The sequence below is a fragment of the Streptomyces sp. NPDC001135 genome (genome assembly GCF_053598395.1).
The window spans coordinates 110,692-168,362 of the sequence record NZ_JBSFKD010000004.1 but is presented as its reverse complement, the minus strand read 5'-3'; the positions used below and the strand labels follow the sequence as shown (position 1 = coordinate 168,362).

Here is a 57,671-nt window from a genome sequence, read left to right as displayed (position 1 = left end):
CTTCGAACTCCGCGGGGCCGATCCTGCCGGGGGCCGGGGCGGCGGGCACCGGGGTGGTCCGCAACGCGGCCTCGACCTGGTAGTACTTCTGCTCCACGGTGGCGGTGTCAGTGCCCAGGTGGTAGACGGAGTCGGCCTTGGCGGTCCATGCCGCGAAGGCGTCGAACCGGCGCTGGTGCTCCTTGTCCTGCAGGATGTTGTGGTCGTACCAGCTGATGGTGGGGCCGACGATGCTGTCCAGCACCATCCGGCGCACGTGGGAAGGGAAGAGCTGGCCGTACGTCGAGCCCAGCGAGGTGCCCCACGAGCCGCCGTAGAAGTTGATCTTCTGGACGCCGAGCGCCCGCCGGATGCTGTCCATGTCGCGCGCATTGTCGACGGTGGTCATGTGCGGCAGGAACCAGCTCCACTTCGCGGCGCAGTCGGCGGCGTACCCCGCGGACTTCTCCAGCCATGCCTGCGACGTGCCCTGGCCGACCTGGTAGTCCGGCCGCTCGGCGTCGAAGTAGTGTGCGTCGCACGTGACGTGGGGTTCGCTGGCGTTGGTGCCGCGCGGATCGAAGCCGATCCAGTCGTAGGCCGAGGCGACGTGCTGGGGGATCTTTCCGGAGATGTAGGCGGGCATCCACAGGCCGGAGTCACCGGGACCGCCGGGGTTCAGGAGGATGGGCCCCTGCCGTTGGCTCTCGGGCGCGGTGGCCGGGAGCCGGTTCACCTTGATCTTGATCTTGGTGCCGTTCGGGTGCGAGTAGTCCAGCGGCACTTCGAGCAGGGCGCACTGCAGCGCGGGAGTGGTGGCGTCGTTGCAGGAACGCCAGACGAGCTTCGCCTGACCGGTGCCCCCCGGCGCGGTCACGGAGGCGGAAGCGGGCGTCAGACCGGCGCAGACTCCGCCGATGGCGGCGACGACCGATAACAGGGATCTCAGTCTTGTCATGGAGGCATCATGTGGCATGTGCAATATCACATACCACCTCCAGGGACGCGCTTTGCTCAACTGTGACGCACCAGCCCGTCACCGAGTCGTACCCGTCCCCTCTGCCACGGGCCGCAGGTTTCACCCCGATGCCGGCCGTACGAGAATGGACAGGTCCGGTAACGGCCGCACCCCGGGTCGGTGATCGGAGTCGGTATGACGTCCACCGGTGCCAGGTCGGATGCCCTGCCTTTCGGCGCTGCGGGCGCCGAAGGGGCGGCGGAGTGTGACGACGCGCTGGTCGACGGGGTGCTGCGGGCGGTCGAGGTGACCGGGGCGCATGCCGGCAGCGTGTTCCTGGCCTCGGACGACGGCAGAACACTGGTGCTTGCCGCGGCGGCGGGGATGCCGCCCTCGTTGCTCGGTGGCTGGCGGCGTATTCCGGTCGGCAGCGCCATTCCGGTGGCCGAGGCGTATCGCGCCGGACGGATGGTGCATCTGGCCGACGCGGAGGCGACCATGCGGCGCTTCCCCCAGCTCGCCGTGGCCGTGCCCTATCCCTTCGGCTCGGCCTCCGTGCCGGTGGCGGCCGGTCGGGAGATCTTGGGGGCGCTGGCCGTGGTGTGGGCGGCCCGGCCCGGCGGGCAGGGGCTGTCCAAGGCGCAGCGGCGGCATCTGCGCACCGTCGCCGCCCGTCTCGGCACCTCGGTGGCGCGACTGCGCGTCCACGGCACCGACCCCACGCGTGCGGGGGGAAAGGCACCGGTGGAGGTGGTGGTTCCGGCCGCCCCGGCAGTGCGTGTGGGCCTGTTCGACTGGGACGTGGCCGGGGGAACCCTGGAGGCGGACGCCACGACGTGCGCCGTCTTCGGACTGACCCCACAGGAGTACGACGGCCGGGCGGTCACGCTGGCGGCCCGGGTGCATCCGGCCGACCGTGCCGCGTTCCGGGCCGCCGCCCGCGCCGCGCTGAAGGAGGGCCGGGTGCTGGCTCACTGCGTGCGCGTTCCGGAGCCCGGGGGCGGGCTGCACACCGTCGAACTGTGGGGCCGGCTGGCCGGCACGGCCGACGAGCCGGCAGCGTCACGGACGCATCTGGTGGGCGGAGTCCTGGACCTGGGGACCGGGATGGCCGCCGTCGCGGCGCTGGAGCAGCTCGGAGACGGGTTCTTCGCGCTCGACCGGGACGGGCGGATCTCCTACGCCAACCACCGCCTGGTGCGGTTGGTCCACGTGCGCCGTGGCGATCTCGTGGGCCGGCACCCCTACGAGGTGATGCCGTTCCTGGCCGATCCGGGCTTCGAGGACCGCTTCCGCGCGGCCCGGATCTCCCAGCAGCCCGTTTCCTTCCTGGCCCGCGGCCCGGAAGGATGGCTGGCGTTCTGCCTGCGTCCCGATGCCCGGGGCATGACCGGATGGGTGACCCCGGCCGCGAGCCCCCCTCCCGCCTGTCCTGAGTCCGGGGCGGAAGCCGCCGCCGTGACCATGCCCGCCCCGGGACGCGAGCCGCCCGCCCCGACGCGGCCGGGCGCGCTGTACCGCGTCCTGGAGTTGAGCAGCGCGCTGACCGAGGCGGTCACGGCACGCGACGTCTGCCGCGTGGTCGCAGACCAACTGCTGCCCGCCTTCGGCGGACACCGCATGGCCATCTACGCGATACGCGAGCGGCGCCTGCATCTGCTGCTGCAGCGCGGCTACCGCCACGGGTTCCTGGACCGGTTCGAGGGCACGACGCTGCAGCGGGTGTGGAGCCCGGTGAGCGGGGCCCTGGCCGGCGGCGTCCCGCTGTTCCTGGCGACCCCCCAGGAGCTTTCGAGGGCCTACCCCGAGCTGGAGACCGCCTCCCGTTCCCTGGTGTTCCTGCCGCTGATCGCCTCCAACCGGCCGGCGGGAGTCTGCGTGCTCGGCTTCGACGAGCCGCACTCCTTCCCCGCCGAGGAGCGCAGCCTGCTGACCGCGCTCAGCGGACTGATCGCCCAGGCACTGGAACGGGCCCGGCTCTACGACCACGAGAACGCCCTTGCCCGGGGGCTGCAGAACGCGCTGCTCCCCCACCAGCTGCCGACCGTGCCCGGTGTACGGATCGCCGGCCGCTACCTGCCCGCCACCGCGTGGATGGACATCGGCGGCGACTGGTACGACGCGATCCCCACCGCCCAGGGCATCGTCCTCGTCGTCGGGGACGTCGAGGGCCACAACCCCGCCGCCGCGGCCACCATGGGCCAGCTGCGCAGTGCCGTCCGGGCCTTCGCAGCCGCGGGCCAACAGCCCGCCGAGGTGATGACCAGCCTCAACCGGCTGCTCCTCGACCTCGACCCGGACCAGCTCGCCAGCTGCTGCTACGTCCAGATCAACACCGATGCCGCCGTCGCCGACCTGGTCCGTGCCGGCCACTGCCCGCCCCTGCTGCACCGGTGCGGCAGCGCCACCGAGATCCTGGAGGTGCCCGGCGGTCCGCTCCTGGGCATCGACCCCACCTCCGAGTACCCGCCGTCCCAGGTGCCCCTGTCACCCGGATGCGTCCTCGCCCTCTACACCGACGGCCTGGTCGAGTCCCGCGACGCCGACATCAGCGTCGGCATCGACCACCTGCGCACCCAACTGGGCCATGCCGCCGCCCAGTCCCTGGACGACCTGGCCGACACCGTCCTGGGCGGCGCCACCCGTGCCGCGAACCGGACGGACGACATCGCTCTCCTCCTGACCCAGTACACCCCTGCCCCGGCGGCCACATCCGGTGGCTGACCCTGCCGTCATCGAACGTCAGACACCCGCCGCCCCCCGCGACACCCTGGCGACGAGCCACCGAAGCCCCCACCAGGCTCAGCTTGTCGCGTTCTCGGTGGCGGCGATCATCAGTCGCAGGAGGCGGCGCGCGGTGTCCAGGTCGGCGGAACGCTGGTCGAGGACGTCCAACTGGCCGCGGAGGCCGGCGAGGACGCCGGGACAGGGGCGCACCGTCGCCTCGTCGAAGGTGCAGGGCAGGACCTGGCGGATGATGCGGGTGGGCAGGCCGGCGGCCAGCAGAGCGCGAATGCGCCGCACCGTCTCCACCGTCTGGTCGTCGTACTCGCGATAGCCGTTGGCGCGGCGCCCGGAGCTGATCAGCTCCGTCCGCTCGTAGTAGCGCAACAGGCGCTCACTGACTCCGGTACGACGCGACAGCTCCCCGATCAGCACCGACCGGCTCCCTTCGGCTTGACCTTCCCACGGTGTCAGGGAGCAACAGTGCACTGGCCGGCCGCATTCCGGGCCGATCGCCAGACAAGGAGTGAGTCATTGATCATCGATGCGCACAGCCACGTCCACGACCCCGTCGAGGCACATGTCGAGCTGCTGGACGAGGCCGGGGTGGACCGCGCCGTGCTGTTCGCAACCCGCCCGCACCCGGAGCGGGCCGGTGACCTTGCCTCGCTGCGCCGGGAGATGGCGGTCCTCGACGAGGCCGTCGGGGGTCGCGCCGGCGACATCGAGGGGTATCGCAGAGCGTGGAAAGAGCTGGACGCCGCGCTCGCCGCACAGCCGCGGCGGTTCATCGGCTTCCTGTCCGTGCCGCTGGACCTGGACCCGGAGCAGGCCGCCGCGACCGTGGAACGTGAGGTCGTCGGGCGCGGGCTGCGCGGAATCGGCGAGCTGACACCGCCGCCGGGACGGGCGGAGGTGATCGAACCAGTGCTCCAGGCGGCGGCGGATCACGGTGGGCTGCCCGTGGTCGTGCACGGGTTCGCTCCGACCACGGCGGACGATCTGATGAAGATGTCGGCGCTCGCCCACCGGTATCCGACGGTTCCGCTGGTGGTCAGCCAGCTCGGAGGGCTGAACTGGATGCAGGCGGTCGAGCTGGTGAGGGACACCCCGAGCATGTACCTGGAACTGTCCACGGCCACCGTCGTCTTCGCGGTCCGACTGGCCATCGAGGAGATCCCGGAACGGACCCTGTTCGGCTCGGACGCGCCGTACGGCGACCCGGTCCTCGCCCGGGCGATGGTGGAGCGGGTCACCAGCCGGGGAGAGGTACGCGACAGGGTGCTCGGCGGGACGATCGCCGAACTGGTCGGGCTCGGCTGACGTGGGCCGAAGTCCCCTCCCATCCGGCGCTTGACATCCCATGAGCAGCCGGCCGTGGCGTGCCTCACGGGGGCGGGCCCCCGCGAGGCAGCCAGGCGCGCGGTCGGTGGATCAGCCTCGGACGACGAGCGTCCTGGCCTTACCGGAGCGGCTGGCACAGGACCGCTTTTCCTCGGCGGTCATCTTCCTGGACTTGACGACCACCGCGTTGCTCCGGCCGTCCGTCCCGTTCGGGGCAGGCCCCGTGACGACGTCGGGGACGAACCAGAAGTAGTGGCCCCACTTCCGGTCGTCGTAATGGGTCTGCCAGGTGCCGGAGACGGTCTGCATCACCTGCGCACGGGAGATCCAGCCGACCTCACCCGGCTTCACCGTCATGTTGACGGAGCTGGTCTCCGAGTGGGTGCTCGACCAGGTGTGGCTGTAGGTCGCGGTCACGCTGAGGTCGATGATGCCCGCTATCTTGCCGCCCGCGGTCACGGAGACGCCCGCCGAGTCCGTGGAACCGACCGTGTCGGACCAGGTCATCGACTGGGTGGCGGACGAAGTGCTGCAGTTGTAGAGCGAGTCGGAGACCCGGTGGAAGCTTCCGAGATACGCCTGACCCAACGTGGGGTCGTTGAACGTGCACTTCCCTTGACCCGAGTCGCAGTCGGCTATGAGCTGCGCTCGGGTCGGCTGGTCGTCGGCCGAGGCCGGACCGGCCATCGCCGCGACCATGCCCAGGGCAGCCGCTGAGAGCGCCAGCATCCGTCCGCCGTAGCGCATCCTGCGGTTGTTCGCCATTCATGTGCCTTTCGCTGTGCATGAGGGGGGTCGGCGATCGCAGGAAGAACGACTGAGGAGTCACGCGATCACCACCTGTTGCGGTCTGGAAGACGCAACAACTGGCTTATCTACACCATCAGTTGAGGAAAGCCCAGCCGTGGTCGGCCTTCCGGGGCTCTACGCCCTGCTGGTCGGCGCGTCCCCGGTCTCAGACGGCGCCGGACAGTGGGGCACCCCACCGGCGTCCGCCGACCCACCCCCTGAGGGGTTGCGTACGGTGGTCGCAGCGCCCAGGCACACTGTCGAACGCGCGGCACGTGCAACACCCTGAGTCGAGATCGGAGCGAAAGATGAAGGCCGTCCGTTTCAACCGGTTCGGGGGCCCAGAGGTACTCGAGATCGTGGATCTCCCCGATCCGCATCCGGGTCCCCGCCAGGTCCGGATCGCCGTTCGCGCGGCCGGCGTCAACCCGAGCGACTGGAAGAAGCGCAAGGGCCTGATGGACGAGGAGCTCCCGCAGACCCTCGGCCACGAGGCGGCGGGCATCGTCGATGAGCTCGGCGAGGGCGTTACGGACGTGGCCGTCGGTGATCGCGTGTTCGGCTTCTCCGCCGAAGCGACGGCCCAGGCCGAGCTGGCGGTGCTGTCCTCCTACGCACCGATCCCGCCGTCGCTCGACTTCGCCGGCGCCGCCGCGCTGCCGGCCGCCATCGAGACGGCCACGCGCGCGCTCGACCAGCTGGGCGTCGCAAGCGGCAGCACGCTGCTCGTCAACGGTGCCTCCGGGAGCGTCGGCAGTGCCGCGGTACAGCTCGCCGGGGTGCGCGGCGCGCGCGTGATCGGTACCGCGAGTCCGGCAAACCACGCGTACCTTCGCTCACTCGGGGCCACGCCCGTCGCCTACGGAGAGGGCCTCGTCGAGCGGGTTCGCTCCCTCGTGCCCGACGGCGTCGACCTCGCACTCGACGTCGCCGGGAGCGGTGTGCTGCCCGAGCTCGTCGAACTCACGGGCGGCCCGGAGCACGTCGTGACGGTCGCCGACTTCAGTGGCGCGCAGGAACACGGGGTGGCGTTCAGCCGGGGGGACACCGGCCGCGCCCTCCACGCGCTCGCCGGGATCGGCGAGCTGATCGAGGACAAGCGCTTCTCACTCGCGGTCGCGCGGACCTTCCCGCTCGCCGAGATCGCCGAGGCGCACCGCGTCAGCGAGGACGGTCACGTGCGCGGGAAGCTCGTACTGCTGGTCGGCTGATGCCACCGCGATGAACTGCTTCAGCGACGGGCACGTCGTAGCTGGCGTTCGCGTAGACGTCGTAGCCGCCGAGGAACCCGCGGACCGGATCGGCCGGAATCAGTCGTGGGGTTCCGCGAGAAGGTCGTCCACCACATGACATCGAACGGTGGGGAGGTGCTCAGCGATCGCCTCGCTCATCATGGCTTCGCCTTCGGGGTCGACGTCTGGGCACCCCTCGCGCGTGGCGGCATCCGGCCACCGTGCGTACGCCACCCAGGTGCCGTCATCGGCCTGGTGCAGACGTGATCCGTAGCTGCCGCAGTGCTGGTGCATCGCCTGTGTCACACGGTGCCAACCGGCCGCGAACTGCTGTTCCTTGCCTTCGTGCACACGCCATCGGTAGATCACTGCAAACATGACACGACCTTCCAGTGGGGGCGGTCCCGGTGCTGTTCGGATGCGGCTCGGTCCCCGATCACCGATACCAGATCAGTCGGGATGCTTCCAGCGGGTAGGCGGTGTCGGTGGGTGGGAGGTTCCAGAGTCTGGTGGTCTGTCGGTCCAGCGAAACGGCTGGTGGCATCACCGAAGACGAACGGGACGTCGATGCCGTGGGCGGCCCCCAGGGTGGGGCCTTGCCAGGTGAAGTCGTACAGCCAGGTGTGGCCTCCTGCGCCCGCATGGGCCCGGGCGACCCGGGTGGTCGGCATTCGGACAAGCGCGTCGGACAGCATCAGCGTGAACAGGTCCGTGTCGGTGAGCCCGGGGTGACTGTGCCGATAGTGCTGTGACCGCATAGGTTCACCGGGTTGGCGGTCGTGGCGGTTGGATGTGTGGCGATGTCCGATCCGATCGCTGGAGGCCCGGTGGCCGAGCCTGTCCGTGTACGCAGACTGACCGACCAGGAGGGGCAGAAGCTGCAGCAGATCATGCGCAGGGGCAGCACGAGTTCGGTGCGTTACCGGCGCGCGATGATGCTGCTCGCCTCGGCGGGCGGGAACCGGGTGCCGGTGACCGCCCAGCTGGTCCAGGCCGACGAGGACACCGTGCGCGATGTGATCCACCGCTTCAACGAGATCGGCCTGGCCTGCCTGGACCCTCAGTGGGCGGGAGGCCGTCCCCGCCTACTCAGTCGTGAGGACGAGGACTTCGTCATCCGGACGGCCACCACTCGCCCCACCAGGCTCGGCCAGCCCATCACCCGCTGGTCGATCCGAAAACTCGCCGCCTACCTGCGGAAAGCGCACGGACGTGTCATCCGCATCGGCCGTGAAGCCTTACGGTGCCTGCTCCGGCGCCGCGGCATCACCTTCCAGCGCACCAAGACCTGGAAGGAGTCGCCCGACCCTGATCGCGACGCCAAGCTCGACCGGATTGAGCAGGTGCTGGACCGCTTCCCGGACCGGGTCTTCGCCTTCGACGAGTTCGGGCCCCTGGGGATCCGGCCCACCGCGGGCTCCTGCTGGGCGAAACAGGGCAAGCCAAACCGGCTGCCGGCGACCTACCGCCGCACTCACGGCGTCACCTACTTCCACGGCTGCTACTCCGTGGGCGACGACCGCCTGTGGGGTGTCAACCGACGTCGCAAGGGCACCGCCAACACCCTGGCCGCGCTGAAGTCGATCCGCGCCGCCCGACCCGACGGCGCCCCGATCTACATCATCCTGGACAACCTCTCCGCCCACACCGGCGCAGACATCCGCCGCTGGGCGAAGAAGAACAAGGTCGAACTGTGCTTCACCCCGACCTACGCCTCCTGGGCCAACCCGATCGAGGCCCACTTCGGCCCGCTGCGGCAGTTCACCCTGGCCAACTCCCACCACCTCAGCCACCCCGCGCAAACCCAGGCACTGCACCGCTACCTACGCTGGCGCAATACCAACGCCCGCCACCCCGACGTACTCACTGCCCAACGCAGGGAACGTGCCCGCGTCCGTAGCGAGAAGGGCGTCCGCTGGGGCGGACGCCCCCTCAACACCGCAGCCTGACCAACCGCGAACCGCAGTCCCCGAGCGCCGAAGGGGGCAAGTTCAGGAGGAGGACAGCGACAGAAGGATGACTCAGGAGGCGGACGGTTCGATCTCCCCTGCAAAGACGATGACCTGGTCGATGAGGCTCCGCCGCAGATGGACGACGTCCGTTCCCGCCAGGCGGGGACCTCCATCCGGCGTGGTGAAGACCCACTGGTACCGGGCCCACTCGTCCGGCATGTCCACCGCCGAGCAGCGCACCATCGTGCCGGTCCCCGCCGGGTGGCGCCGGATGTCCAGCACGAACCGCTCGACCGCCGCGATTCCTTCGCTGCGACCCAATGGCCCCCAGAAGACCACGTCTGAGGTCAGAGCCTGGGAGAGCAGGGCAGTCACATAGCTGTCGTCCGAGGCGTTAAACGCGGAGATGAACGTGTCGATCGCGGAGCGTGCAATCTCTTCCTGCATGCCCCAGTAATACCAGCCGTTTCGCGTGCGCTGGTCCCGCGAGCCGCCTTCCGATCACGGTGAACCATCCCGGTCGCAGCAATAGGCCTCCGCCGCGTGGTCGCCGAGGCCGATCGCCTCGGCAGCCAGCCCCAGGTCCACTCCTTCGGCGGGGACTGAGCCCTGGCCCCGGTCTTCCTCATGGGTGAACCCGCAGACCAGGTCGACGTCGCCGCCCGCCGCCGCTTCGAGAGCGGCCCAGGGCTCCCCGGTCACCAGGTCCCCGTCGACGACGGGACCGTAGGCGGTGAAGCCGTCCCGGGAGCCGCGCAGCGGCACGTCCTGGACCGCCAGGGTCGTTCATGATCTCAAGGCGTGGTGCCGGGGCACGGGCCCGAGCCCTGGTAGCCGTGACAGCCGATTCATAACGCGTGGCCTTCGCCACAATTTGCCCATTTCCGGATAGATGCGGGCCTATAAGTGGTTTCAAAGCTGGTTGTACTCCTTCGGCGATCAGCTCGCAGGGACGCCAAGACCAGCGACATGGGAGAGACGTTTGATCACGCTAAGTAAACGACGCACCGGACTGGTGGCCACGGCCGGCGTACTTGGCGGCGTACTCGCCGTCACGGCCCTTGGCGGTACCAGCAGCGCTGCCACCAGCGGAAACGATGCCGGGAACCCCCCGAAACCGCAGGCGCCGGTCAGTCAGGCGGGCACCACCCAGGACGCTTCCGACGCCCAAATAAAGATCACGCCCGGGCCAGGCGCCTACAACGTCGGGATCAACGGTCCGGTCAATGTCACCGTCAGCAACGGTCAGCTCACCAAGGTGACCATGACCGCCGTCGCGACCGGTGCCGAGATCCCGGGCACCCTGTCGACGGACGGCACCTCCTGGAAGCCGAACAGCCGGCTGGAGCGGGCCACCAAATATCAGATCGCCGCAGAGGCCACGGACGCCAAGGGCCGCCCCGCCACCGCGAACGCCACGATCACCACGGTCGCCCCGGCCAACGACTTCATCGGGCACCTCTCCCCCGAGGACGGCTCGACCGTCGGCGTGGGCATGCCGGTGACGGTCAGCTTCGACAGGGCGGTCATCGACAAGGCCGCCGTGGAGTCGGAGATCCAGGTCAGCTCCAGCAGCGGCCAGCGGGTCGTCGGCCACTGGTTCAACGACCACCGCCTGGACTTCCGCCCCGAGAACTACTGGAAGCCCGGCTCCACGGTCACGGTCACGCTCAGCCGCCACGGCATCCAGAAGACGGTCACGTTCAAGATCGGCCGGAGCCAGATCAGCACGGTCGACGCCAAGACCAAGCAGATGACCGTCGTGCGGGACGGCAAGACGATCAAGACCATCCCGATCTCGTCCGGCAGCCCCGAGCACCCGACGTACAACGGTCAGATGGTCATTTCCGAGAAGTTCCGGCAGATCCATATGAACGGTGCGAGCGTCGGCCTCACGCAGAAGGACGGCAAGCCCGCGTACGACATCAAGGCGGTACCGCACGCCATGCGCCTGACGGACTCGGGCACCTTCATCCACGGCAACTACTGGGGTGCCGACTCGGTCTTCGGCAAGGTCAACACCAGCCACGGCTGCGTGGGCCTGAAGGACGTCAGGGGCGGCGGCGACGGCAACAAGCCCGCCGCGTGGTTCTTCGACAACTCGATGATCGGTGACGTCGTGATCGTCAAGAACTCCCAGGACAAGACCATGCTGGCCCCGGACAACGGCCTCAGCGACTGGAACATGCCGTGGAGCGAATGGGTCGCGGGCAGCCCGACCGCCTGATCCCGTCCCCCGGTACGCGGGGACGGACAGGGGCGGGTTCGGCGAACGGCGCGGAGAACCGGAACGCTGGCAGACACCGGTATCGCGGTCGTGTCGGCTCAGCAGGCGCCCTTCCCGCGGGCGGCGGGCCGGGCGCCGCGCAGACGGAAGGCCGAGAGGCGGGCACCGCCGGGCTTCGGGCAGCGTGACCAGCCCGCCTGCACCGACCTCCAGGACGCGCTGACGCGGGTGCCCGCCTGGGCCGACGACATCCCGCGCGACGGCCCGGCACAGCCCGCGCCCCGGCGGCCCGTGCGGCGCGTGCGGGCTCCTCGCCGCCGGCATCGGCGGTGTCCTCGCCACCAAGGCACGGCCTGCCGGCCGGTCAGCCCCTCGCGAACCGCAGCACGGCTACGGGCCCTCACGACCAAGTCGTGCTCCTCGCTGTCCGGGGCGATCGCCCCGCCCGCCCCGGACACTCGTAGCGGCACGCCGCAGTGCGCGAACAGCGCCAAGCCGTTGCCGAACTGGGCGCCGTGGCAGGCCCGTTGCAGCTCAGCGACGACTCCCGCGCGGAAGGCACCCGTAGGTGATCATCGATCTGCGAACCCAACGTCAACGCTTGAACACGAATTACACACATCCCCTCTACACACTGGCCCCGATGGTCTAGATTGACCGTGCTTCAGCTGTTCGGACACGAGGCGACCAGTAATGATCTATTGGTCCGGCGCTACGGAAAGCCAGCAGTCGCGTCCCCGGCGCCGGACGTGGGGGTGATCAATTCTTGGCGCCCGAGAGGGGCCTTGGGTGCGGGGAGCATCCGAGGTCTCGACGGGCTCCCGCGCACCTCGAGAGTCCGGCAGGACATGCCGTCAGGGTGGGTTGTCCAAGCAGCGCTGGAACTGTCGGGACGTCATGCGCGGGGGCGGGGCCTCCCGAGGGGAGGAACAGCGCGGCGCGGGGGGCGGGGGGCGCCTCCCGAGGGGAGGAAGCGTGCGGGGGGCGGGGGCCTCCCGGGGGGAGGAACAGTGTCAGGCGATCATGTCGTACCACTGGGGACCTGGGGGGTTCTGTGCGGCAGGGGGGATTAGTCGGCCCTATTCCGTCGGCGCGCGAGCACCTGGCGAATGGGGCGATCAGCCAGTCCGCCAACGACTGGGAGCAGCAGTACCGCCGTATCGTGATCACCAGCGATACCGTGGCCACCGCCTCGGTGGTGGCGGCGATCGGCAACTTCTTCGGGGCCCGGGACGCGGCCAACTGGCATGAGAAATGGGGAATTCTCGCCTTCGGCACCGAGCTGCTGGTGCTGGCGGCGCTTGCGGTGGGCCGGGCGTGGGCTCCGGCCGTGCTCGGCCAGGGGGCCGAGGAATTCCGAAGACTCGGACGCTCGCTGTTCGCGGCGACCGTCGTCCTGGCGCTCGGCGGGATAGCCCTCACCTCGCGCAACATCAAGCTCTGGATCTTCGTCGCGATCCCCGCGATCGCGCTCGTCACCATGACCGCGCGGTATCTGCTCCGCCTCTGGCTGCACAAACAGCGGAAGGAAGGACGGTGCCTGAGACCGGTGCTCGCTGCCGGGAGCCCGGCCACCGTGCGCGATCTGATCACCCGGACCCGCAAGTTCCCGCACCTCGGCTGGCGGGTGGACGGGGTGTGCACGACGGAGGGCCTCGGGCTCGACGGTGACCACCTGGACGGAGTGCCGGTCGTCGGACAACTGGCGGACGTGGCCCAACACGTCTGCCGCGACGGCTACCGCGTCGTCGCGGTCACACCGGACCCGCACTGGTCACCGGACCGGCTGCAGCGGCTGGCCTGGAACCTCGAAGGCAGTGACGCCGAAATGGTCGTGGCCCCCGTACTGATGGAGGTGGCCGGCCCGCGGCTGCACGTCGACGCGGTGCTCGGGATCCCCCTGCTGCGGGTCAGCATGCCGGCCTTCACCGGGGGCCGCCGGGCCGTCAAAGAGGTCGTCGACCGGGTGGGCGCGGCGGTCCTGCTGGTGCTGTTCGCACCGCTGATGGTGCTCGTCGGGCTGCTCGTCCTGGCGGACAGCCGCGGCGGGGTGTTCTACCGCCAGCGCAGAGTCGGCAAGGACGGCCGGGAGTTCACCATTCTCAAGTTCCGCACCATGGTCGCCGGGGCCCACGCGGCACGTGCCGAGCTGGCCGACCGCAACGAGGGCGCCGGCCTGCTGTTCAAGCTCCGCCGGGATCCGCGGGTGACCCGGGTGGGATCAGTGCTGCGCCGGTATTCGCTCGACGAGCTCCCGCAGTTGTTCAACATACTCACCGGATCGATGTCGCTCGTCGGCCCGCGGCCTCCGTTGCCGGAGGAGTCCGCTGCCTACGGCCCGGACATCCGGCGGCGGCTGCTGGTCAAGCCCGGGCTCACCGGCCTGTGGCAGATCAGCGGACGCAGCGACCTGCCGTGGGAGGAGGCGGTCCGCCTCGACCTGCGGTACGTGGAGGACTGGTCACTCGCCCTGGACACAGTGATCTTGTGGAAGACGCTGCGTGCGGTGCTCTACGGCCAGGGGGCCTACTGATGCGCGGGGGTCGTCCGGCCGACGTGCCGACCGCAGGCCACGAGGGCCTGCCTGGGGGGAGGAACGGGTCATGAGAATCAGCGTTTTCGGGCTCGGCTACGTGGGCTGTGTGTCGGCCGCGTGCCTGGCCAGCATGGGACACGAGGTCATCGGGGTGGACGTGAACCAGGTGAAGGTCGACCTGGTCAACGACGGCAAGGCCCCGGTGGTCGAGGAGCGGATCGGCGAGCTCGTCGCCGAGGTCGTGCGGACCGGAGCACTCCGCGCCACCGGCGACGTCCGCGAGGCGATCACGGGCAGCGACGTGTCGCTGGTCTGCGTGGGCACCCCGTCCGAGCCCAACGGCAGTCTGTGCACCACCTACTTGGAACGGGTCACCGAGCAGATCGGCGCCGCGCTGGCCGAGCGGGGCGGGCGGCACACCGTCGTGTTCCGCAGCACCATGCTCCCGGGCACCTGCCTGAACCTGCTGGTACCGATCCTGGAGAAGAACGTCGGCGGCACGGCCGGGGTGGACTTCGGGGTCGCGGTCAACCCGGAGTTCCTGCGCGAGGGCACGAGCGTGCGGGACTTCTTCGCCCCGCCCAAGACCGTCATCGGCGAGCTCGACCCGGCGAGCGGCGATGCGGTGACGGCGCTGTACGACGGCTTGCCCGGCGAGGTGTTCAGGGTGCCGGTCCCGACGGCCGAGGCGATCAAGTACGCGGACAACGCCTTCCACGGCCTCAAGATCGGCTTCGCGAACGAGCTGGGCGCGGTGTGCCAGGCCCTCGGGGTGGACTCGCACCAGGTGATGGACGTGTTCCTGGCCGACCGCAAGCTGAACATCAGCCCCGCCTACCTGCGGCCCGGCTTCGCCTTCGGTGGCTCCTGCCTGCCCAAGGACCTGCGCAGCCTGGTCCACGCGGCGCAGCGGGCCGACGTCTCGGTGCCCATCCTCTCCCACGTGCTGCCCTCCAACTCCGACCATCTGCAGCGGGCGGTGGAGCTGGTCGAGCGCACCGGCAAGCGCCGGGTGGGCCTGTTCGGGCTGTCCTTCAAACCCGGCACCGACGACCTCCGCGAGAGCCCGCTCGTCGAGCTGGCGGAGAGGCTCTTCGGCAAGGGGTACGACCTGCGGATCCACGACGCCAACGTGAGTCTTTCCCGGCTGATCGGCGCGAACCGCGAGTACATCGAGACCCGGCTGCCGCACCTCGCGCAGCTGCTCGCGGACTCCGTCGACGAGGTGCTCGAGCACGCCGAGGTGTGTCTGGTCGGGACCAGGGACCCGGCCGTGCTGTCGGCGCTGCCCCATGGCGACGGCCCGCTGATCGTCGACCTCATCCGCCTTCCCGACGCCGAGGCGCGCCGGGCCGAACCGGGGTACATAGGCCTTGCTTGGTAATGCGATCAGCCGTGACGGGTCGGGGCGGCGCGCGCTGATCCTGGTGGAGAACCTGTCGGTGCCGTTCGACCGGCGGGTGTGGCAGGAGTGCACGACGCTGCGTGACGCGGGCTGGGAGGTCCACGTCATCTGCCCTCGGGGAGAGAAGCGCGACACGGAGCCGGAGGCGTTGATCGACGGGGTGCGGATCCACCGCTACCCGTTGCGCGCCGCCACCGGAGGACCGGCCGGCTACCTGCAGGAGTACGGAACGGCGCTGTGGCACACGGCCCGGCTGGCCCGCAAGGTCGGCCCCGTCCACGTGGTCCACGCCTGCAACCCGCCCGACCTGCTGTTCCTGTCGGCCCGGTGGCTGAAGCGGCGCGGCGCACGGTTCGTCTTCGACCAGCACGACCTGGTGCCCGAGCTGTACCTGTCCCGCTTCGACCGCGGCGAGGACCTGCTCTACCGCGCCGTGTGCGCGCTGGAACGGCGTACCTACCGGGCCGCGGACGTCGTACTCGCCACGAACGAGAGCTACCGCGACGTCGCGGTGAGCCGTGGCGGCAAGCGGCCGGAGGACGTCTTCGTGGTGCGCAGCGCGCCCCAGACGGAGCGGTTCCAACCGGTGCCGCCCGAACCGGAGTTGAAACGCGGCAAGCCTCATCTGCTGTGCTATCTCGGGGTCATGGGCCCGCAGGACGGCGTCGACTACGCCCTGCGCGCCCTCGCGAAGCTGCGCGACGAGCTCGGGCGGACCGACTGGCACGCGGTGTTCGTCGGCTCCGGCGACGCCTTCGACGCGATGGTGGAGCTGTCTGGGCGGCTCGGGCTCACGGAGCAGGTGCACTTCACCGGGCGCATCCCGGACGCCGATCTGGTACGCCACCTGTCCACCGCGGACGTGTGTCTTTCCCCCGACCCGCGCAATCCGCTCAACGACGTGTCGACGATGAACAAGGTCCTGGAGTACATGGCGATGGGCCGGCCGATCGTCTCGTTCGACCTGAAGGAGGCGCGCGTCTCCGCCGGTGACGCCGCCGTCTACGCCCCCGCCAACGACGAGTCCCAATTCGCCAAGCTCATCGCGCTGTTGCTGGACGACCCGGAGAAACGGGCCCGGATGGGCGAGATCGGCCAGGAGCGGATCAGCGGGGAGCTGTCCTGGCGCAACTCGCAGGCGTCGCTGCTCGCCGCCTACGCCGCCGCGTGCCGTGACCGCGCTCCGGTGTCGGCGGGCCCGGTCCGCACAAGGAAGAGGCAGCGCCGTTGAGCGATGACACGATCCGCCTCGTCACGATCGGGCGGATACTCCGTCGGCGGTGGCGGCTTCTCGCCGTCCTCGCCGTGGTGGGCGCACTCGTCGGATACGGCACCTCGGTGGTGGTGTTCCCGCCGCGTTACACGGCGTCGGCATCGGTACTGCTGCCGGGCCAGTGGGAGGAGCGCGAGCTGCTCACCCAGGTGGACATCGCGACCAGTTCGGCGGTGGTCGACCGCGCGGCCACCGCTCTCCACTGGTCCGGCGTCAGCGGCACCGAGCTGCGGGACCGCGTGAGCGCCAAGGCAGCCGACGGGAACATCATCACGATCTCGGGTACGGCCGGCACCCCGGAGCGCGCGCAGCAGCTCTCCGACCGGGTGGCCCAGCAGTTCGTGGAATTCGCCGCGCAGATCGCGGGCGGCGGCACCGACGCCGGAGCGGGTACGGAAGCCCAGGCGCTGCGGCAGAAGGTGGAGGAGACCAACCGCCGCATCACCGATCTGGCCAAGGCGGCCGATCCGGGGCAGACCGTGGAGAGCGTGCAGGCCCGCACCGCGCTCGAGAACCTGCGCACGTCGCTGGAGGAGGCCATGAAGAAGCTGGGCGAGGCCAACCCGGCGACCAACAAGGCAGGCATGGTCGTCATGGGCCCGGCCGCCCGGCCGACCGGCGAGGCGCCGCCGACCAGGACGCAGCTCGTCGGCGCCGGGGCGCTGCTGTTCTTCCTGCTCGCGGTCGTCGGCCACCTCGTCGCCGCACGGATGAACCGCCGGCTGCACACCGAACCGGAGATCGCCGCGGCGCTGGGCTCGACGCTCCTCGGCACCGTCGACGTGCCCGGTGAACGGCGCGCTCACCGGCCGGAGGGCGGGGGCCCACGAGCCCGGATCCGCCGATTCCTCGGGGTCGACACGCGGTGGGACATACCGGCCCCGCAGAAGTCCGGCGACGAGGCCGGCAGACGGCTCCGCTACCGGCGGGTGTGCGCCCGCCTGAGGGAACGACTGCCGGGCGCCCGGCGGCTGTTGGTCGTCGTACCGGACGGCGACGAGGTCGCCCGCCGGGCCGCGGGGCAGCTCGTCGCCGAGGCCAAGAGCGGTCCGCTGCTGCGGGTGGTGGAGGTGTCGGTGGACCGGCCCACGGTGCCGGACCGCGACACCGAGTCCGGCGCCCTGGTGGTCCTCAGCGCGGGCAGCTGGACGGCGGAGGAGCTCGCCGGCATCGCCGAGGCGTGCGCGGACGGCAGGCACGAGGTCGTCGGCGTCGTCGTCGCCGGCATGGTCCAGGCCCGCCCCACGCGGCCTGCCGGCCACCTTCCGGACGACGCCACTCTGGCGCTCGCGGTGCGCGGCCATGCGACGGGAGGGTCAGCGTGACGACCAGCACGACTGCGGAGTCGTCGGCCGCCGTTCCGCTCCTCGACCTGCAGGCGCTGGTCGTGGCGGTGCGCAGGCGCCGCCGCCTGTGGTGCGTCATGGCGCTCCTCGGCCTCCTGGTCGGCGCGGCGATGGCGGTCCTGATGCCGTCTCCGCCGAGCGCGGTGACCAAGGTGCTGGTCGTGCACGAGGAGGACCAGCCGAACGACACCGGAACGCTGATCCGCACCGACGTCGCGCTACTGCAGACCACGCGGGTCGCCGGCATGGCCCTGCACTCCCTCAAGTCCCCGGAGGCACCGGCGGACTTCATGCGGGACTACCGGGGTACCGGCCTGACCAACAACCTGCTGCAGATCGACGTGACCGGCGCCAGCGACGCGGAAGCGGTGGCTCGGGCCAGGGCGCTGGCCGACGCGTTCGTCGCGGACCACGTGAGGCGGATGCAGGAAGCCGCGAAGGCCGACGCCAAGGCCCTGCTCGACCAGCGTGACCGCATGCGGCAGGAGCTCGCCCAGGTCAACAAGGAGATCGGAGACCGACCGTCGGGCAGCGACCCGAAAGCGTCGGCCGGCATCGAGTCGCTCTTCGCCCGCCGGGCCGAGCTCAACGCGCGCATCTCCGACTTCGACCAGCGCGCCGCGGAGGCGCGCACCGGCACGCCCAAGGTCATCGCCGGTACGCAGGTCGTGGACGCCCCGCGCGCGGTGCGGCACTCCCTGCCCAAGGCCGCTGCCACCGACGCCGCGATCGGGCTCGTCCTGGGGCTCGTCCTCGGGCTCGCGCTGGCCGCGGTCGGCACGGTGGTGGCGGACCGCCCGGTGCTACGCCGGGACATCGCGGCGAACCTGGGCGCCTCGGTCATCGCGGAGCTGCGCGGCGCGTCCTCGCGGTCGGGCGGGCGGTGGCGGCGCCGACGGACCCGAGTGGCACGCGAACGCGTCACCACGACCCTCGCCCGCACCGTGCGCGGCTCCGAGGAACCGGTGTCGCTGCTGGAACTGGGCTGTGCGCGCGGCACGTGCCTGATCGCCCTGGACCTCGCACAAGCTCTGGCCCCGGAGGGGCCGGTGGTCGTCGTCGACGGCCTGCCCGGCCCGCAGTTGGCGGGCCGCCGCCCGAAGCCGGGTGACCCGACGGTGGTCAGCGGCGAGCGTGCCGCGGCCGTGTCGCCCCAGGAGCGCCGGCTCGGCGTCGGCTCGGTGGCGCCCGGCACGGCGTGGACCGACCTGCGGTACCTCGGCACCCAGACCGTGCTCGTCGTGCGGGCCGGGCACGGCAGCGCCGCATGGCTGCACACCGTGGCGCGGCAGCTCGCGGACCAGCGCATTCCGGTGATCGGTGTGGTGCTGATCGACCCCGATCCGCGTGACCGGACCGACGGCACGCTGTGGGACGGGCTGCACACCGCGCTGCGCGGCCGGAGCGAGCGGTCGGACCGGCAGAGCGGGACGGGCCGGCGGCGGGCGGAACGGCAGGCGATGTGGGCCGCACGGGTCCCGGACGACAACCAGGAGGCTCGGTAGGACATGTGTGGCATCGCAGGCACGTACCGGTGGCCGGACGGGAAGGCCGTGACCGACCGGCTCACCGACACCCTCGCCCACCGCGGCCCGGACGGGGCGGGCCGGTACAGCCATTCCGCCGGTGACGGTGAAGTCCACCTGGGGCACCGCCGGTTGGCCATCATCGACCTGTCCGGGACCGGCGCCCAGCCGATGGTCTCGGGTGGTCTCGCCCTGACGTACAACGGCGAGCTGTACAACGCGCCCGAGCTGCGTGCCGAACTGGCGGCCGCCGGGGTCCGCTTCCGCGGTACCTCCGACACCGAGGTGCTCCTCGAGGCCTGGCGGCGCTGGGGCACGGACTGCCTGCCCCGGCTGCGCGGCATGTTCGCGTTCGGCGTCTTCGACGAGCGGACCGGTGACCTGGTGCTCGCCCGCGACCAGCTGGGCATCAAGCCGCTGTTCCTGCTCCGGCGCGGCGAGGGTCTGGTGTTCGCCTCCGAGCTCAAGGCGCTCGCCGCCGCGACCGGCGGGTCGCTGGAGGTGGACCACGCGGCGCTGGTGGCCTCGCTGCTCTACTACTGGGTGCCGGACTCGCGCTGCGCGTTCCGCGAAGCCGAGAAGCTGCCGCCGGGGAGCTGGCTCAGGTGCCGGGCCGACGGCCGGGTGGAGCGCGGCCGGTTCTGGGACCTGAAGGAGGTCGCCGCCGAGGGCCGGGAGCGGGCCCGGGCCGGCGAGCGGCCGGACCTGGCCGCCGTCGTCGAGGAGTCGACGCGGCGCCACCTGCTCTCCGACGTACCCGTGGCGACCTTCCTCTCCGGCGGCCTCGACTCCAGCTATCTGACCGCGCTGGCGGCCCGCCACCAACCCGGGATCTCCGCCTACACGATCGGGTTCCGCGCCGAGGACGCCAGGTTCGAGGCGATGCCGGACGACCTGCGCTACGCCCGGCGGGTGGCCGAGCGGTTCGGTGTCGACCTGCACGAGATCGAGATCGCCCCGAACGTGCTCGACCTGCTGCCGCAGATGACGTACCACCTGGACGAGCCGATCGGCGACCCCGCCGCGATCAACACGTTCCTGATCTGTTCGGCCGCCCGGGAGGCCGGGGTCAAGGTGATGCTCTCGGGGATGGGCGCCGACGAACTGTTCGCCGGGTACCGCAAACACCTGGCCAACCTGCTCGCCCTGCGCTACCAACGCGTCCCGCGGCCCCTGCGGCGCGGCCTGTCGGCGGCGGTGGGCCGGCTGCCGGTCGCCACGTCCCGCCGGGGGTACCGGTCGGTGCGCTTCGCGAAGCGGTTCCTCTCCTTCGCGGATCTGCCGGAGGAGACGGCGTTCCGGCGCAGCTACACCATGTACGACCAGGACGAGCTGCTCGCCCTGGTCGATCCGGACCTGGCCCGCGCGGTCGAGGACGTGCTGACCGAGCACGCGGACATCTACCAGGACAACGACCTCGACGACTTCGTCAACCGCATGTGCCTGGGCGACACCCGGATGTTCCTGCCGGGCCTGAACCTCACGTACACGGACCGCTCCAGCATGGCCGCGTCGACCGAGGTGCGGGTGCCGTACGTGGACGTCGAGGTGGTCGAGGCGGCGTTCGCCGTGCCCGGCGAACGCAAGATCGTCGGACGGCAGGGCAAGGCCGTCCTCAAGGAGGCGGCCACCTCGATCCTGCCCCGGGAGATCGTGTACCGGCCCAAGGGCCTGTTCAGCGCCCCGCTGCGCGCCTGGATGAGCCGGGAACTGGCACCGCTGGTGCGCGAGGTGGTCAACGACGGCGAACTCGTGCGCTCCGGGTTCCTGCGCCGCGACGCGCTGGCGCGGATGGTCGCCGAGGACGCCGCCGGGCAGCAGGACTTCTCCAAGCATCTGTGGCATGTGCTGACCCTCGAGTACTGGTATCGCGACGCGACCTCTGGGTCCGGCCAGAGCACTCGGTTGACGGCTTAGGAATTCAGAGGAGTTCGGGTGAAACAGGTTGTGCAGAACTACAAGAGCGGCGAGCTGGCGGTGCTCGACGTGCCGGTGCCGGGGTGCAAGCCGGGAGGTGTGCTGGTCCGCAGCGCCTTCTCGCTGATATCCACCGGGACCGAGCTCATGAAGGTGTCCGAGGCCGGCATGTCGATGCTGGGCAAGGCCCGCTCCCGGCCGGACCAGGTGGCCAAGGTCATGCAGAGCGTCGCCACCAACGGGGTGCCCGCCACCTACCGCAAGGTGATGGGCAAGCTGGACTCCTACACGCCGCTGGGCTACTCGCTGTGCGGGGTGGTCGAGCAGGTCGGCGCCGGGATCGACGATGTGAAGGCCGGCGACCTCGTGGCCTGCGCCGGCAACGAGCACGCGTTGCACGCCGAGCTGAACTGGGTGCCGAAGAACCTCTGCACCCCGGTGCCGGACGGCCTGGCGCCGCGGCACGCGGCCTTCGGCACCGTCGGGTCGATCGCGCTGCAGGGCGTCCGCCAGGGTGAGCCGCAGCTCGGCGAAGTGGCCCTCGTCATCGGCCTCGGCCTGATCGGGCAGCTGGTGGTGCAGCTCCTCGCCGCTTCCGGGGTCCGCGTCGTCGGGGCCGACCCCGACCCGGTGCGCTGCGAGCTCGCCGAACGCCTGGGCGCGGCGGCCTGCGGCGATCCCGCGTCCGCGGCCGTGGAGGCCGCCGTCGCCGAGCTCACCGGCGGCCACGGCGTGGACCAGGTGTACCTGGCCGCCGGCGGCGGCAGCAACCAACCCGTCGAGCTGGCCGCCAAGTTGAGCCGGGACCGCGGCCGGGTGGTCGACATCGGCAAGTGCCGCCTGGACCTGCCCTGGAACGCGTACTACGAGAAGGAGCTCGACGTCCGGTTCTCCCGCAGTTACGGCCCTGGGCGCTACGACCCGGGGTACGAACTCGAGGGCCGGGACTACCCGATCGGATACGTGCGCTGGACCGAGCGCCGCAACCTGGCGTGCTTCCTCGACCTCCTCGCCCGCGGCAGCGTCGACGTGGAGCCACTGATCTCCCACGTCGCCGACTTCGATGACGCCGTCGAGACGTACCAGAGCCTGAAGGACGGCGACCTGAAGGCCGTGGCCGTGCTGTTCCGGTACCCCGGACAGGCGCCGCGGGCGGAGGCGGAGGCCCCGGCAGTGGCCGTGCCCGCCGTGAACGTGAAGCGGAGTCCGGCCCGGGCCGCCACGTCCCCGGTGCGGCTCGCGTTCGTCGGCGCGGGGAACTACGCGACGTCAATGCTGCTGCCGCACCTGGCACAGCGCGACGGTGTCGAGTTGTCGACCGTCGTCACCACGACGGCGCTGTCCGCGGCCAACGCGCAGCGGAAGTTCGGCTTCGCCGAGGCGACCACCGATCTCGACGCCGTGCTCGGTGACAAGTCCATCGACGCGGTGTTCGTGGTCACCCGGCACAGCTCGCACGCCGACCTGACCCGCAGGGCACTGCTGGCCGGCAAGACCGTGTTCGTGGAGAAGCCCCTCGCGCTCACCGAGGACGAACTGGCCGGCGTACTCGCGGCGGTGGAGGAGTCCGGCAACGACCGGCTGCAGGTCGGCTTCAACCGCCGGTTCGCGCCGCTGCTGCAGGAGGCCAGGAAGCGGTTCGGCACCCGGACCGGTCCGGCGAACCTGCGCTACCTGGTCAACGCGGGACGCCTCGACCACGGCAGCTGGTACCTCCAACAGGGCTCCGAGGGTTCAAGGTTCGTGGGCGAGGGCGGGCACTTCATCGACACGGCGAGCTGGCTGCTCGACGCCGACCCGGTGTCCGTGTACGCCACCGCCCCGTCCGGCAACGAGGACCTCCAGGTCGTGCTGCGCTACCCCGACGGGTCCACCGCCACCATCAGCTACGTCACCTCCGGCCCCTCCGGCTTCCCGAAGGAGACGCTCGACCTGATCGCGGACGGCCGTGCACTGCGGCTCGACGACTTCGTCCGTGCCACGGTCCACGGCCACAAGAGGTGGGTCAGTTCACGGCTGCCCAAGGCCCGCGACAAGGGCCAGAACGCCGAACTGGCCGCGTTCGTCAAGGCCGTGCGGACCGGCGGGCCGATGCCGGTGCCCCTGGAGTCGCTGGTCGCCACCACGGCGGCCACCCTCGCCGTGCAGGCCGGCCTGGCGAGCGGCGCCCCGGTGACGCTGGCGAGGGCGCGATGACCATGAGCGCGGGCTGGTACCTGCGGCGGCTGTCCCGGATGGGACCGCAGGAGGTCGCGGGCCGGGTGGGCGACGCGGTGCGCAGGCGGCGGTGGCGGTCGGCGCGGCCCGACTGCCCGAGCGTGACCGGCGCCCGGTTCACCGCGGTACTGCCCGCCGGGACCGTCACCGCGTTACCTCCCGACGCCGTGAAACGCCTCGTCGCCGAGGCCGACCGGCTGATGTACGGGCACGCGGAGTATTTCGGGGTGGTCCGCGACGACCTGACCGACCCGGACTGGTGGTGCGACCCGAAGACCGGGCGCCGGGCTCCCTGGGGCTACGCCTTCGACGTGCCGTACCGGAACGAGGACGCGGTCGGGGACATCAAGCAGATCTGGGAGCTGTCCCGGCACCAGTACCTCACCCGGCTCGCCGCCGCCTATGCGGTCACCGGGAACGAGCGGTACGCCGAGCGCGTGGCCGAGCACCTGCGGTCGTGGTGGGCGGCCAACCCACCACTGCGCGGCGTGCACTGGATCAGCGGCATCGAGCTGGGTATCCGGCTCCTGTCCTGGGTGTGGGTCCGCCGGCTGCTCGACGGCTGGCCGGGCGCGGCCGAGCTGTTCGAGGGCAACCCGGTGGCGCTGAACCAGATCTGGCACCACCAGCGCTGGCTGGCCGCCTTCCCCAGCCGGGGGTCATCGGCGAACAACCACGTCATCGCCGAGGCCGCCGGGCAGTTCGCCGCGGCCTGCGCCTTCGGCTGGTTCCCCTCCTCGGCGCGCTGGCGGGCCGGCGCGCTGCGGTTGCTCGAGCGGCACCTGCGCGGCAACACCTTCGGCTCCGGCCTCAACCGCGAACTGGCCACCGAGTACCACGGGCTGGTGCTGGAGCTCGGCCTGGCCGCGGTGGCCGAGGCGGATGCCGCGGGCGTGCCGGTCCCGGCGTCGATCCGGCTGGTGCTGCTGCGGATGACCGACGCGCTCGCGGCGGTCGTGGACAACCGGCTGCGACCGCCGCGCCAGGGCGACGCGGACGACGGGCACGGTCTCGTCCTCGACGGCGCGGGCACCGACCGCTGGGCCTCGCTGCTGGCCACCGGGGACGCCGTGTTCGGCCGGCTCGCCTGGTGGCCGGCGGTGACCGGGACCGATGTGCGCACCCCGCTCCTCGCCGCGCTCATCAAGCCCACCGAACTGTCCGTGGCCCGCCCGGCAAGCCGACCGGCTCACTTCGCCGACGCGGGCATGACGATCCTGCGCGGTCCGGAGGAGATCTGGTGCCGCTGCGACGGCGGTCCGCACGGCTTCCTGTCCATCGCCGCGCACGCCCACGCGGACGCGCTGTCCGTGGAGGTCCGGCACGACGGGGTCGACGTGCTCGCCGACCCGGGAACGTACTGCTACCACGGCCAGCCCGAGTGGCGGCAGTACTTCCGGTCGACCCTCGGCCACAACACCCTGCAACTCGACGGCGGTGACCAGTCCGTCTCCGGCGGCCCGTTCCTGTGGACCCGGCATGCCCACAGCCGCGTCCTGGTCGCGGACCCGTCCGACGGGGGCGTGGCGCGTTGGTGTGCCGAGCACGACGGTTACCAGGGCTCCGTGCACCGCCGGCGGGTGGAGTTGACGGCCGCGAGCCAGGAGCTGAAGGTGGTCGACGAGGTACGCGGCCCGGGGCGGGCCGTGCGGCTGGCGTTCCACCTCGGCCCGGCGATCGCCGCGGACCTGGTGGGGAACCGGGCCGTGCTCACCTGGATCCGGGACGGCGAGGGACGCTCCGCGGTGCTCGACCTGCCCGGAAAGCTGAGCTGGCGGGCGCACCGCGGCGAGAGTGACCCGCCGCTGGGCTGGTACTCCGCCGGGTTCGGGCGCAAGGAACCCGCCACCACGCTGGTCGGCACCGGCTTCGCCGACGGCGCGGAGGGTTTCACCACCGTGCTCAGGTTCCGCGGCTAGGGGGGCGCGTGGGGATCAAGAGGCGGCACCGGGCATGGGCGGCTGCACCACTGGCGCTGGCCCTGCTGGCGGTGACCGGCTGTGAGGGCGAGCCGGACGCCCGGCCGGCGTCGACCGCTGCGCCGGCCGTGTCCGGGGCACCCTCCGCGTCCGTGGCCCGGGTGTGCGCCAAGCCCGCGGCCGGGCCCGCGAAGGCTCCGGCGGGCGCGGTGACGGTCGACCCCGCGGTGGTGGGTGACCTGGCGGCGAAGACCAAGAGCAGCCCCCCGCACACCACGTTCTGGCTTCGACCCGGCACGCACCGACTCGCCCCGGACCGCTATGCCCAGGTCGTCCCCAAGGAGGGGGACCGCTACCTCGGTGCGCCGGGCGCGGTGCTCGACGGCCGGAAGAAGAACCAGTACGCGTTCGCCGGTACCGCCCGCAACGTCACCATCCGCTATCTGACCGTGCAGGGTTTCGTCGCGCCGCAGAACGAGGGCGTGGTCAACCACGACTCGGCCGACGGCTGGGTGATCGAGCACGCGACGATCCAGCGCAACTCCGGTGCCGGGCTGATGGCCGGTGCCCGCCAGCGGGTCCGCGCCAGCTGCCTGCGCGGCAACGGACAGTACGGAATGAACGCGTACAAGACCGGCGGCCGTATCAGCGACCTGGTGGTCGAGGGCAACGAGATCGTGGGCAACAACACCGGTGACTGGGAGCGGCGGCGAAAGGGCTGCGGCTGCACCGGAGGCGTCAAGTTCTGGGACGTCAACGGCGCCGAGGTGCGCGGCAACTGGGTGCACGACAACCGCGGAACAGGGTTGTGGGCGGACACCGACAACAACGACTTCCGCATCGAGGACAACGTGCTCGAGGGCAACGACGGTGCCGCGCTGATCTACGAGACCAGCTACAACGCGGTCATCCGGAACAACACGATCCGGCGGAACAACTGGGTCGAGGGTCGCCAGGCAGCCGACCGCGGCGACAGTTTCCCGTTCGCGACCGTCTACCTGTCCGAGTCCGGTGGCGAACCACGGGTCAAAGCCCGGACCGACAAGATCGAGATCTACCGGAACGTGCTGGAGAACAACTGGTCCGGGATCACCCTGTGGGAGAACGCCGACCGGTTCTGCAACAGCCCGGCCAACACGTCGTCCGGTGACTGCACCCTGCTGGTGCGCAACACCGACCGCTGCGCGAAGCCGGCGATCGCCAAGGCACCGCTCTACGCCGACTGCCGCTGGAAGACCCAACGGGTGGACATCCACGACAACCGCTTCGTGCTGGACGAGTCCGTCGTCAAGTGCACGGAGAAGTGCGACCGCATGGCGGTCCTCGCCAACTACGGCACCTATCCGGACTGGTCGCCGTACCACGGCGAGGGGGTGGCCGAGGCCATCACCAGCGAACAGCACAACCGCTGGCACGACAACGTCTACCTCGGGCCGTGGAAGTTCGTCGCCCACGACCCGAGCCGGGTCCTCGACTTCGAGCAGTGGCAGGGCACGCCGTACCAGCAGGACGCGGGCAGCACCCTCGCCCCAGGGGCCGGTGGTTGAGATGAGCGCAGACCTGCGACGCGAGGGGCTGCCGGGCGGACCGGCCACGGCGGGCACGCGGCCCGGTACCGAACCGCGCCCGGCCGGCACACCGAAGATCGTCGGGCTCGTCTGGGGGCTGCTGGTCCTCAACACCCTCGGCTCGGCCGGGGCGAAGACCATCGTCCCGCTGCCCCGCTCCCTCATCCAGATGGTCACCATGGGCGCGCTGACCGCCGCGTTCGCGCTGGCGCTCGCGGTCAATCTCCGGCTGCGCGTCCGAGCCAGTGCGTACGTGTTCCTGCTCACCCTGCTACTGGTGACGAGCGTGATCTCCAGCGCGCACCTGGAGTCGGGGTTCGGCGCGCTGTTCCGCTGCTTCCGGCTGGCTCTCTTCGTCGGCACGCTGTGGCTGCTCAGCCGCTGGTGGGACGGCGGCCTGACGTTCGTCCGGCACCACATCCGGATGTACTTCGCGGTCCTCGGGTCGGTGGCCGCCGGCCTGGTCGTCTCACCGGGCGCGGCCCTGCCCGATCTCTACGGCGGGCGCCTGGTCGGCGCGTTGTGGCCGCTGACCCCGCCGCAGATCGGGCAGTACGCCGCGGTGATCATCGGGCTCACCGTGCTGCTCGTCCTGGGTCGCCGGACCGACCGGGCCGGCGCGGCGGTGATCATCGTGCCGTCCCTCGTCCTGCTCGCGCTGACCCATACCCGGACGGCCACGCTCGGCCTGTTCATGGGGCTGGCGTTGGCGATCGGCTCGCTCCTCCTCACCAGCGCCGCGGCCCGCCGCTTCTTCACCTGGGCGGTGTTGTGCGCCACGGTGGCCGCGGTGGGGTTCGCCTCCGTGCTCCAGGCGTGGTTCCTGCGCGGGCAGAGCAAGGAGAACTTCTCCAGCCTCACCGGTCGGGCCAAGGTCTGGGACGCCCTGCTGGCTGCGCCCCGGACGACCGGGGAGAAGGTGTTCGGCGTGGGGCTGGGCGACAAGTCGTTCGGCGGGCTGCCGATCGACAACAGCTGGCTGGCCGTCTACAACGAGCAGGGCCTGGTCGGTGTCACCCTTGTCGCGGCGGTCATCGTCGTGCTGGGCGGTGTCGCGTTGCTGCGGCCACCGTCGCTGCAGCGGGCCTGCGCGATCTTCCTGATCAGCTACTGCGCGATCGCGTCGTACACCGAGGCCGGCCTGGGCGACGCCTCGCCGTATCTGCTGCATCTGGCCCTGGCCGCCTCGCTGTTGGCAACCCCTGCCGGGGACACCCCCCTCGCGCCGCCCGACGTCCCTCGACGACACGTCCCGCGCTGGGCCCGGACAACGGAGGTGACGTGAGCATGCACGTCCTCGTGGTGCACAACCGCTACGCCTCGGCGCAGCCGAGCGGGGAGAACAAGGTCGTCGACCAGGAGGTGGAGCTGCTGCGCGCGGCCGGCCACCGGGTCGAGGTGTTCGAGCGGCGCAGCGACGACATCGCCGGCCGGTCCCTGCCGGGCAAGGTCGCGGTGCCGCTGCTCGTGCCGTGGAACCCGGCGGTCCGCAGGGAACTCGCCGCCCGGCTCCGCGCCGAGCGGCCCGACATCGTCCACGTCCACAACGTGTTCCCGCTCCTGTCGCCCGCGGTCCTCGCCGCCTGCGCAGACGCCGGCGTGCCCGCCGTCGCCACGCTGCACAACTACACCCAGGTCTGCCCTCCCGGCACGCTGCAGCGGGACGGCCGGCCGTGCGCCGAGTGCGTCGGGTCGACGCCACTGCCGGCCGTCCGCCACGGCTGCTACCGGGACTCCCGCCTCGCGACGGTGCCGCTCGCGGTCAGCCTGTCGGTCAACCGGCGGCGGTGGTGGTCCGGCGTGGAGCGCTTCTTCTGCATTTCCCGGGCGCAGCGCGAGGTCCTGGTGCGGGCCGGGATGCCGGCGGAGCGGCTGGCGGTCAAGCACAACTTCGTGCCCGATCCGGGCACCTGCCGAGTGGGCGAGGGCGAGCATCTGCTCTATCTCGGCCGGCTCGCGGAGGCCAAGGGCGTACGGCTGCTCATGGCCGCGTGGGACGAGGTCGCGGTGAGCGGCGGTGTGGGCGTGCCGCTCGTGATCGCCGGCGCGGGGCCGCTGGAGGGCGAGGTGACCGCCTGGGCGGCGGGCCGGGACGACGTGCGCTACGTCGGCCTGTTGGACCCGGCGGAGTGCCGGAAGGCGGTCGCGCGGTCGGTCGCCGTGGTGGCTCCCTCGACGTGGCTGGAGGCGTTCGGCCTGGTGGTCGTGGAGGCGATGGCGGCGGGAGTCCCGGTCGTCGCCGCCGGCCACGGCGCCTTCGTCGAACTCGTCGAGGACGGGGTCACCGGGCTGCTGCACCGGCCGGGCGAGTCCGCCTCGCTCGCGTCCTGCATGCGCCGGATCGCGGCCGGGCCGGACCTGGGCCGGGAGATGGGCCAGGCGGCCCGGCGCCGTTACGAGCGGGGTTTCAGCCCGGCCGTCGGCCTGGAGCGCCTGGTGGAGGAGTACCGCACCGCGATCGCGGGTCGGACGGAATCAATGGGGGGCAGTAGATGACACGATGCCGACTCTGTGGCTCGGCGGCTCTGGCGAGCGTCGTCGACCTTGGGGCGACGCCACCGTGTGAGAGCTTTCTCGCCGCGGACCAACTGGACCAGCCGGAACCGGCGTACCCGCTGCACCTGCGGGTGTGCACCGACTGCTGGCTGGCGCAGATTCCGCCGCTGATCACGCCGGAGGAGACGTTCAAGGAGTACGCGTACTTCTCCTCGTACTCCACCTCCTGGGTGGAGCACGCGCGTACGTTCGTCGCCGACGCCGTACAGCGCCTTGATCTCGGCCCCGACGCCTTCGTGGTCGAGGTCGCGAGCAACGACGGGTACCTGCTGCGGCACCTGGTGGAGCGGGGGATCCGCTGCCTGGGCATCGAGCCGTCGGTGAACGTCGGCGCCGCGGCGCGGGACGCGGGGGTACCCACGCTCACGGAGTTCCTGGACCCGGCCACCGGCGCCGCCGTCCGCGAAGAGCACGGCCCGGCGGACCTGGTCGTGGCCAACAACGTGTACGCGCACATCCCCGACGTGGTCGGGTTCACCCAGGGGCTGCGCGCCCTGGTCGCCGACGACGGCTGGGTCTCCGTCGAGGTGCAGCACCTGCTGACCCTGATCGAGGAGAACCAGTACGACACGATCTACCACGAGCACTTCCAGTACTACACGGTCGCGTCCGCGATCCGGGCCCTCGCCAGCGGCGGACTCGCCCTCGTGGACGTCGAGTTGCTGCCCACGCACGGCGGCTCCATCCGGCTGTGGGCCCGGCCGGCCGAGGTGGCCGGCGAGCCGAGCCGGCGGGTGGCCGACGTGCTGGCCCGGGAGGAGGCCGCCGGGCTGCAGGAGCTGTCCGGGTACACCGAGTTCTCCGCCCGGGTGGCCAAGGTGCGCCGGGACCTCCTCAGGTTCCTCATCGAGGCGGCCGAGCGCGGCGAGACGGTCGTCGGCTACGGCGCCCCGGGCAAGGGCAACACCCTGCTCAACCACTGCGGCGTCCGGCCCGACCTGCTCCCGTACACGGTCGACCGCAACCCCTACAAGCACGGCCGGTTCACCCCGGGCACCCGCATCCCGATCCTGCCGCCCGAGCAGATCGCCGCCGACAAGCCGGACTACGTGCTCGTCCTCCCGTGGAACCTGCGGGCCGAGCTGGTCGAGCAGCTGTCCTTCGTGCACGACTGGGGCGGCCGGCTGGTCTTTCCCATCCCGGAACTGAGCATGGTCGAGGTCCCGTCCCGAAAGGTCACAGCATGAAGGTCGTCCTGTTCTGCGGCGGTTACGGGATGCGGATGCGGAGCGGTGCCGCAGACGACGTGCCCAAGCCGATGGCGATGGTCGGCCCGAGGCCGCTGATCTGGCACGTCATGCGCTACTACGCGCACTTCGGGCACACGGAGTTCATCCTGTGCCTCGGGTACGGGGCCCACCACATCAAGGACTTCTTCCTCAACTACGAGGAAACGACGTCCAACGACTTCGTGCTGCGGGGCGGGCGGACCGAGCTGCTGTCCACCGACATCTCGGACTGGACGATCACGTTCGCGCAGACCGGCATCGAGTCACCGATCGGGGAACGGCTGCGCCGGGTGCGGCACCACTTGGACGGTGACGAGATGTTCCTCGCCAACTACGCCGACGTCCTCACCGACGCCCCGCTGCCGGAGATGATCGACCGGTTCGCCGGGCGCGACGCGGGTGCGTCGATGATGGTGGTGCCGCCGCAGTCGTCGTTCCACTGCGTGGAGTTGGGCGAGAACGGCCTGGTGGGTGGCATCACCGCGGTGAGCGAACTGCCGCTGTGGGAGAACGGCGGCTACTTCGTGCTCCGCCAGGAGGTCTTCGACCACATTCCGGAGAACGGGGACCTGGTCGCCGACGGATGTGCCCGACTGGCCAAGCGCGGCCGGCTGGTGGCGCACCAGCACCGCGGCTTCTGGAAGCCGACCGACACCGTCAAGGAGCGGGCCGCGCTCGACGCCGCCTACGCCCGGGGCGAGCGCCCGTGGGCCGTGTGGGAACGGGACAACGCCGGGGTGGGCGCGTGATCCGCCTCAAGGCCGGGCCCCTGGAGCGGGTCGTCGCCGTGGGCGCGCACTGCGACGACATCGCCATCGGCGCGGGCGGCACGCTGCTCACGATGTGCCGGGCGCGGCCGGGGCTGCGCGTCGACGCCCTGGTGCTCTCCGGTGGCGGCACCGAGCGCGAGCAGGAGGAACGGGCCGCGCTCGCCGCCTTCTGCCCGGACGCCGAACTGCGCCTGACCGTACTCAAGTTGCCGGACGGCCGGATGCCCGTGCACTGGGACGAGGCCAAGGCCGCGGTCGAGGAACTGCGCGGACAGACCGATCCGGATCTGATCCTGGCCCCGCGCACCGACGACGCCCACCAGGACCACCGCGGTCTGGCGCGGCTGATCCCGACCGCGTTCCGCGACCATCTCGTGCTCGGCTACGAGATCGTCAAGTGGGACGGCGACCTCGGCCGTCCGTCGGCGTACCAGCCGCTGGCGCCCGGGACCGCCGAACAGAAGGTGCGGCTGCTGCAGGAGCACTACCCCTCGCAGCGGCACCGGCCCTGGTACGACCGCGAGGCCTTCCTCGGCCTCGCGCGGATCCGCGGCATCGAATGCCACACGCGCTACGCCGAGGCGTTCGCCGTCACCAAATGCACGCTTCACCTGGGAGATTGAACCTTGCGCGTACTGCTCACCGGACACCAGGGCTACCTGGGCACCGTGATGGCCCCCGTCCTCACGGCCGCCGGACACGAAGTCGTCGGCCTCGACGCCGGACTCTTCGCCGACTGCGTCCTCGGCCCGGACCCCGCCGACCCGTCGGGGCACCGGGTCGACCTGCGTGACATCACGGCCGAACACGTGGCCGGGGTGGACGCAGTGATCCACCTGGCCGCGCTCTCCAATGACCCGCTGGGATCGCTGGCCCCCGAGCTCACCTACGACATCAACCACCACGCGTCCGTGCGCCTGGCCCGACTGGCCCGCGACGCCGGGGTGCGCCGCTTCCTGTACGCGTCGACCTGCTCCGTCTACGGGGCTGCCGGGGGCGACGACTTGGTGGCCGAGGACGCTCCGCTGCGTCCCGTGACGCCGTACGCGGAGTCCAAGGTGCGGGTGGAGGACGACCTGCACGCGCTGGCCGACGGAGACTTCACCCCGGTGTTCATGCGCAACGCCACCGCCTTCGGCTACTCGCCCCGGCTGCGCGCCGACATCGTGCTGAACAACCTGGTGGGCCACGCGCTCCTGTCCGGCGAGGTGCTGGTGCTCTCCGACGGCACGCCCTGGCGTCCGCTGGTGCACGCAGCCGACATCGCACGGGCCTTCATGGCGGCACTGACGGCACCTCAGGAAGCGGTCCACGACCGGGCGTTCAACATCGGCAGCGAGGTCAACAACGTCACGGTCGCCGAGATCGCCGAGCAGGTCGCCGAGGCGGTGTCCGGCGCGAAGGTGAGGATCACCGGGGAGAACGGCGCCGATCCACGGTCGTACCGGGTGGACTTCTCCCGGTTCCGTGCCGCGGTTCCCGGCTTCGAGTGCGAGTGGACGGTGAAGCGGGGTGCGCTCGAACTGGCCGCCGCCTACCGGGAGTTCGGGTTGACCCGCGAGGACTTCGAGCAGCGCTTCACCCGTCTTGCCGTGCTGCGCGCGGCGTCCGACGCCGGCACCGTCGACGACACCCTGCGGTGGCGCCGGTGACCGCGGCTGGCGACGAGATGTACGCACTGGTGGAACGGCTGTACCCGCTGTGCCGGAGCATCACCGGCGACGGTGTGCGCGCCACCCTGGACATCGTCGGCGAGTACGTCCCGCTGCAGGTGCACGAGGTGTCGACCGGGACGCAGGTGCTCGACTGGACGGTGCCGCAGGAGTGGAACATCCGGGACGCGTACGTCGCCGACGCCGCCGGCAACCGGGTCGTCGACTTCGCCGCGTCCAGCCTGCACGTGCTCGGTTACAGCGTGCCGGTGTCGAGGACCATGCCGCTGTCCGAGCTGCGCCCGCACCTGCACACCCTGCCGGACCACCCGGCCTGGGTGCCGTACCGCACCAGTTACTACAAGCCGGAATGGGGGTTCTGCCTGGCCCAGGAGACCCTGGACGCGCTGCCGGACGGGGAGTACGAGGTCCGCATCGACTCCACCCTCGCCGACGGCCACCTCACCTACGCCGAGCATGTGATCGCCGGTCAGGTCCCCGATGAGGTCATCGTCTCCTGCCATGTCTGCCACCCGTCGCTGGCCAACGACAACCTGGCGGGCATCGCGGTGGCGGTGTTCCTGGCCCGGGCGCTGGCGGAGCACACGCCGTACCACACCTACCGGTTCCTCTTCGCGCCCGGCACCATCGGGGCGATCACCTGGCTGGCCCGCAACGCGGAGCGGGTGGAACGGGTCAAGCACGGGCTGGTGCTGGCCTGCGCGGGCGACCCGGGCTCGCTGACGTACAAGCAGAGCAGGCGCGGCGACGCGGAGATCGACCGGGTGATGCGGCATGTGCTGGCCGCCTCTCAACGCCCGCACCGGGTCACCGAGTTCACCCCGTACGGTTACGACGAGCGGCAGTTCTGCTCGCCGGGGTTCGACCTCGGCGTGGGCTCGCTCACCCGGACCCCGTACGCGGGCTATCCCGAGTACCACACCTCGGCGGACAACCTGGACTTCGTCTCGCCGCAGGCGATGGCGGACACCCTTGCCGTCTGCCGCGAGGCGTTCGACGTCCTGGACCGCAACCGTCGGTACGTCAACCTCAGCCCCTACGGCGAACCGCAGCTGGGCCGACGCGGGTTGTACGACGCGCTCGGCGGGCGCAGCGACACCAAGCAGGCCCAGATGGCCATGCTGTGGGTGCTCAACCTCTCCGACGGCGGGAACAGTCTGCTCGACGTCGCCGAGCGGTCCCGGCTGCCGTTCGACACCGTCGCCGACGCGGCCGGCGCCCTGCACGAGGCCGGGTTGATCAAGACATGACGTCGATGCCCGTCGAGGGGGAGAACGCGCAGACAACGGCGCCACCGGCCGGATCCGCCAAGCGGGCCCTGGTCGGCCGGCTGTCGTGGGGACTGGCCGACCAGGCGGCTTCCAGCATCAGCAACTTCGCGGTGGGCGTCTACGTGGCCCGCTCGCTGGGGGTGACCGCGTTCGGCGTGTTCAGCCTGGCCTGGGTGACCTACGGCGTGGTGCTCAACGTCTCCCGCGGCCTGGCCACCGATCCGCTCGTGGTGCGCTTCAGCGGCGTGCCGGAAGCCTCCTGGCGCGGGGCGGTGGCCCGTTCGACGGGTACGGCACTCGGCGTGGGCGCGGTCATCGGCGCGGTGTGTCTGGTGGCCGGTCCGGCCCTCGGCGGCCGCGTGGGCCCCGCGTTCGCCTGCCTCGGTGTCATGCTGCCGGGGCTGCTCCTGCAGGACGCCTGGCGGTTCTCGTTCTTCGCCGCCGGCACCGGGCGGAAGGCGTTCGTCAACGACGTCGTGTGGGGCGTCGCGCTCGTCCCGGCCATGATCGTGGCGGCCCGCGTGGGCAGCGTGGCCGCCTTCGTGCTCGCCTGGGGCGCGTCCGCCACGGTGGCGGCGGGGTACGGCTGTCTCCAGTCCGGCATCCGGCCCCGGGTGACCGAGGCGCGCGGCTGGCTGCGCGAGCAGCGCGACCTCGGCTACCGGTACCTCGTCGAGAACGTCAGCCTCAGCGGCGCCAGCCAGCTGCGGGCGTACGGGCTCGGCGCGATCGTCGGGCTCGGCGCGGTGGGCGCGGTGCGCGGCGCCGAGCTCCTGCTCGGCCCGTTCCTCGCCGTACTGATGGGCCTTTCGCTGGTCACCGTCCCGGAGGCGGCACGGGTGCTGCGGCGGGCCCCGCACCGCCTCGGCTCGTTCTGCCTCCTGCTGGGTGGCGGGCAGGCCGCCGGCGCGCTGCTGTGGGGCGGGGCGCTGCTGCTGATGCCCAACCGGCTCGGCGCGTTCGTGCTCGGCGCCGTCTGGCACTCCTCCTCGCAGCTCATCGTGATGGTCACCCTCGGTGTCGCGGGCGCGGGCCTCGGCACCGGCGCGGCGGCCGGGCTGCGCGCACTCGGCGCGGCCCGGCGCAGCCTGCGCTCCCAGCTGTTCGCCTCGGCCTGCTACGTCGGCGGTGGGCTCGGCGGGGCGGCCGTCGCCGGCACGGCCGGCTCGGCCTGGGGCGTCGCCGCCGCGACCGTCGGCGGCTCGGCCGTGTGGTGGCTGCAGCTGCGGTCCGCCCTGCGCGAGCACCACCACCCCATCCCCGAAGTGAGGACCTCATGACCGACCGACCCAGGCTGAGCATCGGCCTGCCCGTCTACAACGGCGAGGAGTACCTGGCGGAATCGCTCGACGCCCTGCTCGGCCAGACCTACGAGGACTTCGAGCTGGTCATCTCCGACAACGCCTCGACCGACGGGACCGAGGACATCTGCCGCAAGTACGTCGCGCAGGACTCCCGCATCCGGTACATCCGGCTCCCCAGGAACGTCGGCGCCACCCCGAACCACAACTACGTGTTCACCCGGTGCCGCGGCGAGCTGTTCAAGTGGGCCTCGCACGACGACCTGTACGCCCGGGATCTGCTGCGGCGCTGCGTCGAGGCGCTGGACGAGCGGCCGGACGTGATCCTCGCCCACGCCGACCAGGCGGTCATCGACGGCGACGGCCAGGTGAAGGTCCCCTACGAGTACACGCTCGCCACCGGATCACCGCACGCGCCGGAGCGCTTCCGCAGCATGCTGTTCGAGCCCGGCGGCGACGACTTCTACGGGGTGATCCGGGCCGACGTGCTGCGCCGGGTGCGGCCGATGGACAGCTACCACCACGCCGACCGCACCTTCGTCGCCGAGATCGCCCTGCACGGGCGCTTCCACCAGGTGCCGGAGCTGCTGTACTTCCGCCGCGACCACCCCACCCGCGCCGAGCGGGCGAACCCCTCCAAGCGCTCCCGGTGCGTCAACCTGGACCCGCGCCGGGCGGGCCTGCTGCACCCGACGCCCCGGCTGCTCGCCGAGTACGTCTGGGGTTTCGTCGCGGCGATCCGGCATGCGCCGTTGTCCGCGGCCGACCGGCGCACGTGCCACCGCCACCTGGCCGCGTGGATGACCAGCCGGGTCCGGCCGGGCGCCGGTGAGCGGGTCGAGGACCGCGCCCCGGTCGACCCGGCCGAGCTCACCGTCTCCGTCGACGCGCTCGTCGCCGGACGTGAGGGGAGGCGGGCATGACGTCAGCGGGCAGGGCTTCGGTGCGCGTCGGGGTGTTCGGCCTGCTCGGCTCCGGCAACCTCGGCAACGACGGGTCGCTCGAGGCCGTCCTTGGCTACCTGCGCGCCGAGCACCCGGAGGCGGTCGTGGACGCGCTGTGCGGAGGGCCCGAGGCCGTGACGGCCAAGTTCGGGATCCCCGCGACACGGCTGCACTGGAACCGCGCGGAGTACCGGACCGCGTCCCGTGCGGGCGCCATCGCGTCGAAGGGCCTCGGCAAACTCGTCGACGTCTTCCGCACCGCCGCCTGGGTGCGCCGGCACGACGTGGTGATCGTGCCCGGCATGGGCGTCCTGGAGGCCACGCTGCCGCTGCGGCCGTGGGGCTTCCCGTACGCGCTGTTCCTGCTCTGCGCGAGCGGCCGGCTGCTGGGCACCCGGGTCGCGCTGGTCAGCGTCGGCGCCGCCGAGATCCAGAGCCGCCCGACCCGGGCCCTGGTGCGCTGGTCGGCTCGGCTGGCCGCGTACCGGTCGTACCGCGACGGCCAGTCCCGCGACGCGATGCGGGCGATGGGCGTGAACACCGCACGCGACGAGGTCTACCCCGACCTCGCCTTCTCCCTGCCGACCCCAGCGGCGAGCGCGCCCACCGGGACGCCGGGTCCCGTCTGCCTCGGCGTCATGGACTTCCACGGCGGAAACGACGACCGCGCCCGGGCCGACGAGATCTACCGGCGCTACCTCGACGGGACGATTCGGTTCGTGCGCACGCTGGTCGAGGAGGGCAGACCGGTCCGGCTCCTCACCGGCGACCAGTGCGATCTGTCGGTGGTCGCCGCCATCCTCGACGCGGTCGACTCGCCGCTGGTCACCGCGGCCGAACCGGCCTCACTGGCCGACCTGATGAACGAGATGGCGGCCGCCGACACCGTGGTGGCCGTCCGCTACCACAACCTGATCTGCGCGCTGAAGACCGGAACACCCGTGCTCGCCCTGTGCTACGCGGCCAAGAGCGAAGCGCTCATGGGCCGGATGGGCCTGGGCGCGTACTGCCACCCGGCACGCGAGGTCGACGCCGACCGGCTGCTCGAACAGTTCCGGGACCTGGAGAAGCACGCGGCGGAGCTGCGGCAGACCCTCACCGAGCGAAACCGGGTCGCCGCACGGCAACTCACCGAGCAGTTCACCGCCTTGACCACGACCCTGTTCCCCGCGAACGCCCACGCCCACGCACCACGGAAGGCTCCATGAAAGCGACCGAAGTTCCGGAGATCACCGGCGCATACCTGTTCGAGCCGACCCCGTACGCCGACGAGCGCGGCTTCTTCTGCCGCACCTTCGACGCCGACGTGGTCCGCTCCGTGGGCCTCGACCCGCACGCCTTCGTCCAGGACAGCGTCTCCCGCTCGGTCCGGGGCGTACTGCGCGGCCTGCACCTGCGCTCCGGCGCCGGCGAGGCCAAGCTGGTGCGGTGCTCGTACGGAAGGGTCTTCGACGTCGTCGTGGACCTGCGGCCGGACTCACCGACGTACCTGGGCCGGGCCTTCTTCGAGCTGTCGGGCGAGACGCAGGCGACCCTGTACATCCCGGCGGGGTGCGCGCACGGCTTCCAGGCGCTGACCGAGACCGCCGACACCTCGTACCGGATCGACCGCCCGCACGATCCGGCCGAGGACGTGACGATCGCCTTCGACGACCCGGAGCTGGGCATCCCCTGGCCGCTGCCGGTCACATCGATGTCCCGGCGGGACCGGGAGGCGCCGAGCCTCGCCGAGGTCCTGATACGAAAGGAGAGGTGAGGTCGGCGTGGGCACCGAACACTCCGAAGGGACCGAGGAGTTCTCCCTCCCCCGGTCGCGGCTGGCGAACGAGCGGCTGCACGCCCTGATCCCCGGGGGCGCGCACACCTACGCCAAGGGCGACGACCAGTACCCCGAGAACCTGGCCCCGGTCATCAGCCACGGACGCGGTGCCCACGTGTGGGACGTCGACGGCAACCGCTACATCGAGTACGGCTCCGGCCTGCGCTCGGTCAGCCTCGGCCACGCCCACCCACGCGTGATCGAGGCGGTGCGGCGGGAGCTCGACCGCGGCAGCAACTTCGTCCGGCCGTCCGTCGTGGAGGTCGAAGCCGCGGAACGCTTCCTGGCCACGGTACCGACCGCCGAGATGGTGAAGTTCGCGAAGAACGGCTCCGACGCCACCACCGCCGCGGTACGCCTCGCCCGCGCCGCCACCGGGCGCCCGCGGGTGGCCATCTGCGCCGACCACCCGTTCTTCTCCGTCGACGACTGGTTCATCGGCACCACGCCGATGTCCGCGGGTGTTCCGGCGGCGACCACGGAACTCACCGTGGCGTTCCCTTACGGGGACCTGGCCGCCACGGAGGAGCTGCTCACCCGCTACCAGGACGAGGTCGCCTGCCTGATCCTCGAACCCGCCACCCACACCGAGCCGCCGCCCGGGTACCTCGCCGGCCTGCGCGAGCTGGCCGACCGGTACGGCTGTGTACTGATCTTCGACGAGATGATCACCGGCTTCCGCTGGTCCGAGGCGGGCGCCCAGGGCCTGTACGGCGTCGTCCCCGACCTCTCCACGTTCGGCAAGGCGCTGGGCAACGGATTCGCCGTCTCCGCGCTGGCCGGGCGCCGCGATCTGATGGAGCGGGGCGGGCTGCGTCACCCCGGCGAGCGGGTGTTCCTGCTGTCCACCACGCACGGTGCGGAAACGCACTCGCTGGCCGCCGCGATGGCCGTGCTCACCACGTACGTCGAGGAGGGCGTCACCGCGCGGCTGCACGCCCTCGGCGAGCGGTTGGCCGCCGGTGTCCGCGACGCCGCGGCCGGTATGGGCGTCGGCGACCACATCGTCGTCCGGGGCCGCGCCAGCAACCTGGTCTTCGCCACCCTCGACGAGAACCGGCAGCCGTCGCAGCAGTACCGGACCCTGTTCCTGCGCCGGCTCCTCGCGGGCGGGGTGCTCGCCCCGTCGTTCGTGGTGAGCAGCGCGCTCGACGACGCGGACATCGACCACACCGTCGACGTGGTGGCCCGGGCCTGTGCGGTGTACCGGAAGGCACTGGACGCCGCCGACCCCACCCCCTGGCTCGCCGGACGACCGGTGAAGCCCGTCTTCCGCCGCTTGGCATGAGGTGACCTCACGTCAGCGACGCCCCGGCCGACGGGCGTCGGCCATCCGGTCGACCAGTGTGTCAGCCATCCGGTCGACCAGCCACGAGGTCGCCGGTGTCACCGCCAACGCGGTGCACCAGCCGCCGAGGACGTCGGTCGGATAGTGCGCGCCCAGGGCGACCTGCGCCCATCCCATCACGGCGCCGCCCACCAGCGCCGCGGCGAGCACGAGTGAGGTGCCGGCCGTCCCGCCGAGGCCGAGCCGGCCGGTCGCGAGCAGCGCCACGATCAGGGCGAGGGCCGTGAAGAAGGCGGTGTGCCCACTCGGGTAGGACAGGTTGCCGTCGCCGTGGATGGTGCGTCCCACCAGATGCTTGAGCAGCGTCGCCGTCCCCACGGCCATGGCGGCGCCGGCGACGACGAGCACCGCCGCGCGAGGACGCCGAAGCAGCAGGCAGCCCGTCACGGCGGCCACGAGCAGCATCGCCGCTCCTGCGGGTTCCCCCAGGAAGTCCAGGGCCAGAGCGACAGACCTCCAGGGCGGCCGCACACTGTCCGCCGTCGGCGGGATGATCCACCTGTCCACCCTGCCGGGCTCGCTGTGGCCGGCGTACAGGAACCCGAGCAGGGCGACCACCAGCGCGGCGAGGGCCCCGACCGGCCCGAGCCACGCGCGCAGCGGCCGGGGCGGCACCGCGGGTGCCGGACGGCCGGTCACACGCCCACCGTGCCCGGTCGGCCTGCGGTGCTGTGCCATGATCGGTAGATGGTGTGCAGGATCTTGACTCCTTGAGGCAGGGTGACGGTACGGCCCTTCAGCCGGCCGGTGGTCAGCCATGGATCAACGGCTTCCTGTCCCCAAAAACTACCCGCTGCCGCCCGCCGACAGGGCCGGGATCGTCCGGCTCGGCCCGCGCGGGAGCCGTCAGCCATCGGTCTGCCCCAGGACTCAGGCCGTGGAACCCGACGCCCCCGCAGCGTCATGCGTCGGCCCGCCCGTCACACGACGGAAAATACCGGGCAGTCAGCTGATCACCGCGAGGGCGTCATGGCTCGGAAGAATCGAGATCAGACCTCTTCGACATCCGTGAAGAGGAGCCGCACACCGCCAGTCGCCAGCTCGAAGGCCTTGGCGACAAACGCCGATGCCTCTGCGGTCGTTACGGCCCTGCTGGCCGCGTCGTAGTCGGCGAAGTACAAGTCGAGTACGCGATAGGCCGGCGTCGCGCTGCCGTCCTCCTTCGGCCAGACCTTCGCGCTCTCGATCCGCTGGACTCCGGGGATCTTCTGCGCCAGATCGATCTGCTCGTGGTGACCGGCCTCGAAGGCCTCAGGGGACTTCGGGTTCTCGTAGATTGCCGTGATCTTCGTCGGCATCATTCTCTCCTCGCGTCGCGAGCCCTACTGGGCTTTCCACTTCGCATTGTCGGGGATCGTTTTGTCCGGCACTCGGACCTGGATGATGGATGGACTGTTCGAGTTCTTCAGCGCGCCCGCCACGGCATCGCTCAGCTCTCCGTACGTGCCGACCTCCCACCCCCTGCAGCCGAACACCTCGGACAGGAGGCTGTAATTCCACCGGTGCAGGATGCACGGTTTGTAGAACGGCTTGTCGGCGTGGAACACCGATGCATCAGCGAGCCACTGCTCCACGGCGTAGACGCCGTTGTCGATGACGAAGATGATCGGATTGAGCTTGAAGCGAGTCTGTGTCGAGAGACATTGGGCGGTCATCTGGAAGCCGCCGTCCCCCGTGAAGACCATGACCCTTTGGTCGGGGCGCTTCGCCAGGCAGATACCCGTCGCAGCCGCCGCGCCATACCCGATCGACGAGTACGACGACTGAACGACGAACCCGCCCGGTCCCGGGACATCCAGCAGCAGGCTCCCGAAGTAGTTCATGCTCGCATCGGCGCCTACGATGGTCTTCCTGTCGATGTACTGCTGGATGAAGTTGTAGAACCCCTGGTACGTGATCACATCCGACGGACGCACGACCGGCGCGCAACGCGCCGACTTCTCCGGCGCCTTCCGCACTCTGGGCGTAAGTTTTTCCGCCAGTATGCCGTCCAGCAGATGCTCCAACGCGACCTGCGCGCCGAAGTACGTTCCGCACTTGACCGCGTCGAACGACGCGAATGCGGTCTTGTCGTAGTCCGGCTCCCAGCCCAGCGAGTTGATGTCGGTCAGCCACACGCCGAGGGCCAGTACGAAATCAGCCGCGCCGGCCAGATCCGTAACGGAGGAAGCTGACGCCTGGCCGTCGAGTACGCCGGCAAACAGCGCATCATCCTCGGACAGGACGGACTTACTGAGGAGTTCCGTGACGAACGGGACGTTCAGTTGCTGGATCAGGCTCATGGCCTTGTCCTGCAGGCCGAACCGGTCGATCTCCACACCAACCCAGATGAGCGGGTTCTCGGCGCTTTCAAGCTTTGCGCAGATCTGTGCGACCGACTGTTCCAGGCTGGTCTCGTCCGACAAGGTCCTGGCCGGCTTCAGAACGCCCCTCGGCGGCTCGCATTCCATGTCGACCATGTCCTGGAGCAGCTCGATATAGATCGGACGCCGTTCGGTTATGCACTGGGTGAGCGCATAGTCGATCAGCGTCGGGGCGAGGTCCGGGTTGTCGACGCGTGCCGTGGCGGCCGTAATATGCTCGAACGACTGCATATCCGTTTCGCGTCCGCTGATGAAGTGGTGCGCACTGAAGCCGGTCTGCTCGAAGGTGATGGTCTTCTTTATGCTCGGTGTGCCATTGATCAGCACGAGCGGCACCTTCTCGACGTAGGCACCGGCGACCGCGTTCACGGCACACAAGGCACCTGCGGAGTAGGTCACGCAGAGGGCCCCGATACCCTTCAGCCTCGCGTAACCGTCCGCCGCGTAACCGGCATTCACCTCGTTGACTTCTTCGATGATTTCGATGTTGCTCGGCGTGACGTAGCGGTTCAACCAGTCTATCGAGTAGTCGCCCGCGATGGCGAACAGATGCTCCAGGCCCAGTTGGCGGAGCCGGTCCACCAGATACTGTCCCACGGTGTAGGTCTCGCTCACGGTCTGCATACCTCCGCGGTCAGTAGTCGCTCGCGCCGCCGAACAGCCGGGGCATGTATATGTCGAATATCCCCGGACACTTGCGTTCGGGATACCGCTGGAGCATGAACGCCTTGAAGGCGTCGCCAGCCAACCCGTTGCCGATTGCCTGTCGAGCAGCCGAGAGGTACTCGATGTTGCGAGCGACCTCATTTTTGTCGGCCGGCAGGCCGTGGCCCGGCATGAACAGCTCGTAGTCCGACAGCAGCATTCCCTGGAGCACCCGGATCCAGTGGTCCATGTGCGTCGTCAGATACAGATGGGTGCCGCTGTAGATCAGGTCCTGAGCGAAATACACTCCCAGCTCAGGAAGCCTGATGGTCAGGTGGAAGTCGATTTCGGTTTCTGTCACCCGGTCGAAGACGTACCTGACCCCATCGATCGTCTCGGTGCCGGGGCCGACGGCGTGCTTGGGCACGACTATCTGGTCCGGAGCGAGGTCGCCGAGTTTCCAGTGGTCACTTCTCGAGGCTTCTCCGTGCTCCTGGATGAAGCTCATCGTCTCAGGCAGCGCGTGGATCGCGATGTCGCTGAACGCTGTCCCCACACCGAACCAGTGATCCGGGTGCCGATGGGAAAGGTACAGCCGCTCGATCGGCTTACCGAGGCTGTCCGCGTAGTCCCTGAACGCCTTCGCATAAGGAACGAGAAACTGCCCGTCGACGAGAACCAGCTGGTTCCTGGTCTCGATGATATGCGTGGCGTTCGCGATATTGCTGTACGCGAAGGATGCGACGAAGGTGTGAATACGGACATCGTCCGTCTGCTTCACGACCATGCTGATGGGGTCTGACACCTGGGCTAGCATCGGGGACCTTTCCGAGGTACTCGGGCGGACGGAGTGATGATCTGCTCCCGCAGTTCCTCCAGTGCGGCCCGTGCGACGTCGTAGGCGCTGTCGACGTCGGGCACCGGGTCGTCCTCGCCGGGCCGCCAGAAGCGCCGGCGGGCCATGCGCATGGAGCTGACGAACGGCGGGATCGCGTTGAACACCTCGATCAGGTACGGCCCGCGATACACCGGCTCCACCTCGTTCAGGACGATGTCCCACGGGATCCAGCTGTCTTTCACCGCACCCCGGTCGGGCGCGGATATGTGGACGTAGTGGAGCCGGTCCTGCCGGGCGGCCTTCGCGACATTGTCCTTGAAGACCGACGGGCCCTGACTCTCCATCACGACCTGCGCGGTGTCGATCGTCACGCCGGCCTGCGCGTGCTCGAGTCCCTCGAGGAAGTCCAGTGCCTCCGACACCATGTTGGGTGGGGGCGTCTCCCAGCTCTTGACGGGCTCGATGGCGAGTTTCACTTCCCGCGCGGCGGCGTACTCCACCAGTTCCTCGAAGACGGAACGCGCCGCGTGATAGCGCGACTCCATCCAGTCCTGGAGGGCGTCACTCCATATCGGCTCGTCAGCGTCCGTGACGGGAAAGACGCCGTAGGGATAGAGGAACGGCCCTGACATGATCGAGTCGCCGCCCAGGATCCGCGTGATGTCGACGCGTGACTTGAGGTAGGACAGGGCCTGCCTGCGCTGCTCCTCGTAAGGCGAAGTCGGGTCGAAGGTCCGCGTGGTCCCGACATTGGTCGTGAACTTCACGTCCTTCAGCCCCGCCTGGTCGAACGCCTTCTTGAGGGCGACATAGCTGTCGGTCTCGAGCTTGTGGTCGACGGTCGCGGGCCGGGCGGCGATGTGCAGGTCGAAGCCGTCGTAGCCCATGTCGGTGAGGGCCTTCAGATGATTGATCAGGACCGCGGTGTAGCGTGAGTCCTGCGGCCTCAGATCGGCCGTGAACATGAAGAAGCTGAAGAACACGTCCCGTTTGAATGTCGCGTTCATTCCCGGTGTCCTCCGTTCCCTACCAGCCCAGGACGTCGGCCAGATAGGCGCGGGCCTTCTTGGCGTACTCGAGCGGGATGGCCTTGTTCGGATCCTGCTCGGCCTCCACGACCAGCCAGCCCCGGTAATCGGCGTCGGCCAGCACCTCGAGGATGGGCCGGAAGTCGATCGCGCCGTCTCCGGGCACGGTGAAGACGCCGAGCTCGACTCCCTCCTGGAACGACAGGCCTTCTTCCCGCACCCGGCTCACGACCTCGGGCCGGACGCTCTTCATGTGGACGTGGCCGATGCGGTCGGCGTAGGTCCGGGCCAGGTCCAGCGGATCGTCGCCGGCGAAGGCCATGTGGCCGGTGTCGAGCAACAGGTGGACCAGGTCCGGGTCGGTCGAAGCCATCAGCCGGTCGATGTCGGCCCGGGTCATGACGCCCGTGCCCATGTGGTGGTGGTAGCTGAGCTTCATCCCGGCCGAGCTGGCGATCTTGCCGAGCTCGTCCAGGCCCGACGTCAAGGCGTCCCACTGGGCGTTGGTGAAAACCGGGCGGTTGGCGAACACGTCCACGGGAAGCAGGTGCGACGAGGCTCCGAACTCCGCCACGACCAGCTCGGTCCCGCCCAGCGCCTTGACATGGGCCAGCGTTTCCTCGAAGGCGGCGATCGTCTTGTGCCGCATCTTGCTGATCGTGAAGTACGTGCTCGTCCAGGGCTCGGACACCTGCAGGCCGCGCAGATCGAGGGCGGCCTTGAGCGCGGCGGCGTCCGACGGGTACTTGTGCCCGATGCTGCAGCCCTGGAAGCCGGCGAGCGCCATCTCGCTCACGGCCTGGCCGAAGGAGATGTCGGCGTCGATGGTGGGGAAGTCGTCGTTCCACCACAGGGTGCAGCAGACGCCGAGCTTCACCTTGTCCGGGCCGAGGCGGTCAGCCAGTCCTGTCATTTCGTCGCCCCTTTCAGGTAGCGGTCCTCGATCCGGGGCGGCTGAGCCCAGGAGCCGTAGCCGGGCCCCTTGGCACCCGGAGGATTGGCCCCGATGGCCCGCCACAGCAGCCCCTCCTGGTAGGAGGCGGCGGTGACCGTGGAGGCTTCGCCCGCAGCCTGGGCTCCGTAGCGGTCGGTCCACTCGGGTGGCAGCGCGTACCACATCCCGGCGTACCAGAGTTTGATCACATTGCGGGCCACCGGGCCGAGGCGGTCGTCGCTGAAGATGCGGTGGCGCAGGGCCCGGTCGAACAGGTCCCGGTCGAGCGGCGTCCGGTCATGGCTTCCGGTATCACCGGCGTCGGTCCGGGCCGCCCGGTGGGCGTCCAGGAGGGCGATGACCGTCTCGTCGCCGCAGGCGGCGCGCACCTTGGCCAGGTACTGGTGGGCCAGACCGGTACCGAGCAGGTCGGTCTCCTCGAATGCGGTGAGGTCGACCGACAGACGGAGGAACTCCTCGAACGACGGGGCGGTCACCGTGTCACCGCCTGCGCCGTCCCACCGGCGGACCGGGAGGCCTCCGGATCGGCCCCGGCCGCGGCCGGGATCTCGAAGGTGGGAGCGGCGTGCAGGCCGCCGCTGCCCGGCAGGGGGTTGCGTACCAGCCGGTTGAACCCGTCGCGCAGGCGGAACATGTCGCAGACGGCGTCCTGCAAGAGGCCCGGCTGCCCGTTGAACGCCCTGGTGAGCAGGGCGAGGAAGGCCCCGTACTGGGTGTTGAAGTCCCGGGCGGCACGGGCGAGTTCCGAACCCGCCGGGAAGTCGGCCAGCCGGGCGCTCACCTTCACCCTGTACACATCGTCCCAGCTGATGCTGAGCGGCGGCCCCGAAGGCGCATCGGGGTCGTCGCCCACCTGGTAGTAGCGGCCGAGCTGCAGCTGCCGGAACCGGTAGTAGTGGGCCAGTTCCCCGTCTGCGTCGTAGATGCCGGAATCCAGGCCCTCGCCCTGAGCGGCGATGAAGCGCAGCGCCCGGCAGGCCGAGTCCAGGTCCGAGACGACGATCACCTCCCCGCCGCCGGAGTAGAAGTACTCGGACCCCACCTGCAGGGCCGGGTCTCCGCAGAAGAGCTTGGGATCGCCGGCCGCCACCTTCTCGAGCCCTTCGACGATCTCTGCGTAGAACTCCCCGATGCTGTAGAAGCGCATCCCCTCGGCCGTCGGGCTGAAGGCCAGTACCGGGCTCCCGCTGTCCGGTGAGGGCAGCAGCCGTGCGTCGGCACTGGGGGCCTGGCCCGGCCGCTCGATCTTGCAGAACGTCTCCACCGCCTCGGGGGACAGGGGCCGCAGGTCGACGGTGAAGTCGTTCTCCCCGTCGGGCAGGTAGGCCGGGTAGGACGGCACGAAGCCGGGGCGGGTCAGGTCGGGCGTGCCGCCGATGGCGTTCAGGACGTTGGCGACGAGGGTCAGGTGCAGCATCTCCTCCACCGCGACCACCCGGATGATGTGGGCGGCGTCGGAGTTGGTGGTGGACTTGATGGAGTAGTACGCGGTCAGGTAAGGGGGGATGGTCGCGTGCTCGAGCGCCATCGCCACGTGCAGATAACTGATCAGGTCGTCACGGTTGTTGATGGTCGACGCGGTCACCGGGCCACCTCCTGAGGCCGGGGCCGGCCGGCTCCGGTCGAGGTGACCTCGATCGGTGCGGTCTCGGCGTCGAGCTGGGCCAGCATGGCGCGGCTGCTGCGCAGGCACAGGGCCGCGACGGTGAGCGTCACGTTCGACGTGCCCACGGTGGGCATGCTTCCCCCGCCCACCAGGTAGAGGTTTTCGTGGTCCCAGCACCGCTGGTCCGGGTTGACCACCGAGGTCGACGGGTCGCGGCCCATCGTGTGGGTGCCGGCCAGGTGGTTGCCCCCGCGGATCTCGTAGCCCTCGCCGGCGTGGACGGCGTAACCCCAGAAGTCCGGGTCGTACGCGGTGTGGTCCTCGGCTCCGAGGCGGGCGAAGATCCGTCGCGACAGCTGCCGGGCGTACGCCACGCCCCGCATCGTGTAGTCGGGGACGTCGTAGGTGAGGATGGGCCGCATGTTCCCCAGGTGGTCGGTGTAGGCCGGGTCCACGGTGATCCGGTTGCTCGGGTTGGCGGGGACCTCGACCATGAACGCCAACTGCAGCTGGCGGGACACCTGGTCCACCAGGCCCTGGCGGAGGGACTCGCCGTAGCGGCCACCGGCGTCCACCAGGTCGACCAGGTCGGTCATCGGCGCCCCCCGGGCCCAGCCCCAGCCGTCGTTGTGGATGTCGACGCTGAACGCCGCCTGGCGGCGGCGGAAGCGGCCCCCGCGCAGGTCGGTGATGCCGCCCGTGCAGTTCGTGCCCCGGAAGGTGCCGGCCACCTCGGGCAGCAGGGCCCATGCCAGCAGGTAGGCGTGGTCCATGAAGTTCCGCCCCATCAGGCCGCTCGAGCCGCGCAGGCCGGAGGCCAGCATCAGCCGGGGGTTCTCCACCGCGTTGGCGGCCAGGATGAACAGCCGGCCCCGGGCCCTCACGGTGGTGAATCCGGGGCTGTCGGGCCGGTCGTAGCGGCGGTACTCGATCTCGGTCACCCGGCGGGTCTGCTCGTCGACGTGCACCTTGTGGGCCACCGCCTGGGCCACCAGGTCGACCCGGCCGCTCCGGAGGGCCTTCGCGAGGGTCTTGCCGGCGTGGTACTTGGCCTGCACCGGGCAGATGGGCACGCAGTTGTTGTTGCCCTGGCACCGTTCGCCGACCTCGACCTGGTAGGTGCTCACCGCCCCTCGCGGCACGTAGCCCTTCCCACCGTCGAAGGCCGGGTTCGGTATCCCGTTCCGCCCCTGCGGGAACGGCCGGACCCGCAGCTCGCGCCGCTCCCCGTCGAGCTCGACCGGCATCCCGTCGAGGTCCCTGGCGACCATCCGGTCCAGGTAGGACAGGGGCAGCCCCTTCATCGGGAACACATAGTCCTCGTCGAAGGTGATCCCGAGGTAGGCCTGGTCCTCCACGTCGGCGGAGACGCCGATCTCGCGTTCGGCCTCGTTGTAGTACGGGGCGAGGTCCTCGTAGGTGAGCGGCCAGTCGGCCCCCTCGCCGTAGAGCGTACGCATCCGGAAGTCCTCCGGGAGCATCCGCAGCGACTTGGCCTCCCAGTGCATGGTGGTGCCGCCGAGGACCCGGGTATAGGTGGTGTCGGTGGCGAAGGGCCCGCTCTGGACGATGTAGGCCGAGGCGTCGGGCGCGCCCGGGAAGATGCGCCGTGCGTCGGTGCCGCGGGGCATCGGGGCGTTGGCGGAGACCGGGTAGGGGGACTGGTTGTCCTTGCTGGTGGCCGAGTAGAAGCGGTCGAGGTAGCTCTCGTAGCCGCGCAGGGTGAGGTCCTCGGCCGGGCCCGCTTCGAGTATCAGTACCTTCTTGCCGGCATCGCTCAGCCGCGAGGCGATGAGGGCGCCGGCGATCCCGCCGCCGACGATGACGGCGTCGTACAGAACCTCGGCCGCCGCCGCGGGATCGGTGCGCTTCGCCGCCCCCTCGGGGAACTTCGCGTACATGGGGCAGTCACTCCTCCGCTGCCGGGCGCGGCCGGGACCGGTGTGGTGGTGGGGATGCGAGTCGGTCGGCCATGGGTCACACGGCCTCGGCCCGGGCCCGCATGGCGGACAGGTAGGCGGCATAGCTCCACGTCAGGTTGTGCACACTGCGCTCGAAGCCGGTGGTGCCGTCGAACTGCTCGGAGAGCTCCAGGTTGTCACTGTGGTAGACGACGGCCCGCACCATGGCGTCACCGGTCGCCGTCAGGGCGGCGGCGGCTGCCGCCGGGGCCGTCGACGCGTCGATGCCGGACTGGGCGAAGAACGGTGCGGACAGGTCGTCCACCGGTACCTTGCCGCTCGACTTGATCGCGGCGGCCACCTTGTAGTGCAGCTCAGCGACGTTGCACGTGGAGAGGGCCCAGGGGTGGCCGCCGAGCACCGGGTGCGCGGTGTCACCGTCGTAGACGTCGCCCGGGTAGCGGCCGAACAGCGGCCCGATGCCGAACGCTTCCTTGTCGGCCTTGTTGACCGGGTAGAAGGCGATGCCGCCCTCCTCCCACTGCGAGCGCAGTTGGGCCGCGGTGGCCAGCAGCTTGGGGTCGGTGACGGGAACGGCGCCGTAGACGGCCGCCTGGACGATGTCGATGTTCGGGTCGTAGCCGCTGACGACCGGATTCTGGGGCGAGGGCTGGGCCCCGTCACCGGGGTCGGCCAGCAGGCTCACGTACTTGGTCCCGTCCCAGTGGCCTGCAAGGGCCTGGCGCAGCCACTTGACGGCGGGCCGCAGTCCGGTGGGCTTGTCGATGCCGACGATGGTCGAGGCCTGGATCTCCTCGAAGCAGCGCAGCTGGGCGGAGCGGGCGAAGAAGCTGTATCCGCTGTGCTCCTCCCACAGGTTCGTGGTGGGGTTCTGGTAGACGCCGAGGAGGTAGGCCACGTTCGAGTTCACCAGGTCGACCGCCCGCTTCTGGGTGCCGACGTCGAGCTGGTCGTAGGCGGCCAGGATGGTGATCGTCTGCAGGGCCGGGCCGTCGTTCTGCTCGGTCCACGGGCGGGGGTCGCCGGCGATGTTGAAGCAGGCGTGACCCTTGGTCAACGGCGGCTGGATGTTGGAGTGGCAGAGGTCGGCGAACTGCACGTAGTCGTTGAGCGTCTGCACCGATCCGCCGGGGCGGGTGGGCATGCCGGCCTTGGCCACCTCCATGGCGGTGATGGCGCCGTCGCGCACCCAGTTGAAGACGTAGTCCTCGTCGATGCCGGGGGTGTCGGCCGGGAAGGACGGGGCGGCGATGATGCAACCCGGCTTCGAGTTCCGGGAAATGTCGCCCGGCGACTGCGGATCGCCGAAGGCGAAGCCGTCACTGGCGATGTTCCGGAACATGAAGGTGTACATGATCGGCACGAGCGACGGCAGATCTACCGCTCCCGGAGCAGAGGAGATCTGGACGTTCGCCCGCGCGCGGGAAGCGTCGGCCGGCCGGTTCGTGCGGGCGGGCGTGGTGGTGGAATCGGACATCGCTGAACTCCCCCGTTATGTTTCGGGCGGAACTATCGGATTCGGTCGGCCCCTGGTCGCGTGGATCAGAAGGCTGGGAACCGGGTGCGTCCATGAGTTGCCTTCCCGGGTGTCGCGCTTTCGGGCGGGCAGGACGGATGGACGGCGCAAGAGGTGCAGGTTGTTCATGGGGACATCGGTGATGTCGGGCTGCGCGTCGGCATGCTGCTGTTCACGCCTGACACGAAGACCACTACCGCGTCACCATCGGCGCGCGGGAACCGTCGAGATCGCCGAATGGGCCGTGTGCCCGTTCCGGTCGACTCGGTCGACCTGGGGCACGATCTGTCCCTCGCCCGCGCCTTGGCGGACGCACAGGTCCGGCAGACCCCGGGTGAGCCGGGCACGTGGAACGGCCGGCAGGATGCGCGGGCCGTCACACGGCTTCCCCTGACCGGTCGAGTCGGGGTGACCTGACCGGACATCAGAAACCATGCCCGTACGCGACTTCCCAGGCGGCGCGCAGCCCCGCGGGACTCCGGCGGCGTCACACACCCGCCGGGCAGGGCAGGCGAACCGATCATCTCGGACTCGCGTGCTCGCCCTGGGGACGAGGCGAGGAGAGTGGCGCACGACAACGCCGTCAGGCCTGCCATGACACTCTGCATCAGATACCCGAGTCGACACCATTCCCATAATCGCATCAATAGGGAATGCATTTCCTTCGTTCCCCCGTTTTCTCGGAAAGTGCGCAATGCCGAGACTTTACGACAGCGGGCCCCAAGGCAGCTTTTCACTGAACAGCAGAGAGGAATTTTGAAGCAGCCTAGAATGTGACGGTTCCACGCGATGTGTATGCGACTTGACGCATCGTTATCTTTGCGTACCGCAGGCTACAGTTAGCCGGGTAGGTGCCGCAAGAGAAATCCCCAATGTTACGCATGAGGTTGGAATAAACGCGTGCGACTCACTGTTGCATAAGTAGTTTCGACCGCCGGTCGGCGATGTGCGGCATGCGTGGCCGGCCCTGCGAGGGTCTGTTCTGCAGGGCCGGCCCTGAGTTTCAGTGGGGTTGCGCCTCAGCGGAAAGCGGCGATGTTGCGGGCGACCCAGCCGTCGAAGGGGCGCGGGGCGCGGCCGAGGACTCGTTCCACGTCCGGGCTGATCCGCAGTTCGGCGGGGTTCGGGGCGGAAATGATGTCCAGGGTGTCGTCGGCGAGTTCCGCCGGCACGAACCGGGTCATCGTGGCCTTGGCCTCGTCGCGGGTGAGTTCGTGGAACCGTACAGGCGAGCCGAGCGCGGCGGCGATCGCCTCCGCCTGCTGACGCGGCGTGATGACCTCCGGCCCGGTCAGCTCGTACACCCCGCCGGTGCGCCGGTCGTCCAGCAGGCAGGCCGCCGCGACCTCGGCGATGTCCGCCGGGTCGATGACCGGCACCCCTACGTCGCCGAAGGGCGCGGCGACCGTCCCTTGCGTGCGGACGGACTCCGCCCAGGCCAAGGCGTTGGAGGCGAAACCGCCCGGTCGCAGGACGGCCCAGTCCAGGCCGGACTCCCGCAACGCGTCCTCCACCGCGCGCATCGCGACCCGCGACGGGCCGAGCGGCCTGGTCGCCACGCCCTGCGAAGACAGCAGGACGACCCGGCGGACCCCACTGGCCGCGGCCAGGCCGATGATGTCGGCCGGCCTGGCTTCGGGGGCGTGCAGGTCTCCGGACAGCAGCAGGAACAGGGCCTTCGCCCCGGCCAACGCGGGTGTGAGGCTTGCCGGCTCGGCCAGGTCCGCCGTCACATGCCGGACTCCGTCCGGCATCGCCACCGCGTGCCGCGACACCGCCGTCACCTGCTCGCCCGCCTCGGCCAGGGCCTGCGTCAAAGGTCGGCCCACATTCCCGGTAGCCCCGGTCACCACGATCATGTTCAGCTCCTAGTCCGTTGTGCACTGCGGTAGTTGACGCTAGGAGGCGGGCTTACTTTTCGTAAGAACATACCCAGAGGTAAGCTCCCGACATGAAGGAAGGTGCGCAGCTGACGCAGGCCGAGACAGCCAATCGGTATGAGGTGTTTCACACCGACTGCCCCGCGCGAAACGTGGTCGACCACGTGACCAGCAGATGGGGTATCTGGGTACTGATCTCCTTGCGGAGCAACGACCTTCGGTTCCACGAGCTGCGCGACAGCATCCAGGGCATCAGCGAGAAGATGCTCGCTCAGACACTGCGCGCGCTGGTCCAGGACGGCTTGCTCTGGCGGGAGGTAGAGCCGACGACGCCGCCCCAGGTCACCTACGGGCTGTCCGAGTTCGGTCAGGACGTCAGCGAGCCGCTGACGGACTTGTTCAACCGGATCACACAGCGGCTACCGCAGCGCAGTACGGGCGCGGGTCCGCGTTCCAGGCCTTGATCCCAGCGCGGATCCGGCGTTCGGGGGCGGGGACGGAGCGGTGGACGCTGCGCTGGAGCTTCTTGCAGGTCGGCTCGCCGAGCCACCGCCCGACCAGGTCCAGCCAGGACGAGCCGGTCGGGGTGAAGTGCAGGTGGAACCGGGGGTGGGCCAGCAGCCGCTTGCGGACCGGCTCGGTTCCCACCACGTCGTGGACCTTGTCCACGAAGTTCTTCGGCTTCGTCTGGTGGTTCAGCAATCGCAGGTCGGCCCCTTACGCGTACCGGTACTTCAGCCAGTCCGCCTCCGCCTGCTCGATGTCGGCGATCGTCGTTGGCGTGAGACGAGGCCGGCCCAAGTGCGAACCGGTCTTCACCTACCCGCTCCTGGGGACACTGGTCCATCTGCGGACTCGGCCCACCCGTGCGGCGTCGGGCGTGCTCTGCAAGGTGGGGTCTCCCACGATCGGCCGGGCGATCCAGGAGGTCCGCCCGCTGCCGGCGGACCGTGGGTTCGCCGTCCCCCACCGGCCCGGCATCCGGCTGCGGACCCTGGAGGACGGTATCCATCAGTGACCTCAGGCTCTCCGGAGCGCCGGGCATCATGCGTCCTGTCGGCGGAACACGGCACCGGCGCGCGGCTTGGCAGGCGTGCTGCGGCTCGCGAACTGGCTCGGGACTGGCCGAACACGCCGGTTCAACCGGCTCGGCGTCCCATCCTCTGAGGTACGACCGGGATCACCCGTGACGCGGCAGGCGCTCCACGAACTCCCGGAAGGCGGGGATGTCGGCTTCGCCCAGCGGGCTGCCATGGGCGAAGCCGACGGTGGTGACGAGGTCACGCGGAAGGAGCCGCAGACTTGCCGGACGCAGGTCCGGGTCCGCGGCCAAGGCATCGGGGCCCAGGGCCAGCCTTCCCCGGTTGAAGAGGGCGTCCCCGACCAGGAGGGTGCCGGTGGGTTCATGGAGCAGCACGACGTGTCCGGGCGAGTGGCCCGGGGTGTGGATGATCCGCAGCCCGTCGGAGTTCTGCACGAGGTCGCCGTCGGCCAGGTCGGCGTCCGCTTCGACCGGCTGCCAGTGGAGGGCCGGCAGCCGGTCGATGAACCGGCCCAACGCCCCGCAACGCCCCTCGGCGGGGACGCGTCCGGCCTCCAGCCAGGGACGGTCGGCTGCGTGGATGAGGATGTGGGCGCCGGTGTGGCGACGCAGTTCGGCGGCGCCCTGGACGTGATCGGGGTGGGCGTGGGTGAGCACGATGCGGCGGATGTCGGACGGCCTGCGGCCGAGTGCCGCGACGGTGTCGAGAAGGGCGCGGGGCGCCTTGGACCAGCCGACGTCGACCAGGGTGAAACCGTCGTCGCCGTCGACGAGGAAGGCGTTGTCGCGCTTGCTCGTGGCGATGCGCATGATGCCGGGGGCGATCCGTTGGTGCATGAGTGGTGTCCTGACAGGTGACTGGTCTTGGGGTGGCGGGTCGGCGATCGGCGCGATGGCCCGGAACGGAGCGACGGTCGCCCGGGCCGTGGTGCGCTCACCGCAGGGCCTGGTCAGGCCGGTGTCGGAAGGTAGCCTTCGCGGGCGAGCTTGGGCAGGATGCCACCGGCGGCGAGGATGTCGAGAACCATCGGCGGCAGCGCCCCGCCGTGCAGGCGCATGCCTGTTGCGGTGTTCTCGACCCAGCCCTCGGCGAGGTCGAGGCACATCGTGGCTCCGTCGGTGAAGGCGGACGTGACCCCTGGCACGGTGAGGGCGGGCAGGCCGTGGTTGATGCAGTTGCGCAGGAACAGGGAGTTGAACTCCTCGGCCACCAGCGCGGCCACGCCCAGTTCCCGGAAGAGGGCGGCGACGGGTCGGGAGGATCCGAGGCCGAAGTTGCGTCCGGCGACGACGATGTCGCCGGGGGCGACCTGGGCGGTCCAGCCGGGGCGCAGCTCGTAGAAGATGTGCTTCGCGGCTTCGGGGACGGGCAGTTTCATGGCGAACGCCGGGTACATGGCGTCCGTGGTGACGGTGTCGCCGACGACCCAGACCGTGCCGGTGAGTTGGGTTCCCATCAGTTCAGCTCTTCTCGTGGGTCGGTGATGTGGCCGGTGAGGGCCGAGGCGGCGACGGTGGCGGGGGACGCCATGTAGATCTCCGCGTCGGGGCTGCCCATGCGACCGGTGAAGTTGCGGGTCGAGGAGGTCAGACAGACCTCGCCGGGGGCGAGCAGGCCCATGTGGTAGCCGAAGCAGGCGCCGCAGGTGGAGTTGGTGACCACGGCTCCGGCGTCGGCGAGGTCCTGCAGGTAACCGGCCCGCATGGCTTCGCGGTAGACCTGCTGGGAGGCAGGGGTGACCAACAGCCGTACGCCGGGGGCGACCTGGCGTCCGCGCACGATCTCGGCGGCGATGCGCAGGTCTTCGAGCTGGCCGTTGGCGCACGAGCCGATGAAGCACTGGTTGACCGGCCGGCTTTCCATCGCCGATACCGGCAGAGCGTTGTTGCTGACGGTGCCGGGCCGTGCGACGTGGGGTTCCAGGGCGGACAGGTCGATGGTGCGGACCGCGGCATAGGTGGCGTCGGGGTCGGCATCGGCCGCTTCGTAGGTGCCGCAGGGTACTCCGTGGTCGGCGAGGAAGTCACGGGCCAGGTCGTCGATGGGGAAGGTGGAGAAGTCGGCGGAGACCTCGGCGCCTTGGGTGGCGATGGTGCGCCGGTCGTTCATCGGGAGGGAGGCGAGGCCGGGTCCGCCGTATTCGAGGTTGTGGTTGGTGGCGTCTCCGTACCTGCCGGCGATGTGCAGGAAAACGTCCTTGCCCGAGACCGCTGCGGGTCTGGTGCCGGTGAGTTCGTAACGGATGGTGGGCGCGGCCTGGAACCAGGTCCTGCCGGTGCACATGACGGAGTACACCTCGGCCGGGCCGAGGCCGCGAGCGGCGGTGTTGTACGCGCCCGCCGCGCAGGTGTGGGAGTCGGTGCAGGCGAGGATCTCGCCGGGGCGAGCGAGACCGTTCTCGGCGATCACCTGGTGGCAGATGCCGTGCCGCCCGACGTCGTAGAACCTCTCGATCCCGAAGGCGCGGGCGAAGGCCCGTGCGTGGGTGCCTCCTGTGGCGTCATGGACGTTGGGGGCGGGCACCGCGTGGTCCATGACGACCGCGACCTTGTGCGGGTCGTTGATCTTCAGGGGCTGGACCCAGCCGGTGGCGAACTGCAGGTCGATCATGACGGTCATGTCGACGTCGCACACCACGGTCCGGCCCGGGCGGACCTCCGGGACGCCGGCTTTGCGGGCGAGGATCTTCTCGATCATGGTCATGCCCATCAGCAGACCCTCTCCTTGTGGTCGTGGTAGCGCTCGCCGATCGCGGACCAGGCGCGCAGGCCGACGAGTTCGAACAGGCCCTGCGGCCCGGGGGTCACCTCGGGCAGGGTGCCGCCGAGGCGGGTCAGGGCCTCCAGGCCGTGCAGCACGTACGGCGCGAGCAGGGCGCCGGGGTGGATGGCGATGCGGTAGCCGAGGGCGGCGAGCCGCTCCGGCGCGGTGTCGGGGGTCAGCCCGCCCTGCACCATGTTGACGAGCAGGGGCGCGTCGATCGAAGCCGCGACCTTCTCGATCTCCTCGACTGATTCCGGGGCCTCGACGAAGACGACGTCCGCGCCGGCCGCGGCATACCGGCCGGCGCGCTCGATGGCGGCGTCGACGCCGAGGGGGCCGCGGGCGTCGGTGCGGGCGATGATCAGTGCGTCGGTGCGTGCCTCCAGTGCCGCGCCCAGCTTGGCGACGAAGGCGTCGGCGGCGATGAGTTCCTTGTCGGGCAGGTGGCCGCACTTCTTGGGGAATGCCTGGTCCTCGAGCTGGATGGCGGCGGCACCGGCGCGTTCGTAGGCGTGCACGGTGCGTACGACGTTCATCGGGGCGCCGTAGCCGGTGTCGGCGTCGGCTATCAACGGCACATCGCCGAGCGCCTCGGCGGCGATGCGGGCGCGGTCGGTCATCTCGGTCTGGGTCAGCAGCCCGATGTCGGGCAGTCCGAACCCGGCGACCGCGACGCCGGCGCCGGTGAAATAGGCGGCGGCGAATCCGGTGCGGGCGACGAGTGAGGCGCTCAGGCCGTCGAACACACCGGGGGCGACGGTGAGTCGGCCCTCGTCGATCAGCGTGCGCAAGCGGGCGCCCGGGGAGGATGGCATGGCGTTGTCTTCCCTTCGTGTCCTACGTGTACGGATCGAGGGCGCCGCGGACGGGGGCGGCGAGCAGGTCGATCAGGCCGTCGACGCGGTCCTGGTTCTCGAGGTCGAGTACGAGCCGCTCGATCTCGGCCGCGCGGGAGGCGTCGGTGACCTGGGTGGTCAGGGCCCGGTACTTGGCGCGGATCTCCGCGTTGGTCAGGGGGTCGTCCGGGCCGCCGTGCGGCTGGTTGAGCGCACGGGTCCGCTCCCGGCCGTCGCGCAGGGTGAGAGTGACGCGGGTGTTGTAGCCCGGTTCGGTCCAGGCAGGGTCCTGGGGGGCGTTGTCGAGGTGGACCTCGGTGCGCTCGATCAGTTGCCACACGTCGGCGGCGTTGATGCGCTCGTCGTGGAACTGTGCGGGACCGACCTGGCCGTCCAGCAGGGCGACGGCGACGGCGTAGCCGATGTTCATCTGGGCGCCGATGGTGGTGAGGG

The 57,671-nt window shown here is 70.4% G+C and carries 51 protein-coding genes (2 of these 51 only partly in view); 28 read left to right on the top strand and 23 right to left on the bottom strand.

The window, feature by feature from the left end; all coding sequences use genetic code 11:
- Positions 1-937 carry the 5' portion of an alpha/beta hydrolase gene (locus ACWC94_RS07840; protein ID WP_450795501.1) on the bottom strand. It extends 674 nt beyond the left edge of the window, so 937 of the gene's 1,611 nt are visible here — the first part of the coding sequence; it begins with the start codon at positions 935-937; its stop codon lies beyond the left edge, outside the window.
- A 195-nt stretch (positions 938-1,132) separates the two neighbouring features.
- Here ACWC94_RS07840 and ACWC94_RS07835 point away from each other — a divergent pair, with 195 nt between their 5' ends.
- Positions 1,133-3,661, top strand: a complete 2,529-nt coding sequence (locus tag ACWC94_RS07835; protein ID WP_450795499.1) for a SpoIIE family protein phosphatase — start codon at positions 1,133-1,135, stop codon at positions 3,659-3,661.
- 78 nt (positions 3,662-3,739) lie between these two features.
- On the opposite strand, the gene ACWC94_RS07830 is transcribed toward ACWC94_RS07835, so the two are convergent.
- The gene (locus tag ACWC94_RS07830) at positions 3,740-4,096 is read right to left on the bottom strand and encodes a MerR family transcriptional regulator (protein ID WP_450795498.1); all 357 of its coding nucleotides are present in this window, start codon (positions 4,094-4,096) and stop codon (positions 3,740-3,742) included.
- Between the two features lie 99 nt (positions 4,097-4,195).
- Here ACWC94_RS07830 and ACWC94_RS07825 point away from each other — a divergent pair, with 99 nt between their 5' ends.
- The gene (locus ACWC94_RS07825) at positions 4,196-4,984 is read left to right on the top strand and encodes an amidohydrolase family protein (protein WP_450795497.1); all 789 of its coding nucleotides are present in this window, start codon (positions 4,196-4,198) and stop codon (positions 4,982-4,984) included.
- Positions 4,985-5,095: 111 nt separating this feature from the next.
- On the opposite strand, the gene ACWC94_RS07820 is transcribed toward ACWC94_RS07825, so the two are convergent.
- On the bottom strand, positions 5,096-5,770 hold the full coding sequence (locus ACWC94_RS07820) for a hypothetical protein (protein WP_450795496.1): 675 nt from the start codon (positions 5,768-5,770) through the stop codon (positions 5,096-5,098).
- Between the two features lie 332 nt (positions 5,771-6,102).
- Between ACWC94_RS07820 and ACWC94_RS07815 the strand changes: the two genes are divergently transcribed.
- Positions 6,103-7,005 (top strand): NADP-dependent oxidoreductase, encoded by a 903-nt coding sequence (locus ACWC94_RS07815; protein ID WP_450795495.1) that lies wholly within the window; start codon positions 6,103-6,105, stop codon positions 7,003-7,005.
- Positions 7,006-7,104: 99 nt separating this feature from the next.
- On the opposite strand, the gene ACWC94_RS07810 is transcribed toward ACWC94_RS07815, so the two are convergent.
- Positions 7,105-7,404 carry an antibiotic biosynthesis monooxygenase gene (locus ACWC94_RS07810; RefSeq protein WP_450795494.1) on the bottom strand — a complete coding sequence of 100 codons (300 nt, stop codon included), beginning with the start codon at positions 7,402-7,404 and terminating at the stop codon, positions 7,105-7,107.
- Between the two features lie 449 nt (positions 7,405-7,853).
- On the opposite strand from ACWC94_RS07810, the gene ACWC94_RS07805 reads away from it, so the two are divergent.
- Positions 7,854-8,975: an IS630 family transposase gene (locus ACWC94_RS07805; RefSeq protein ID WP_450795493.1), complete on the top strand. Its 1,122-nt coding sequence runs from the start codon at positions 7,854-7,856 to the stop codon at positions 8,973-8,975.
- A 72-nt stretch (positions 8,976-9,047) separates the two neighbouring features.
- Here ACWC94_RS07805 and ACWC94_RS07800 read toward each other — a convergent pair whose 3' ends face one another.
- Both ACWC94_RS07800 and ACWC94_RS07795 read right to left on the bottom strand, forming a co-directional pair.
- Positions 9,048-9,425 carry a hypothetical protein gene (locus ACWC94_RS07800; RefSeq protein WP_030825962.1) on the bottom strand — a complete coding sequence of 126 codons (378 nt, stop codon included), beginning with the start codon at positions 9,423-9,425 and terminating at the stop codon, positions 9,048-9,050.
- Between the two features lie 54 nt (positions 9,426-9,479).
- Complete coding sequence (locus ACWC94_RS07795) at positions 9,480-9,743, bottom strand: hypothetical protein (RefSeq protein ID WP_450795492.1); 264 nt, start codon at positions 9,741-9,743, stop codon at positions 9,480-9,482.
- Positions 9,744-9,960: 217 nt separating this feature from the next.
- Between ACWC94_RS07795 and ACWC94_RS07790 the strand changes: the two genes are divergently transcribed.
- From ACWC94_RS07790 to ACWC94_RS07685, 22 genes are all read left to right on the top strand, one after another.
- The gene (locus tag ACWC94_RS07790) at positions 9,961-11,205 is read left to right on the top strand and encodes an Ig-like domain-containing protein (RefSeq protein WP_450795491.1); all 1,245 of its coding nucleotides are present in this window, start codon (positions 9,961-9,963) and stop codon (positions 11,203-11,205) included.
- 1,054 nt (positions 11,206-12,259) lie between these two features.
- Complete coding sequence (locus ACWC94_RS07785; protein WP_450795490.1) at positions 12,260-13,738, top strand: sugar transferase; 1,479 nt, start codon at positions 12,260-12,262, stop codon at positions 13,736-13,738.
- Between the two features lie 70 nt (positions 13,739-13,808).
- Complete coding sequence (locus ACWC94_RS07780) at positions 13,809-15,125, top strand: nucleotide sugar dehydrogenase (protein ID WP_450795489.1); 1,317 nt, start codon at positions 13,809-13,811, stop codon at positions 15,123-15,125.
- Positions 15,115-16,377 (top strand): glycosyltransferase family 4 protein, encoded by a 1,263-nt coding sequence (locus ACWC94_RS07775; RefSeq protein ID WP_450795488.1) that lies wholly within the window; start codon positions 15,115-15,117, stop codon positions 16,375-16,377. Before ACWC94_RS07780 ends, ACWC94_RS07775 begins: the two co-directional genes overlap by 11 nt.
- Complete coding sequence (locus ACWC94_RS07770; protein WP_450795487.1) at positions 16,374-17,744, top strand: Wzz/FepE/Etk N-terminal domain-containing protein; 1,371 nt, start codon at positions 16,374-16,376, stop codon at positions 17,742-17,744. The genes ACWC94_RS07775 and ACWC94_RS07770 overlap by 4 nt, the downstream gene beginning before the upstream one ends.
- Positions 17,741-19,270 carry a Wzz/FepE/Etk N-terminal domain-containing protein gene (locus tag ACWC94_RS07765; RefSeq protein WP_450795486.1) on the top strand — a complete coding sequence of 510 codons (1,530 nt, stop codon included), beginning with the start codon at positions 17,741-17,743 and terminating at the stop codon, positions 19,268-19,270. Before ACWC94_RS07770 ends, ACWC94_RS07765 begins: the two co-directional genes overlap by 4 nt.
- Positions 19,271-19,273: 3 nt before the next feature.
- Positions 19,274-21,208, top strand: a complete 1,935-nt coding sequence (asnB, locus tag ACWC94_RS07760; protein ID WP_450795484.1) for an asparagine synthase (glutamine-hydrolyzing) — start codon at positions 19,274-19,276, stop codon at positions 21,206-21,208.
- 18 nt (positions 21,209-21,226) lie between these two features.
- The gene (locus ACWC94_RS07755; RefSeq protein WP_450795483.1) at positions 21,227-23,404 is read left to right on the top strand and encodes a bi-domain-containing oxidoreductase; all 2,178 of its coding nucleotides are present in this window, start codon (positions 21,227-21,229) and stop codon (positions 23,402-23,404) included.
- Positions 23,401-25,344 carry an alginate lyase family protein gene (locus tag ACWC94_RS07750; RefSeq protein WP_450795482.1) on the top strand — a complete coding sequence of 648 codons (1,944 nt, stop codon included), beginning with the start codon at positions 23,401-23,403 and terminating at the stop codon, positions 25,342-25,344. The genes ACWC94_RS07755 and ACWC94_RS07750 overlap by 4 nt, the downstream gene beginning before the upstream one ends.
- 8 nt (positions 25,345-25,352) lie before the next feature.
- Complete coding sequence (locus tag ACWC94_RS07745) at positions 25,353-26,891, top strand: right-handed parallel beta-helix repeat-containing protein (RefSeq protein ID WP_450795481.1); 1,539 nt, start codon at positions 25,353-25,355, stop codon at positions 26,889-26,891.
- Between the two features lies 1 nt (position 26,892).
- Positions 26,893-28,197 carry an O-antigen ligase family protein gene (locus tag ACWC94_RS07740; RefSeq protein ID WP_450795480.1) on the top strand — a complete coding sequence of 435 codons (1,305 nt, stop codon included), beginning with the start codon at positions 26,893-26,895 and terminating at the stop codon, positions 28,195-28,197.
- Between the two features lie 2 nt (positions 28,198-28,199).
- Entirely contained in the window at positions 28,200-29,408 is a 1,209-nt protein-coding gene (locus ACWC94_RS07735; RefSeq protein WP_450795658.1) for a glycosyltransferase, read from the top strand.
- Positions 29,405-30,655 carry a class I SAM-dependent methyltransferase gene (locus ACWC94_RS07730; RefSeq protein WP_450795479.1) on the top strand — a complete coding sequence of 417 codons (1,251 nt, stop codon included), beginning with the start codon at positions 29,405-29,407 and terminating at the stop codon, positions 30,653-30,655. Before ACWC94_RS07735 ends, ACWC94_RS07730 begins: the two co-directional genes overlap by 4 nt.
- Positions 30,652-31,446 (top strand): glucose-1-phosphate cytidylyltransferase, encoded by a 795-nt coding sequence (locus tag ACWC94_RS07725; protein WP_450795478.1) that lies wholly within the window; start codon positions 30,652-30,654, stop codon positions 31,444-31,446. Before ACWC94_RS07730 ends, ACWC94_RS07725 begins: the two co-directional genes overlap by 4 nt.
- Positions 31,443-32,090, top strand: coding sequence for a PIG-L deacetylase family protein (locus ACWC94_RS07720; protein ID WP_450795477.1), 648 nt, complete (start codon positions 31,443-31,445; stop codon positions 32,088-32,090). Before ACWC94_RS07725 ends, ACWC94_RS07720 begins: the two co-directional genes overlap by 4 nt.
- A gap of 3 nt (positions 32,091-32,093) precedes the next feature.
- Entirely contained in the window at positions 32,094-33,119 is a 1,026-nt protein-coding gene (locus ACWC94_RS07715) for an NAD-dependent epimerase/dehydratase family protein (protein WP_450795475.1), read from the top strand.
- Entirely contained in the window at positions 33,107-34,390 is a 1,284-nt protein-coding gene (locus tag ACWC94_RS07710) for a DUF4910 domain-containing protein (RefSeq protein WP_450795474.1), read from the top strand. The genes ACWC94_RS07715 and ACWC94_RS07710 overlap by 13 nt, the downstream gene beginning before the upstream one ends.
- Positions 34,387-35,691: a hypothetical protein gene (locus tag ACWC94_RS07705; protein ID WP_450795473.1), complete on the top strand. Its 1,305-nt coding sequence runs from the start codon at positions 34,387-34,389 to the stop codon at positions 35,689-35,691. Before ACWC94_RS07710 ends, ACWC94_RS07705 begins: the two co-directional genes overlap by 4 nt.
- Positions 35,688-36,635 (top strand): glycosyltransferase family 2 protein, encoded by a 948-nt coding sequence (locus tag ACWC94_RS07700; protein ID WP_450795472.1) that lies wholly within the window; start codon positions 35,688-35,690, stop codon positions 36,633-36,635. Before ACWC94_RS07705 ends, ACWC94_RS07700 begins: the two co-directional genes overlap by 4 nt.
- Positions 36,632-37,864: a polysaccharide pyruvyl transferase family protein gene (locus ACWC94_RS07695; protein WP_450795471.1), complete on the top strand. Its 1,233-nt coding sequence runs from the start codon at positions 36,632-36,634 to the stop codon at positions 37,862-37,864. Before ACWC94_RS07700 ends, ACWC94_RS07695 begins: the two co-directional genes overlap by 4 nt.
- Positions 37,861-38,412 (top strand): dTDP-4-dehydrorhamnose 3,5-epimerase, encoded by a 552-nt coding sequence (gene rfbC, locus ACWC94_RS07690; RefSeq protein WP_450795469.1) that lies wholly within the window; start codon positions 37,861-37,863, stop codon positions 38,410-38,412. The genes ACWC94_RS07695 and rfbC overlap by 4 nt, the downstream gene beginning before the upstream one ends.
- 7 nt (positions 38,413-38,419) lie before the next feature.
- Entirely contained in the window at positions 38,420-39,763 is a 1,344-nt protein-coding gene (locus ACWC94_RS07685; RefSeq protein ID WP_450795467.1) for a glutamate-1-semialdehyde 2,1-aminomutase, read from the top strand.
- Between the two features lie 12 nt (positions 39,764-39,775).
- Here ACWC94_RS07685 and ACWC94_RS07680 read toward each other — a convergent pair whose 3' ends face one another.
- The 11 genes from ACWC94_RS07680 to ACWC94_RS07630 form a co-directional block, all read right to left on the bottom strand.
- Positions 39,776-40,462 (bottom strand): phosphatase PAP2 family protein, encoded by a 687-nt coding sequence (locus ACWC94_RS07680; RefSeq protein ID WP_450795466.1) that lies wholly within the window; start codon positions 40,460-40,462, stop codon positions 39,776-39,778.
- Between the two features lie 350 nt (positions 40,463-40,812).
- Complete coding sequence (locus ACWC94_RS07675; protein WP_450795465.1) at positions 40,813-41,121, bottom strand: EthD family reductase; 309 nt, start codon at positions 41,119-41,121, stop codon at positions 40,813-40,815.
- A gap of 24 nt (positions 41,122-41,145) precedes the next feature.
- The gene (locus ACWC94_RS07670) at positions 41,146-42,801 is read right to left on the bottom strand and encodes an alpha-keto acid decarboxylase family protein (RefSeq protein WP_450795464.1); all 1,656 of its coding nucleotides are present in this window, start codon (positions 42,799-42,801) and stop codon (positions 41,146-41,148) included.
- 19 nt (positions 42,802-42,820) lie between these two features.
- On the bottom strand, positions 42,821-43,636 hold the full coding sequence (locus tag ACWC94_RS07665) for a hypothetical protein (protein WP_450795463.1): 816 nt from the start codon (positions 43,634-43,636) through the stop codon (positions 42,821-42,823).
- Between the two features lie 5 nt (positions 43,637-43,641).
- Complete coding sequence (locus tag ACWC94_RS07660) at positions 43,642-44,676, bottom strand: sugar phosphate isomerase/epimerase family protein (RefSeq protein WP_450795462.1); 1,035 nt, start codon at positions 44,674-44,676, stop codon at positions 43,642-43,644.
- Between the two features lie 19 nt (positions 44,677-44,695).
- Entirely contained in the window at positions 44,696-45,610 is a 915-nt protein-coding gene (gene iolE, locus ACWC94_RS07655) for a myo-inosose-2 dehydratase (RefSeq protein WP_450795461.1), read from the bottom strand.
- Positions 45,607-46,128: a hypothetical protein gene (locus ACWC94_RS07650; protein WP_450795460.1), complete on the bottom strand. Its 522-nt coding sequence runs from the start codon at positions 46,126-46,128 to the stop codon at positions 45,607-45,609. The genes iolE and ACWC94_RS07650 overlap by 4 nt, the downstream gene beginning before the upstream one ends.
- Positions 46,125-47,237 carry a ferritin-like domain-containing protein gene (locus tag ACWC94_RS07645; protein WP_450795459.1) on the bottom strand — a complete coding sequence of 371 codons (1,113 nt, stop codon included), beginning with the start codon at positions 47,235-47,237 and terminating at the stop codon, positions 46,125-46,127. The genes ACWC94_RS07650 and ACWC94_RS07645 overlap by 4 nt, the downstream gene beginning before the upstream one ends.
- On the bottom strand, positions 47,234-49,159 hold the full coding sequence (locus tag ACWC94_RS07640; RefSeq protein WP_450795458.1) for a GMC family oxidoreductase: 1,926 nt from the start codon (positions 49,157-49,159) through the stop codon (positions 47,234-47,236). Before ACWC94_RS07640 ends, ACWC94_RS07645 begins: the two co-directional genes overlap by 4 nt.
- Positions 49,160-49,235: 76 nt before the next feature.
- Entirely contained in the window at positions 49,236-50,657 is a 1,422-nt protein-coding gene (locus ACWC94_RS07635) for a glycoside hydrolase family 15 protein (RefSeq protein WP_450795457.1), read from the bottom strand.
- Between the two features lie 1,058 nt (positions 50,658-51,715).
- The gene (locus tag ACWC94_RS07630) at positions 51,716-52,555 is read right to left on the bottom strand and encodes an SDR family oxidoreductase (RefSeq protein WP_450795456.1); all 840 of its coding nucleotides are present in this window, start codon (positions 52,553-52,555) and stop codon (positions 51,716-51,718) included.
- A 92-nt stretch (positions 52,556-52,647) separates the two neighbouring features.
- Between ACWC94_RS07630 and ACWC94_RS07625 the strand changes: the two genes are divergently transcribed.
- On the top strand, positions 52,648-53,040 hold the full coding sequence (locus ACWC94_RS07625) for a winged helix-turn-helix transcriptional regulator (RefSeq protein ID WP_450795455.1): 393 nt from the start codon (positions 52,648-52,650) through the stop codon (positions 53,038-53,040).
- Here the strand turns inward: ACWC94_RS07625 and ACWC94_RS07620 are convergent.
- Positions 52,985-53,278 (bottom strand): hypothetical protein, encoded by a 294-nt coding sequence (locus ACWC94_RS07620; RefSeq protein ID WP_450795454.1) that lies wholly within the window; start codon positions 53,276-53,278, stop codon positions 52,985-52,987. The two genes, ACWC94_RS07625 and ACWC94_RS07620, sit on opposite strands and share 56 nt — an antisense overlap.
- Positions 53,279-53,357: 79 nt before the next feature.
- Here ACWC94_RS07620 and ACWC94_RS07615 point away from each other — a divergent pair, with 79 nt between their 5' ends.
- Positions 53,358-53,594 (top strand): hypothetical protein, encoded by a 237-nt coding sequence (locus ACWC94_RS07615; protein ID WP_450795453.1) that lies wholly within the window; start codon positions 53,358-53,360, stop codon positions 53,592-53,594.
- A gap of 162 nt (positions 53,595-53,756) precedes the next feature.
- Here ACWC94_RS07615 and ACWC94_RS07610 read toward each other — a convergent pair whose 3' ends face one another.
- The 5 genes from ACWC94_RS07610 to ACWC94_RS07590 all read right to left on the bottom strand — a co-directional run.
- Complete coding sequence (locus ACWC94_RS07610; RefSeq protein WP_450795452.1) at positions 53,757-54,455, bottom strand: MBL fold metallo-hydrolase; 699 nt, start codon at positions 54,453-54,455, stop codon at positions 53,757-53,759.
- 113 nt (positions 54,456-54,568) lie between these two features.
- A complete protein-coding gene (locus ACWC94_RS07605; protein ID WP_450795450.1) occupies positions 54,569-55,075 on the bottom strand; it encodes a LeuD/DmdB family oxidoreductase small subunit in 507 nt (168 codons plus the stop codon).
- On the bottom strand, positions 55,075-56,328 hold the full coding sequence (locus ACWC94_RS07600; protein ID WP_450795449.1) for a 3-isopropylmalate dehydratase large subunit: 1,254 nt from the start codon (positions 56,326-56,328) through the stop codon (positions 55,075-55,077). Before ACWC94_RS07600 ends, ACWC94_RS07605 begins: the two co-directional genes overlap by 1 nt.
- Positions 56,328-57,197 (bottom strand): isocitrate lyase/PEP mutase family protein, encoded by an 870-nt coding sequence (locus ACWC94_RS07595; RefSeq protein WP_450795448.1) that lies wholly within the window; start codon positions 57,195-57,197, stop codon positions 56,328-56,330. Before ACWC94_RS07595 ends, ACWC94_RS07600 begins: the two co-directional genes overlap by 1 nt.
- A gap of 22 nt (positions 57,198-57,219) precedes the next feature.
- A protein-coding gene (locus tag ACWC94_RS07590) for an MmgE/PrpD family protein (RefSeq protein ID WP_450795447.1) crosses the window boundary here: on the bottom strand, positions 57,220-57,671 show its 3' portion. The gene runs 1,021 nt beyond the window's last position; 452 of the gene's 1,473 nt are visible here — the last part of the coding sequence; the start codon falls outside the window, past its right edge; its stop codon occupies positions 57,220-57,222.

Coding starts and splice junctions, on each gene's coding strand:
- ACWC94_RS07695 (WP_450795471.1), top strand. CDS start 36,632: ATGACGTCAGCGGGCAGGGCTTCGGTGCGCGTCGGGGTGTTCGGCCTG.
- ACWC94_RS07605 (WP_450795450.1), bottom strand. CDS start 55,075: ATGGGAACCCAACTCACCGGCACGGTCTGGGTCGTCGGCGACACCGTC.
- ACWC94_RS07815 (WP_450795495.1), top strand. CDS start 6,103: ATGAAGGCCGTCCGTTTCAACCGGTTCGGGGGCCCAGAGGTACTCGAG.
- ACWC94_RS07705 (WP_450795473.1), top strand. CDS start 34,387: ATGACGTCGATGCCCGTCGAGGGGGAGAACGCGCAGACAACGGCGCCA.
- ACWC94_RS07595 (WP_450795448.1), bottom strand. CDS start 57,197: ATGCCATCCTCCCCGGGCGCCCGCTTGCGCACGCTGATCGACGAGGGC.
- ACWC94_RS07780 (WP_450795489.1), top strand. CDS start 13,809: ATGAGAATCAGCGTTTTCGGGCTCGGCTACGTGGGCTGTGTGTCGGCC.
- ACWC94_RS07820 (WP_450795496.1), bottom strand. CDS start 5,770: ATGGCGAACAACCGCAGGATGCGCTACGGCGGACGGATGCTGGCGCTC.
- ACWC94_RS07660 (WP_450795462.1), bottom strand. CDS start 44,676: ATGAACGCGACATTCAAACGGGACGTGTTCTTCAGCTTCTTCATGTTC.
- ACWC94_RS07725 (WP_450795478.1), top strand. CDS start 30,652: ATGAAGGTCGTCCTGTTCTGCGGCGGTTACGGGATGCGGATGCGGAGC.
- rfbC (WP_450795469.1), top strand. CDS start 37,861: ATGAAAGCGACCGAAGTTCCGGAGATCACCGGCGCATACCTGTTCGAG.
- ACWC94_RS07630 (WP_450795456.1), bottom strand. CDS start 52,555: ATGATCGTGGTGACCGGGGCTACCGGGAATGTGGGCCGACCTTTGACG.
- ACWC94_RS07625 (WP_450795455.1), top strand. CDS start 52,648: ATGAAGGAAGGTGCGCAGCTGACGCAGGCCGAGACAGCCAATCGGTAT.
- ACWC94_RS07635 (WP_450795457.1), bottom strand. CDS start 50,657: ATGTCCGATTCCACCACCACGCCCGCCCGCACGAACCGGCCGGCCGAC.
- ACWC94_RS07740 (WP_450795480.1), top strand. CDS start 26,893: ATGAGCGCAGACCTGCGACGCGAGGGGCTGCCGGGCGGACCGGCCACG.
- ACWC94_RS07750 (WP_450795482.1), top strand. CDS start 23,401: ATGACCATGAGCGCGGGCTGGTACCTGCGGCGGCTGTCCCGGATGGGA.
- ACWC94_RS07610 (WP_450795452.1), bottom strand. CDS start 54,455: ATGCACCAACGGATCGCCCCCGGCATCATGCGCATCGCCACGAGCAAG.
- ACWC94_RS07735 (WP_450795658.1), top strand. CDS start 28,200: ATGCACGTCCTCGTGGTGCACAACCGCTACGCCTCGGCGCAGCCGAGC.
- ACWC94_RS07600 (WP_450795449.1), bottom strand. CDS start 56,328: ATGGGCATGACCATGATCGAGAAGATCCTCGCCCGCAAAGCCGGCGTC.
- ACWC94_RS07835 (WP_450795499.1), top strand. CDS start 1,133: ATGACGTCCACCGGTGCCAGGTCGGATGCCCTGCCTTTCGGCGCTGCG.
- ACWC94_RS07700 (WP_450795472.1), top strand. CDS start 35,688: ATGACCGACCGACCCAGGCTGAGCATCGGCCTGCCCGTCTACAACGGC.
- ACWC94_RS07675 (WP_450795465.1), bottom strand. CDS start 41,121: ATGCCGACGAAGATCACGGCAATCTACGAGAACCCGAAGTCCCCTGAG.
- asnB (WP_450795484.1), top strand. CDS start 19,274: ATGTGTGGCATCGCAGGCACGTACCGGTGGCCGGACGGGAAGGCCGTG.
- iolE (WP_450795461.1), bottom strand. CDS start 45,610: ATGACAGGACTGGCTGACCGCCTCGGCCCGGACAAGGTGAAGCTCGGC.
- ACWC94_RS07730 (WP_450795479.1), top strand. CDS start 29,405: ATGACACGATGCCGACTCTGTGGCTCGGCGGCTCTGGCGAGCGTCGTC.
- ACWC94_RS07810 (WP_450795494.1), bottom strand. CDS start 7,404: ATGTTTGCAGTGATCTACCGATGGCGTGTGCACGAAGGCAAGGAACAG.
- ACWC94_RS07640 (WP_450795458.1), bottom strand. CDS start 49,159: ATGTACGCGAAGTTCCCCGAGGGGGCGGCGAAGCGCACCGATCCCGCG.
- ACWC94_RS07800 (WP_030825962.1), bottom strand. CDS start 9,425: ATGCAGGAAGAGATTGCACGCTCCGCGATCGACACGTTCATCTCCGCG.